Annotated in this window: 51 protein-coding genes and 1 pseudogene (1 of these 52 running past the window's edge); 36 read left to right on the top strand and 16 right to left on the bottom strand. The window is 56.8% G+C overall.

Features of this window, described 5'->3' with window-relative positions; genetic code table 11:
* From ACEW72_RS00950 to ACEW72_RS00930, 5 genes are all read left to right on the top strand, one after another.
* Positions 1-586: the 3' end of a methyl-accepting chemotaxis protein gene (locus ACEW72_RS00950; protein WP_373474501.1), read on the top strand. It extends 680 nt beyond the left edge of the window; 586 of the gene's 1,266 nt are visible here — the last part of the coding sequence; the start codon falls outside the window, past its left edge; its stop codon occupies positions 584-586.
* A 96-nt stretch (positions 587-682) separates the two neighbouring features.
* Entirely contained in the window at positions 683-2,668 is a 1,986-nt protein-coding gene (gene acs, locus ACEW72_RS00945) for an acetate--CoA ligase (protein WP_373474500.1), read from the top strand.
* Positions 2,669-2,762: 94 nt separating this feature from the next.
* On the top strand, positions 2,763-3,917 hold the full coding sequence (locus ACEW72_RS00940) for a CaiB/BaiF CoA transferase family protein (protein WP_373474499.1): 1,155 nt from the start codon (positions 2,763-2,765) through the stop codon (positions 3,915-3,917).
* 2 nt (positions 3,918-3,919) lie between these two features.
* Positions 3,920-5,134, top strand: a complete 1,215-nt coding sequence (locus ACEW72_RS00935; RefSeq protein WP_373474498.1) for an acetyl-CoA C-acetyltransferase — start codon at positions 3,920-3,922, stop codon at positions 5,132-5,134.
* A 14-nt stretch (positions 5,135-5,148) separates the two neighbouring features.
* Entirely contained in the window at positions 5,149-7,344 is a 2,196-nt protein-coding gene (locus ACEW72_RS00930; protein WP_373474497.1) for a 3-hydroxyacyl-CoA dehydrogenase NAD-binding domain-containing protein, read from the top strand.
* Positions 7,345-7,412: 68 nt separating this feature from the next.
* On the opposite strand, the gene ACEW72_RS00925 is transcribed toward ACEW72_RS00930, so the two are convergent.
* Positions 7,413-8,801 carry a TonB-dependent receptor domain-containing protein gene (locus tag ACEW72_RS00925; protein ID WP_373474519.1) on the bottom strand — a complete coding sequence of 463 codons (1,389 nt, stop codon included), beginning with the start codon at positions 8,799-8,801 and terminating at the stop codon, positions 7,413-7,415.
* 85 nt (positions 8,802-8,886) lie between these two features.
* Between ACEW72_RS00925 and ACEW72_RS00920 the strand changes: the two genes are divergently transcribed.
* A protein-coding gene (locus ACEW72_RS00920; protein WP_373474496.1) for an IS3 family transposase occupies positions 8,887-10,013 on the top strand; the annotation gives its coding sequence in 2 pieces (ribosomal slippage) (positions 8,887-9,127 and positions 9,127-10,013; 1,128 coding nt in all).
* Between the two features lie 26 nt (positions 10,014-10,039).
* On the opposite strand, the gene ACEW72_RS00915 is transcribed toward ACEW72_RS00920, so the two are convergent.
* Positions 10,040-11,233 (bottom strand): TonB-dependent receptor, encoded by a 1,194-nt coding sequence (locus tag ACEW72_RS00915; RefSeq protein ID WP_373474495.1) that lies wholly within the window; start codon positions 11,231-11,233, stop codon positions 10,040-10,042.
* Positions 11,234-11,453: 220 nt separating this feature from the next.
* Between ACEW72_RS00915 and ACEW72_RS00910 the strand changes: the two genes are divergently transcribed.
* From ACEW72_RS00910 to pgl, 7 genes are all read left to right on the top strand, one after another.
* Positions 11,454-13,646: a thiamine pyrophosphate-dependent enzyme gene (locus ACEW72_RS00910; protein WP_373474494.1), complete on the top strand. Its 2,193-nt coding sequence runs from the start codon at positions 11,454-11,456 to the stop codon at positions 13,644-13,646.
* Positions 13,643-14,677 carry an ACP S-malonyltransferase gene (locus ACEW72_RS00905; protein WP_373474493.1) on the top strand — a complete coding sequence of 345 codons (1,035 nt, stop codon included), beginning with the start codon at positions 13,643-13,645 and terminating at the stop codon, positions 14,675-14,677. Before ACEW72_RS00910 ends, ACEW72_RS00905 begins: the two co-directional genes overlap by 4 nt.
* A 101-nt stretch (positions 14,678-14,778) precedes the next feature.
* A complete protein-coding gene (gene zwf, locus ACEW72_RS00900) occupies positions 14,779-16,224 on the top strand; it encodes a glucose-6-phosphate dehydrogenase (protein ID WP_373474492.1) in 1,446 nt (481 codons plus the stop codon).
* On the top strand, positions 16,217-18,040 hold the full coding sequence (gene edd / locus ACEW72_RS00895; RefSeq protein ID WP_373474491.1) for a phosphogluconate dehydratase: 1,824 nt from the start codon (positions 16,217-16,219) through the stop codon (positions 18,038-18,040). The genes zwf and edd overlap by 8 nt, the downstream gene beginning before the upstream one ends.
* On the top strand, positions 18,040-19,008 hold the full coding sequence (gene glk / locus ACEW72_RS00890) for a glucokinase (protein WP_373474490.1): 969 nt from the start codon (positions 18,040-18,042) through the stop codon (positions 19,006-19,008). The genes edd and glk overlap by 1 nt, the downstream gene beginning before the upstream one ends.
* A complete protein-coding gene (eda, locus tag ACEW72_RS00885) occupies positions 19,008-19,622 on the top strand; it encodes a bifunctional 4-hydroxy-2-oxoglutarate aldolase/2-dehydro-3-deoxy-phosphogluconate aldolase (protein ID WP_373474489.1) in 615 nt (204 codons plus the stop codon). The genes glk and eda overlap by 1 nt, the downstream gene beginning before the upstream one ends.
* 15 nt (positions 19,623-19,637) lie before the next feature.
* Complete coding sequence (pgl, locus tag ACEW72_RS00880; RefSeq protein WP_373474488.1) at positions 19,638-20,345, top strand: 6-phosphogluconolactonase; 708 nt, start codon at positions 19,638-19,640, stop codon at positions 20,343-20,345.
* 63 nt (positions 20,346-20,408) lie between these two features.
* Here the strand turns inward: pgl and ACEW72_RS00875 are convergent, their stop codons facing one another.
* The 4 genes from ACEW72_RS00875 to ACEW72_RS00860 all read right to left on the bottom strand — a co-directional run bounded on the left by ACEW72_RS00875 (position 20,409) and on the right by ACEW72_RS00860 (position 22,994).
* Positions 20,409-20,795 (bottom strand): PilZ domain-containing protein, encoded by a 387-nt coding sequence (locus ACEW72_RS00875; RefSeq protein ID WP_373474487.1) that lies wholly within the window; start codon positions 20,793-20,795, stop codon positions 20,409-20,411.
* A 168-nt stretch (positions 20,796-20,963) separates the two neighbouring features.
* Complete coding sequence (gene dksA / locus ACEW72_RS00870; RefSeq protein ID WP_373474518.1) at positions 20,964-21,329, bottom strand: RNA polymerase-binding protein DksA; 366 nt, start codon at positions 21,327-21,329, stop codon at positions 20,964-20,966.
* A 573-nt stretch (positions 21,330-21,902) separates the two neighbouring features.
* Positions 21,903-22,058, bottom strand: coding sequence for a hypothetical protein (locus ACEW72_RS00865; protein WP_373474486.1), 156 nt, complete (start codon positions 22,056-22,058; stop codon positions 21,903-21,905).
* 27 nt (positions 22,059-22,085) lie between these two features.
* Positions 22,086-22,994 (bottom strand): hypothetical protein, encoded by a 909-nt coding sequence (locus ACEW72_RS00860; RefSeq protein ID WP_373474485.1) that lies wholly within the window; start codon positions 22,992-22,994, stop codon positions 22,086-22,088.
* Positions 22,995-23,005: 11 nt separating this feature from the next.
* On the opposite strand from ACEW72_RS00860, the gene serS reads away from it, so the two are divergent.
* Together serS and surE are read left to right on the top strand one after the other, a co-directional pair.
* Positions 23,006-24,286 carry a serine--tRNA ligase gene (serS, locus tag ACEW72_RS00855; RefSeq protein WP_373474484.1) on the top strand — a complete coding sequence of 427 codons (1,281 nt, stop codon included), beginning with the start codon at positions 23,006-23,008 and terminating at the stop codon, positions 24,284-24,286.
* The gene (gene surE, locus ACEW72_RS00850; RefSeq protein WP_373474483.1) at positions 24,286-25,053 is read left to right on the top strand and encodes a 5'/3'-nucleotidase SurE; all 768 of its coding nucleotides are present in this window, start codon (positions 24,286-24,288) and stop codon (positions 25,051-25,053) included. Before serS ends, surE begins: the two co-directional genes overlap by 1 nt.
* Before the next feature lie 210 nt (positions 25,054-25,263).
* Here the strand turns inward: surE and ACEW72_RS00845 are convergent, their stop codons facing one another.
* A complete protein-coding gene (locus ACEW72_RS00845; protein WP_373474482.1) occupies positions 25,264-25,665 on the bottom strand; it encodes a DUF1761 domain-containing protein in 402 nt (133 codons plus the stop codon).
* Positions 25,666-25,742: 77 nt separating this feature from the next.
* Between ACEW72_RS00845 and rimO the strand changes: the two genes are divergently transcribed.
* On the top strand, positions 25,743-27,125 hold the full coding sequence (rimO, locus tag ACEW72_RS00840) for a 30S ribosomal protein S12 methylthiotransferase RimO (protein ID WP_373474481.1): 1,383 nt from the start codon (positions 25,743-25,745) through the stop codon (positions 27,123-27,125).
* A gap of 72 nt (positions 27,126-27,197) precedes the next feature.
* Complete coding sequence (locus tag ACEW72_RS00835) at positions 27,198-28,415, top strand: cytochrome P450 (protein ID WP_373474480.1); 1,218 nt, start codon at positions 27,198-27,200, stop codon at positions 28,413-28,415.
* A 3-nt stretch (positions 28,416-28,418) separates the two neighbouring features.
* Here ACEW72_RS00835 and ACEW72_RS00830 read toward each other — a convergent pair whose 3' ends face one another.
* Both ACEW72_RS00830 and ACEW72_RS00825 read right to left on the bottom strand, forming a co-directional pair.
* Positions 28,419-29,225 carry a DUF1295 domain-containing protein gene (locus ACEW72_RS00830; protein ID WP_373474479.1) on the bottom strand — a complete coding sequence of 269 codons (807 nt, stop codon included), beginning with the start codon at positions 29,223-29,225 and terminating at the stop codon, positions 28,419-28,421.
* Positions 29,225-29,830: a lysophospholipid acyltransferase family protein gene (locus ACEW72_RS00825; protein ID WP_373474478.1), complete on the bottom strand. Its 606-nt coding sequence runs from the start codon at positions 29,828-29,830 to the stop codon at positions 29,225-29,227. Before ACEW72_RS00825 ends, ACEW72_RS00830 begins: the two co-directional genes overlap by 1 nt.
* A gap of 117 nt (positions 29,831-29,947) precedes the next feature.
* Here ACEW72_RS00825 and ACEW72_RS00820 point away from each other — a divergent pair, with 117 nt between their 5' ends.
* Positions 29,948-31,087: a beta-ketoacyl-ACP synthase III gene (locus ACEW72_RS00820; RefSeq protein WP_373474477.1), complete on the top strand. Its 1,140-nt coding sequence runs from the start codon at positions 29,948-29,950 to the stop codon at positions 31,085-31,087.
* A 50-nt stretch (positions 31,088-31,137) separates the two neighbouring features.
* Here the strand turns inward: ACEW72_RS00820 and ACEW72_RS00815 are convergent, their stop codons facing one another.
* Together ACEW72_RS00815 and ACEW72_RS00810 are read right to left on the bottom strand one after the other, a co-directional pair.
* On the bottom strand, positions 31,138-31,458 hold the full coding sequence (locus ACEW72_RS00815; protein ID WP_373474476.1) for a PilZ domain-containing protein: 321 nt from the start codon (positions 31,456-31,458) through the stop codon (positions 31,138-31,140).
* Positions 31,459-31,535: 77 nt separating this feature from the next.
* Positions 31,536-31,712: a PspC domain-containing protein gene (locus ACEW72_RS00810; protein ID WP_373474475.1), complete on the bottom strand. Its 177-nt coding sequence runs from the start codon at positions 31,710-31,712 to the stop codon at positions 31,536-31,538.
* Positions 31,713-32,104: 392 nt separating this feature from the next.
* Between ACEW72_RS00810 and recF the strand changes: the two genes are divergently transcribed.
* Complete coding sequence (gene recF / locus ACEW72_RS00805; protein WP_373474474.1) at positions 32,105-33,163, top strand: DNA replication/repair protein RecF; 1,059 nt, start codon at positions 32,105-32,107, stop codon at positions 33,161-33,163.
* 227 nt (positions 33,164-33,390) lie between these two features.
* On the opposite strand, the gene clpA is transcribed toward recF, so the two are convergent.
* Both clpA and ACEW72_RS00795 read right to left on the bottom strand, forming a co-directional pair.
* A complete protein-coding gene (gene clpA, locus ACEW72_RS00800) occupies positions 33,391-35,733 on the bottom strand; it encodes an ATP-dependent Clp protease ATP-binding subunit ClpA (protein WP_373474473.1) in 2,343 nt (780 codons plus the stop codon).
* A gap of 127 nt (positions 35,734-35,860) precedes the next feature.
* Complete coding sequence (locus ACEW72_RS00795; RefSeq protein ID WP_373474472.1) at positions 35,861-36,058, bottom strand: DUF1192 domain-containing protein; 198 nt, start codon at positions 36,056-36,058, stop codon at positions 35,861-35,863.
* Positions 36,059-36,132: 74 nt separating this feature from the next.
* On the opposite strand from ACEW72_RS00795, the gene ACEW72_RS00790 reads away from it, so the two are divergent.
* Positions 36,133-37,131 (top strand): NAD(P)H-quinone oxidoreductase, encoded by a 999-nt coding sequence (locus ACEW72_RS00790; RefSeq protein ID WP_373474471.1) that lies wholly within the window; start codon positions 36,133-36,135, stop codon positions 37,129-37,131.
* On the opposite strand, the gene ACEW72_RS00785 is transcribed toward ACEW72_RS00790, so the two are convergent.
* Positions 37,128-38,087 carry an alpha/beta fold hydrolase gene (locus tag ACEW72_RS00785; protein ID WP_373474470.1) on the bottom strand — a complete coding sequence of 320 codons (960 nt, stop codon included), beginning with the start codon at positions 38,085-38,087 and terminating at the stop codon, positions 37,128-37,130. The genes ACEW72_RS00790 and ACEW72_RS00785 overlap by 4 nt on opposite strands.
* 160 nt (positions 38,088-38,247) lie before the next feature.
* Here ACEW72_RS00785 and ACEW72_RS00780 point away from each other — a divergent pair, with 160 nt between their 5' ends.
* The 3 genes from ACEW72_RS00780 to ACEW72_RS00770 all read left to right on the top strand — a co-directional run bounded on the left by ACEW72_RS00780 (position 38,248) and on the right by ACEW72_RS00770 (position 41,970).
* A complete protein-coding gene (locus ACEW72_RS00780; RefSeq protein WP_373474469.1) occupies positions 38,248-38,949 on the top strand; it encodes a DUF1013 domain-containing protein in 702 nt (233 codons plus the stop codon).
* 211 nt (positions 38,950-39,160) lie between these two features.
* Positions 39,161-40,270, top strand: a complete 1,110-nt coding sequence (locus ACEW72_RS00775) for an MBL fold metallo-hydrolase (protein ID WP_373474468.1) — start codon at positions 39,161-39,163, stop codon at positions 40,268-40,270.
* Positions 40,271-40,287: 17 nt separating this feature from the next.
* Positions 40,288-41,970, top strand: coding sequence for an AMP-binding protein (locus ACEW72_RS00770; protein WP_373474467.1), 1,683 nt, complete (start codon positions 40,288-40,290; stop codon positions 41,968-41,970).
* Between the two features lie 313 nt (positions 41,971-42,283).
* Here the strand turns inward: ACEW72_RS00770 and ACEW72_RS00765 are convergent, their stop codons facing one another.
* Complete coding sequence (locus tag ACEW72_RS00765; RefSeq protein WP_373474466.1) at positions 42,284-44,551, bottom strand: YadA-like family protein; 2,268 nt, start codon at positions 44,549-44,551, stop codon at positions 42,284-42,286.
* Positions 44,552-45,031: 480 nt separating this feature from the next.
* Here ACEW72_RS00765 and dinB point away from each other — a divergent pair, with 480 nt between their 5' ends.
* The 10 genes and pseudogenes from dinB (at position 45,032) to ACEW72_RS00715 (ending at position 53,951) form a co-directional block, all read left to right on the top strand.
* Positions 45,032-46,147: a DNA polymerase IV gene (gene dinB / locus ACEW72_RS00760; RefSeq protein ID WP_373474465.1), complete on the top strand. Its 1,116-nt coding sequence runs from the start codon at positions 45,032-45,034 to the stop codon at positions 46,145-46,147.
* 56 nt (positions 46,148-46,203) lie between these two features.
* Positions 46,204-46,848, top strand: a complete 645-nt coding sequence (locus tag ACEW72_RS00755) for a TetR/AcrR family transcriptional regulator (RefSeq protein ID WP_373474464.1) — start codon at positions 46,204-46,206, stop codon at positions 46,846-46,848.
* Between the two features lie 38 nt (positions 46,849-46,886).
* Positions 46,887-47,828, top strand: a complete 942-nt coding sequence (locus ACEW72_RS00750) for an NAD(P)H-dependent flavin oxidoreductase (RefSeq protein ID WP_373474517.1) — start codon at positions 46,887-46,889, stop codon at positions 47,826-47,828.
* A gap of 8 nt (positions 47,829-47,836) precedes the next feature.
* On the top strand, positions 47,837-48,229 hold the full coding sequence (locus ACEW72_RS00745; protein ID WP_373474463.1) for a ribose-phosphate pyrophosphokinase: 393 nt from the start codon (positions 47,837-47,839) through the stop codon (positions 48,227-48,229).
* A pseudogene (locus ACEW72_RS00740) lies at positions 48,151-48,951 on the top strand (phosphotransferase family protein); the annotation flags it as partial. The gene ACEW72_RS00745 and the pseudogene ACEW72_RS00740, both read left to right, overlap by 79 nt.
* A gap of 123 nt (positions 48,952-49,074) precedes the next feature.
* Positions 49,075-49,554 carry a DUF6285 domain-containing protein gene (locus ACEW72_RS00735; RefSeq protein WP_373474516.1) on the top strand — a complete coding sequence of 160 codons (480 nt, stop codon included), beginning with the start codon at positions 49,075-49,077 and terminating at the stop codon, positions 49,552-49,554.
* Between the two features lie 144 nt (positions 49,555-49,698).
* Positions 49,699-50,964 (top strand): acyl-CoA dehydrogenase family protein, encoded by a 1,266-nt coding sequence (locus ACEW72_RS00730; RefSeq protein ID WP_373474462.1) that lies wholly within the window; start codon positions 49,699-49,701, stop codon positions 50,962-50,964.
* Between the two features lie 5 nt (positions 50,965-50,969).
* A complete protein-coding gene (locus ACEW72_RS00725) occupies positions 50,970-51,773 on the top strand; it encodes a TIGR03084 family metal-binding protein (protein WP_373474461.1) in 804 nt (267 codons plus the stop codon).
* A 3-nt stretch (positions 51,774-51,776) separates the two neighbouring features.
* Positions 51,777-53,081 (top strand): amidohydrolase family protein, encoded by a 1,305-nt coding sequence (locus ACEW72_RS00720; RefSeq protein ID WP_373474460.1) that lies wholly within the window; start codon positions 51,777-51,779, stop codon positions 53,079-53,081.
* A gap of 126 nt (positions 53,082-53,207) precedes the next feature.
* On the top strand, positions 53,208-53,951 hold the full coding sequence (locus ACEW72_RS00715; protein WP_373474459.1) for a hypothetical protein: 744 nt from the start codon (positions 53,208-53,210) through the stop codon (positions 53,949-53,951).
* Between the two features lie 77 nt (positions 53,952-54,028).
* Here ACEW72_RS00715 and ACEW72_RS00710 read toward each other — a convergent pair whose 3' ends face one another.
* Positions 54,029-55,108: a DUF2855 family protein gene (locus ACEW72_RS00710; protein WP_373474458.1), complete on the bottom strand. Its 1,080-nt coding sequence runs from the start codon at positions 55,106-55,108 to the stop codon at positions 54,029-54,031.
* Positions 55,109-55,209: 101 nt separating this feature from the next.
* On the opposite strand from ACEW72_RS00710, the gene ribB reads away from it, so the two are divergent.
* From ribB to ACEW72_RS00695, 3 genes are all read left to right on the top strand, one after another.
* Positions 55,210-56,511 (top strand): 3,4-dihydroxy-2-butanone-4-phosphate synthase, encoded by a 1,302-nt coding sequence (ribB, locus tag ACEW72_RS00705; RefSeq protein ID WP_373474457.1) that lies wholly within the window; start codon positions 55,210-55,212, stop codon positions 56,509-56,511.
* Complete coding sequence (gene ribH / locus ACEW72_RS00700; RefSeq protein ID WP_373474456.1) at positions 56,511-56,930, top strand: 6,7-dimethyl-8-ribityllumazine synthase; 420 nt, start codon at positions 56,511-56,513, stop codon at positions 56,928-56,930. Before ribB ends, ribH begins: the two co-directional genes overlap by 1 nt.
* A gap of 4 nt (positions 56,931-56,934) precedes the next feature.
* A partial coding sequence (locus ACEW72_RS00695) for a carboxyl transferase domain-containing protein (protein WP_373474455.1) occupies positions 56,935-57,671 on the top strand: 737 nt, incomplete at its 3' end.

Genomic DNA, 57,671 nt, shown 5'->3' with positions numbered 1-57,671 from the left:
GGTTCGCACCCGGACCAAATGCGTTATCGATTCTGCAGAGCCTCAAATGAAAGCATTGGCTGACGGTGGGGTTGAAATTGGCGGTATAATAGACGTCATCCATAAAGTCGGCAAACAGACCAATTTTCTGGCATTAAACGCTCAAATCGAGGCTGTTCGACAAGATTCCGATAATCAAGGATTTGTCGCGGTGGCGAGCGAGATCAAGCAATTGGCAAATCAAACGAAAGTTTCGGCAGAAGAAGTCTCCAAAAAAGTTGGCAAAATTGGCCGGACTGTAGATGACGTTTTGGTGGGGCATCGCGAGATAGTAGACGCAATGGAACAGATCAGCACGATTTCGGAACAAATCGAAACGGCTGTCGACGAACAAAGTGCAACAAGTCTTGTGATCGCGGGATTTGTCGAGCAGGCCGCCGACGCAACTTCGGAAATTAGTGCGCGTGCAGAAGATATTGGTACGCGTGCCAGTCAGGTGAATTTAAGCGCGGGTGAATTGGCGCGTGTTTCCGCAATGCTGTTGGTTTCGGCAAAGGGAATAAGTGAACAAAGCCGGACCTTTGTGCAATCTATCGAATATGCCTGACAAAACGGGTAGCATTGCTATATTGCCGTTTTAGGTCGAATATGAGCGGCGCTGTTCTTTAACCTTGAATATGCCTGCCGACTGCACCTATGCGCTATGGTGTTTCACACCCAGCGCAGGAGAGAGCAAGTGAGTGAGCAACAGGACTGGTTTCCCGTTCCCGAAAGCGCAACCAAGCACACATATTGCTCTGCGGAGGACTATGACCGGCTATATGCCGAAAGCATCACCGATCCCGACGCCTTTTGGGCAAAGCAGGCAGAGCGGATCGGATGGATTACGCCGCCCAGCAAAATCGCAAACTGGTCCTATGATCCGGTCTCGATCAAATGGTATGAAGATGGCGTTCTGAACCTGTGCCACAACGCCGTGGATCGCCATGTTGCGGCCGGACGCGGGGATGCGGTTGCCTTTATCTTCGAACCCGACAACCCCGCACAGGATGCGCGCCGCGTCAGCTATGCCCAATTGCAAGCCGAAGTTATCCGTATGGCCAATGCGCTCAAACAGCTTGGCGTTGCCAAGGGCGACCGGATTACGATCTATATGCCGATGTGTGTCGAGGGTGCGGTGGCCATGCTGGCCTGCGCGCGGATTGGCGCGGTGCATAGTGTTGTCTTTGGCGGCTTTTCCCCAGAAGCCATTGCCGGACGTATCGAAGATTGCGCCAGCCGCTTCGTTATATGCGCGGACAGCGCCGTTCGGGGCGGAAAATCGGTGCCGTTGAAGGCGAATATCGACGCTGCGCTCGAAAAGGTCGGCGGGGTCGATGCGGTGCTCGTCGTGCGCCATACCGGCGAAGCAGTCGGCATGCGCGATGGCCGCGACCATTGGTTCCATGACATGCAGGTATCGGGCGAATGCCCCTGCGAGCCGATGAATGCCGAAGACCCGTTGTTCATTCTCTATACCTCCGGCTCGACCGGAAAGCCCAAGGGCGTGCTGCACACCGTGGGTGGTTATTCCGTTTGGACGGCGGCGACATTTCATTATGTGTTCGATTACCAGCCGGGCGAGGTCTTTTTCTGCTCGGCGGATATTGGCTGGGTCACGGGGCACAGCTATGTCGTGTACGGTCCCCTGCAAAATGGCGGCACCAGCCTGATTTTTGAAGGGATACCGAGCTATCCCGACAGCGGACGGTTCTGGGATATTATCGACCGTCATCAGGTCAACATATTTTACACCGCGCCAACGGCGCTGCGGGCCTTGATGCGCGATGGCGACGGACCGGTGAATTCACGGTCGCGGCAATCGCTGCGGCTTTTGGGGACGGTCGGCGAACCGATCAACCCCGAAGCCTGGCGCTGGTACCATGCCACGGTGGGCGAGGGGAAACTGCCGATTGTCGACACATGGTGGCAGACCGAGACGGGCGGGGTGATGATCACCACCTTGCCCGGCGCGCATGGCATGAAACCGGGCAGCGCAGGCCGACCCTTTTTCGGAATCCGCCCGCAACTGGTCGATGCCGAAGGCGGCGTGCTGGCCGACGAGCAGACTGGCGGCGCGGCCAGTGGTAATTTATGCATCACCCATAGCTGGCCCGGGCAGGCGCGCACGGTCTACGGCGACCATGACCGCTTCGTGCAGACCTATTTTTCGACCTATAAGGGCAAATATTTCACAGGCGACGGCTGCCGCCGCGATGAAGATGGCTATTGGTGGATCACAGGTCGGGTGGACGACGTTATCAACGTATCCGGCCATCGCATGGGCACTGCCGAAGTCGAAAGCGCGCTCGTCTTGCACGATAAGGTGGCCGAAGCGGCCGTTGTCGGTTTCCCCCATGATATCAAAGGGCAGGGCATATATTGCTATGTCACGCTGAACATGGACGAAGAGCCGTCGGATGAACTGCACGCCGAATTGCGGCAGCAGGTCCGCATCGAAATCGGTCCGATTGCATCGCCTGACCATATCCACTTCACCACCGCCTTGCCCAAAACGCGGTCGGGCAAGATTATGCGGCGGATATTACGCAAGATCGCCGAAAATGACTTTGCCGCGCTGGGCGATACGTCGACCTTGGCCGATCCCAGCGTCGTCGATGCATTGATTGAAGGTCGGAAGAATCGGTAGTTGACGCTTGCGTCAACCTGAAGGACGGGGTAGAAGACCGCGGTTAATCGTGCGGTTAAATATCTGTGCCGCCATTCCGTAACGGAAGGATACCATGACTGATTTCCCCGCAAAGACCGGCCCGCTGGGTGGCATCATGGTCGTTGAACTGGCCGGTATTGGCCCTGGTCCTTATGCCGGACAATTGCTGGCCGATATGGGCGCGGATGTGGTTGTGATCGACCGGCCGGGTGGAGGAATGCCAAAGGCGGTCGATGGCCGTGGCAAGCGGTCCATCGTTCTCGATCTTAAAAAACCCGAAGCAGTGGAGGCCCTGTTGAAGCTGGTCGCCAAAGCGGATGTGCTGATCGAGGGATTGCGCCCTGGGGTTACCGAACGGATGGGAGTCGGGCCGGATGCCTGCCACGCGGTCAATCCGGGACTGATCTATGGACGCATGACCGGATGGGGCCAAAGCGGCCCGTGGAGCCAAATGGCCGGCCATGATATCAACTATATCAGCATGACCGGCGTGTTGAACGCGATCGGCAAGGATGGACAACCGCCTGTGCCCCCGCTCAATATGGTCGGCGACTTTGGCGGTGGTTCGATGTTTCTGCTGTCCGGCATATTGGCCGCGCTTATCGAGCGTGGGCGGACCGGCAAGGGCAATGTCGTCCATGCCGCTATCATCGACGGCACGCACAGCCTGATGAGCTTTGTGCACGGCATGGCTGGCCTGGGCCAGTGGCAGACAAAGCGGGAAGCCAATCTGCTGGACGGGGCCGCGCCTTATTATCGCTGCTACATGACTTCGGACGGCAAATTTATGGCTGTCGGCTGCATCGAATCGCAATTCTTCGCCGCGATGATGGAGCGTCTGCCATTCGATCAGGAAGCGTTCGGACATCAGCATGACATGGCGGCGCGGGCCAAGCAGCATGAAATGCTCGAAGATATCTTCGCAACCAAAACCCGCGATGAGTGGGAGGCGATTTTTGCCGGGACCGACGCGTGCGTTACGCCGGTACTCGATTATGTCGAAGCCGCATCGCATCCTGCCAATGCCGAACGGCAGGCGGTGGTTCAGGAAGGACGCTGGCTGCACCCGCAAGTCGCGCCGCGCCTTGCAACGCAGCCGCTGGCCACCCATTTCGAAATTGCAACAAAAGGCGGTAACTATGCTTCGATTCTCGGCGAAGCAGGGATGACTGACCCTGAAATATCCCAATTGATCGCGGCGGGTGCCGTGGTCGCAAACAAGGACTGACTATGACCGAAGCTTATATTTATGACACGGTGCGAAGCCCGCGCGGTAAAGGCCGCTCAGACGGTGCGTTGCATGAAATTACGCCGCTTGATCTGGCCGCGCAAGTGCTGGCAAGTGTCCGTGATCGTAACGGTTTAGCGCCCGATGCTGTGGAAGATATCGCCTTTGGTTGCGTTTCTCCGGTGGGCGAACAGGGCGCGGTGATAACCCGCACGGCCGCGCTTCAGGCAGGCTACGCGCACACCACTTCGGGTATTCAGGTAAACCGGTTCTGTGGCTCAGGGCTTGAAGCGTCAAATATTGCTTCGGCAAAGGTCATGTCGGGCGAATGCGATCTGGCGATCGGCGGCGGCGTTGAATCGATGAGTCGCGTGCCCATGGGATCGGACGGCGGCGCTTGGCCGATTGACCCGCGCTCGGCCATTGCCAATTATTTCATCCCCCAGGGAATCTCCGCAGATCTGATCGCCACCCTTTACGGTTACAGCCGCGACGATGTGGACGCTTATTCGGTTGAAAGCCAGAAGCGCGCGGCAAAGGCGTGGAGCGAAAAGCGTTTTGCCAAATCCATCCTGCCAATCCGCGACGTGATTGGCGAAGTGATTTTGGACCATGATGAATTGATGCGTCCTGAAACAGACATGCAGTCGCTTGGTGCCCTGGCACCCGCATTCCAGATGATGGGAACAATGATGCCCGGCTTCGACGACATCGCCATGATGCGGTATCCGGAGGTCGAGAAGATCAACCATGTCCATCATGCCGGAAATAGTTCGGGCATTGTCGACGGTGCGGCTGCCGTGCTGATCGGTAACAAGGAAGCAGGGGAACGACTGGGCTTGAAACCGCGCGCACGCATTGTTTCGATGGCGTCCATCGGGTCTGAACCGTCGATCATGCTGACGGGCCCGGAATTTGCCGCCCAAAAGGCTTTGTCGCGTGCGGGGATGAACAAGGGCGACATTGATGTGTGGGAATTGAACGAAGCATTTGCAGCGGTCGTCCTGCGTTTCATGGAGGCGCTGAACATCGACCATAGTGACATCAACGTGAATGGCGGCGCGATTGCGATGGGGCATCCTTTGGGTGCAACCGGCGCGATGATTTTGGGCACGGTTCTCGACGAGCTGGAACGGTCCGGAAAATCGACCGCGCTCACCACCTTGTGCATTGGCGCAGGCATGGGCACCGCGACCATCATCGAACGCGTAAATTGATTGGGATTTAAAACATGACCTACAAAACTTTCTCAGTCGACATCGACAGCGATGGCATCGCCCTCGTCACCATCGATCTTCCAGGCGCCACCATGAATGTGTGGAATGGTGACCTGATTGCGGAATTTGGCGCTTGGGTGGATGATTTTACCACCAACGAAGCGATCAAGGGCGCAGTCATCACCTCGGGCAAGGCAACAGGTTTCCTTGCCGGCGCGGACCTCACCATGCTGGGTGGCGCAAAGGCCAGCAGCACCAAAGAAGCCTTTGACCAGGCCTTTGCCCTCAACGCTTTGCTCCGCAAAATGGAAGCGGGTGGCAAGACGGCCAAGGCGCTTTCCAGCGGACAGGCTTCGGCAAAGCCCGTTGCATGTGCGCTTAATGGTCTGGCGCTTGGCGGTGGCTTGGAACTCGCCCTCGCGTGCCATTACCGCGTCGTTGCCGACAATCCGAAAATCCAGCTCGGCATGCCCGAGGTGATGGTTGGCCTGTTGCCCGGCGGTGGCGGCACACAGCGTACGCCGCGTCTGATCGGCCTGCAAAATGCGGCCATGATGATCATTCAGGGCAAGTCGCTCGACCCGGCAACGGCAAAGGCGCAGGGACTGGTGCACGAAGTTGTCGCCGCAGCGGACCTGATTGCCAATGCCAAGGCATGGGTAAAGGCCAATCCGAAGGTCACTGCACCTTGGGATAAGAAGGATTTCAAATTCCCCGGCGGTGCAGGCGCCATGGACCCGCGCTCGGTCCAGCTTTTTGTCGGCCTTAACGCAATGGCGCATAAGGAAAGTAAGGGCAATTTCGACGCCGTGAAGGCCATTTTGTCCTGTCTTTATGAAGGGTCGATCCTGCCTTTCGACACCGCGCTTCGCGTGGAATCGAAATATTTCACCAAGCTTCTTTCGGGCAGCCAGGCCAAGAATATGATCCGCACCCTTTTCATCAACAAGCAGGCAGCGGAAAAGGGCGCAGGCCGTCCGAAGGCCGTGCCACCCGTCGAAATCAAGAAAGTAGGCGTTTTGGGCGGCGGTCTGATGGGATCGGGCATCACCCATGTCACCGTCAAGGGCGGCATGGACGTTATCGTTCTCGACCGCAGTCTGGAAGATGCCAACAAAGCGGTCGATTACAGCCGCAAGATCATCGACAAGGCAGTCGGCCGTGGCAAGATGACCAAGGAAGCGGGCGAAGCGTTCATGGCGCGTATTACCCCGACCGATAATTATGATGACCTGAAAGATGTCGACCTGATTATCGAAGCGGTGTTTGAACGCCCCGACGTGAAAGCGGATGTCATCAAGCGGGCTGAAGCGGTCATTCGCCCCGACGTTGTCTTTGCATCCAACACCTCGACCTTGCCCATTTCAGGCCTTGCAAAGAATTCGGTACGTCCGGAACTGTTTATCGGACTGCACTTCTTCTCGCCGGTTGAAAAAATGCCATTGCTGGAGATTATTCCGGGCGAACTGACAGGCGACCGCGCTTTGGCCGCAGCATTCGACTATAACGCGAAGATCAAGAAGACGCCGATCGTGGTCAAAGACGTCCGCGGTTTCTTCACCAACCGCGTTTTCCCGCCCTATATGGGTGAAGCGATGAAGCTGGTCACCGAGGGCGTGAAACCCGCCTTGATCGAAAATGCGGCAAAGTCGCTGGGTATGCCCATCGGTCCTTTGGCGTTGCTTGATGAAACCACGTTGCAGCTTGGCTATGATGTAATGCAATCGACCAAGAAAGAATTGGGCGATGCCTATCAGCCAAGCGGTACCGAAGATTTCATGGAACTGATGGTCGTCAAACTGGGCCGCAAGGGCCGTCGCTTCGGCTCCGGCTTTTACGACTATGATGAAAAGGGCGAACGGTTGACCCTTTGGAAGGGTATGGCCGATCATTACCCCTTGGCGGAAAACCAGCCGTCGGTGGAAGAAGTCAAGCAACGCCTTCTCTACATCCAGCTTATCGCCACGGCGCAATGCTTTGAAGAAGAAGTGGTGCGCGATCCGCAAAGCGCGGATCTGGGTGCGATTTTCGGCTGGGGCTTTGCGCCTTATACCGGCGGTCCGATGAGCTACATCGATACAGTCGGTTTGGAAAACTTCGTCCGGACAGCCGACGGTCTCGCCCAGCGTTTCGGCAACCGCTTCGCCCCGCCCAAAAGCTTCCGCGAAATGGCGGATAATGGCGAGACGCTCTACAAAGCAGCGGCGTAATCAAGCCCAATAAAAAAGGGCGGCCTCCATTGGGAAGGCCGCCCCTTTTTTGTGCGTAACGCTTAAACCTAGAACTTCGCGCGGACGGTCACGCCGTACATGCGGGGTTCTTCGACAAAGCCGATCAACGACCGTGTACCTGCACCACCACGCAGAGGTGTGTTGGCTGTGATACCACGGGTAATTTCGTTCGACAGGTTGGTACCCCATAGTTCAAAGGTAAAGCGTTCATCCGGCGTGGTCAGCCCGATGCGTGCGTTCATTTTGAAGTAATTTTCCTGGCGGGCGAGCGGGATGGGAAGATTGTTGGTATCCAGATCAATCGTCCGCGTGGTCCGGCTGTCCGAATAATTCATGCTGCCGCTGACCAGCAATCCCCAGCCCGAACTGTTGAGCGGACCGTCATAGGTCAACCCGATGACTCCAGTGAGTTTCGGAGCATTGGTCAGGTCTTGACCGCATAGCCGGGTGACTGAACCCAATGCCGCGGCTGAGACGCCAACCGCGCAATTGCTCGGATAGCGAGCATCAGCATAGGTCAACGCCAGATTGCCCTTCATATAATTGCCGAAATCACCGAACAATTCCAGCTCCGCACCGGTTGAACGGGCGGAATTGACGTTGAATGTCAGGAACTGCACCCCGGTGAATTCTAGAACCTGGAAATCGCTCATCTTCATATCGAACAAGGCAAGGTTCGCCTTGATCGGTCCGAATGTGCCTTTCACCCCGATTTCGATCTGGTCCACTTTTTCAGATTTGAACCGTGGATCGGCAAAAATCGGAGCAACCGTGCCGCCACCGGCCAGCACCGCGCCGGAATTGGTGATATTGGCGGCGGTGGGATCAAGGTTGAACCCGCCCGATTTGAAGCCGTGGCTGTATCCTGCATAAAGCAACAGATCGGGATTGGCCTTATAACCGACCTGAGCTGTGTAGGTAATTTCGTCGTCTTTGAAGACATTCGCCCACTCACGCGGCGTTGGCAGGAAATTGCTGGCAAGGCCGCCGCCAAGTCCGACGGGTGCTGTCAATGTGACTGGGGCTGCGAACGGGAAGCAGTTAAGTCCAACAATGCCGGACTGAACTGCGCCGGGCAATCCAGCGCCGGTGAACGCACCGGTTAGAACTCCGTTCACACTGGCCTGACACGCGCCGTTTACAGAGTTAAGCTGGTCAAATGATGCCGTCTTTTTCTCGTCTACATAACGCGCGCCTAAAGTAAGGCTCAATTTATCAGTGAAATTGATGACATTGTGCGTAAAAATTGAGAAGCTTTTGGCATCCTGACTGAAACGGTTTTCTGCAAAAGCACCAGCCGAGTTCACCGGAATTCCGCCATTGCCCAATGCGGTGAATGCAAAAAGCGGATTAACCCCGAGTGCATTTGCAAAGTTAAATGCACTATTTGCCCGTTGGTAATCGGTCCCGAATGTCATGCTCTGGTCTTCGACAATGTCCTCTGTCGAATAGAAACTGGACTTGTAACGGTTTCGTGCCGGTCACTTGAGAGTTAAACACTCATACAAGGAGACCGAAGAGATGATGAAGCATACAGAAGATTTCAAGCAAGAGGCCGTCCGGATTGCTTTGACCAGCGGATTGTCACGGCGGCGTGTTGCTGCTGACCTGGGCGTTGGATTGTCGACGCTGGGCAAGTGGATATCGCAGTATCGGCCAACCGATCTGGTATCAGCGCCGCAAGCGGATTTAGCCCGCGAGAATGAACGCCTGCGCTTAGAGAACCGTATCCTCAAGGAGGAGAGGGAGATACTAAAAAAGGCTACCCAGTTCTTCGCGAGCCAGCGGTAGTGAGGTTCGCATTCGTGCACAGCTGGCGGCATGTCTGGCCAGTGGAGATGCTTTGCCGCGTGATGCAGGTATCGACGCGCGGTTACCGGTCGTGGCACGCACGGCCGACGAGCCGACGGTCACGCGGTGACATGAAAGTGCTGGCCCACATCCGTGAACAATATGGGCTCAGTCTCGGCAGCTATGGCCGTCCTCGCATGACGATGGAGTTGAAGGAGGCAGGGCTCGTTGTAGGCGAGCGCCGTGTTGGCCGATTGATGCGGATCAACGGGATCAGGCCGGTTCGCACCCGCAAGCACAAGGTCACCACCAACAGTAATCATCGTCTGGGCATCGCTGCGAACTGGCTGGACGGCGATTTTGTTGCCGCTGCTCCTAACCAAAAATGGGCAGGCGACATTACCTACATATGGACTGCCGAGGGTTGGCTCTACCTCGCTGTTGTTCTTGATCTACACAGCCGCCGTGTCGTTGGCTGGGCGGTCAGCGACAGAATGAAGAAGGATCTGGCAATCAGGGCGCTGGATATGGCGGTAAACCTGCGGCAACCCGCCGAAGGCTGCATCTTCCATTCTGATCGCGGCAGCCAATACTGTGCGTATGATTATCAAAAGAAATTGCAGGCCTACGGCCTGCGGCCATCGATGAGCGGCAAAGGTAATTGTTACGACAATGCATCCGTTGAAACGTTCTTCAAATCGCTGAAAGCCGAGCTGATCTGGCGTCAGAAATGGTCAACACGAAGACAAGCAGAGGCCGCGATCTTCCAGTACATCAACGGGTTCTACAACACCCGTCGCCGTCACTCATATCTGGGTGGCATCAGCCCGCTGGCGTTCGAAGCAAAGGTGGCATAATGAGATCAGTGACCGGCGCAAAACCGTTACAAGTCCAAACCGCCGACCAGCCAGTCGAGATGATCGTTAAACGCCGTTCCCTGAAACCGCAGTTCGTGGGTCATTGTCTTGATCCGGTTGCCTGTTGGCAAAATACCGGCGCGGGAATTTTGGCCACCTGCACCGGTCGTGAAAATGGCCAGTGAGACGAAATCGGATTCCTGCGTCGAGTTGGATTCAAAGTTCCGGTACGAACCGATATAGGTTATTTTGGCACCGCCAAGGTCCCATTTCAATTCACCCGAAACGCCCCATTGTTCGGCACCATTGACGAAAAGCTGGCCATTGGTTGCCAGATTTTTCAGTGCCGAAGGACCCGATTGATCGACCCCGTCCGAGGTCAATCCGTGGAAAGCAAAGAACGGAGCCAATTCGGTTTCGCGAACGATCACCGCGTCGCAGCAATTTTCGTCGACCTTGGAATAATCGGCGAGCAGGCGGATGCTGACATCGGCATTGGGTTCGATATAGAGTTGGCCGCGCAGCATGTAACGGTCACGGTTATTGCTCTCGGCGCCAGTGGAGCTTTTCAAAAACCCGTCACGTTTGCGATAGGTTCCCGAAAGGCGGAACGCGGCAACATCCTGCACAACAGGCACGCTGATGCCGCCTTGCACATTGATGAAATTGAAATTGCCATAAGATGCGTTGGCGAAACCTTCGACCTCGGAGAGGTTGGCGCGCTTCGTCGTGATATTCAGCGCACCAGCCGATGTATTGCGTCCGAACAATGTACCTTGGGGCCCGCGCAAAATTTCTAGCCGTTCCAGATCGACAAGGTCGCCAAGCGCTACGCCGGGCCGCGATTGATAAACGCCGTCAATAAATACGCCGACCGAGCTTTCCAGACCGGTGTTGTTGCCCGTCGTACCGACACCGCGAATTTTGATCGAGGTGCCTTGCGTTTCGGTCTGTGACGATTGGATGTTGAAGCTTGGCGAGATCGAAGACAAAGTTTTAATGTCCGAAACACCTTCGCGCTCCAATGCCTCGGGAGCGACAGCGGTCACAGCAAGGGGAATGTCCTGAACGTCCATGGCACGCAAAGTTGCGGTCACGATGATCGGTTCATCACCATCTTCTTCCGCCGCGGATTGCTGTGCGAAAGCGGCAGGTGCCACTAAAGTGCTGCAAATAGTGCTGCAAAGCGCAGCCGTCATGATACGGTTAAAACGACGCATTTCTCTCTCTCCTCCATGTAAACTGTGGATTTTGCGAAATTTGCTTTTCGTCTCGATCCAGCAGTCACTTACAAATTCACCGGGATTTCCCGGGGAATAAGCTCTCTCTCAACCGTCATCCTATCGTAGAATTTTCACAAATCCAGCGATTTAATCAAGCGATTGAATTTTGCGATTTGGTGTGGCTTTTGCGTGTCGCTTCGTTATTCACTTCAGAACTATGTTTGATCGACCCACTATTATCGATGACGCTTTTGTGCGTCGTGTTGCGGCCCAAGATTTTTCTGCGCCGCGCAGCAATATTGCACCATTTTCGATTTCCGCGCACCAGCTGGTCGACCTGTTCGACAGCCAGATCATGAGCCGCCATCTCGATTTGTGGGCGCGTCGGTCCAAGGGGAAGACATTTTATTCGATAGGCAGTTCCGGCCATGAAGGCACCGCCGCGATGGCGGCGGCCACGCGGCATACCGATATGGCGTTCCTGCACTATCGCGATGCCGCATTCCTGATCCAGCGGAAAAAGCAGTTCGGCGGTCTGACCCCGTTATACGACATGGCGCTGTCTTTTGCAGCCGCTGCCGATGATCCGATATCGGGCGGCCGGCACAAGGTTCTGGGTTGCGCGAACACCTTTGTTCCCCCCCAAACGAGCACCATCGCCTCGCATCTTCCCAAGGCGGTGGGGGCGGCGCACTCTTTGGGCATGGCGCAGCGGTTGAAGCTTGCGGATGCGATCCTGCCGCATGATGCCGTGATTTTATGTTCCTTCGGTGATGCGTCGGCGAACCATTCGACGTCGCAAGGTGCTTTTAACTCGGCGTGCTGGGCGGCTTATCAGCATTTGCCGATGCCGATCATCTTCCTGTGTGAGGATAATGGCATCGGGATATCGGTACGCACGCCGGGCGGTTGGATCGAAGCGAATTTCGCGCATCGACCTGCGCTGCATTATATCCAGTGCGACGGCGCTGACCTTAACGACGCATTGCGCGGATGTCGGGAGGCGGTTCGGTACGCAAGGACGCACCGCCGGCCCGTATTCCTGCATATGCGTACCGTGCGGTTGATGGGCCATGCCGGCGCGGATGTGGAGGCGAGCTATTCCGCTCTCGCCAATATCGAGGCCGCAGAGACGCAAGACCCGTTGCTGCACAGTGCGCGCATTCTGCATGAACAGGCGGGGCTGTCCGGTGAAGAAATCGTCCGCCGTTATCAGGATATGCGCGCCCGCGTCGATCGTGTGGCGCAGGATGCGCTGGCAAAGCCACGGATTGAGACCGCGACTGACGTCATGGCGTCGATTGACCCGATCAGGGGTTTCAAAGCGTCGCCACCCTTACCCGATGCACCGGCCCGAGACGCCCTGTTTGCCAAGGACCAGCGCAATTTGGCAAAGCCCGTGACGCTGGCGAAGTCCGTCAACTTCGCGCTCGCCGATCTGATGCTGCGCTATTCCAATGTGGCGCTGTTCGGCGAGGATGTGGCGCGCAAGGGCGGAGTATATGGGGTGACTCAGGGTTTGCAGGACAAATTCGGAGCGGCGCGGGTTTTTGATACTTTGCTGGACGAACAGACCATATTGGGCCTCGCCATCGGCATGGGGCATAATGGATTTGTGCCGATCCCGGAAATCCAGTTTCTTGCTTATCTGCACAATGCCGAAGACCAGATCCGTGGTGAGGCAGCCACGCTGTCGTTCTTCTCGAACCAGCAATATCGCAACCCGATGGTCGTCCGCATCGCAGGGTTGCCTTATCAAAAGGGCTTTGGCGGGCACTTTCATAACGACAATAGCCTGGCGGTGTTGACCGACATCCCCGGAATCGTTGTCGCCTGTCCCTCCAATGCTGCCGACGCACCTGATATGTTGCGCGAATGTCTCCGTCTGGCGCATGAGGATGGCAAGGTTGTCGTGTTTGTCGAACCGATTGCGCTATACCATACGGCCGATCTGCTTGAGGCCAATGATGGGGTGTGGACGGCGCCTTATGTTGCACCTTCAGACTTGCGGCAAATTCGCTTGGGTGACCTGCATCAACATGGCAATGGTTCGCAACTTGCGATTATAACTTACGGAAATGGTTATTTTCTTTCGCGACAGGCGGAGGCCGAGTTGCGCGCATCGGGTATCGATTTGCGGATTATCGACCTGCGCTGGCTACACCCGTTGAACGATGCCGCCATATTGGCCGCTGTCGCGGACTGCCAGAATATTTTGATCGTCGATGAAAGCCGCCGGACGGGAAGCTTGAGTGAAAAGCTGATGACGATATTGGCCGAAGCCGGTCGGGGTGATGTGAGCCACCGCATCACCGCCGAGGATTGTTTTATACCCTTGGGTCCTGCGGCTGAATTGGTCCTGCCCAGTCGTGAATCAATCATCGCTGCAGCGAAGGCGGCCGTGGCATGAAAGAGACTGCACTCGTCGTCTGCCCGGGCCGGGGCACATATAATGCGCCGGAACTGGGCTATCTGAAGACCCATCATGCCAACCGCTGGGCGATGGTCGAGCAATTGGACGCGCTGCGCCGTTCGCTGGGGCAGATCCCGGTGTCGGAACTGGACGCTGCGGAAAAATACGCCCCATCGGTCCATATGACCGGCGATAATGCGTCGTTGCTCATCTACGCCTGTGCCTTGGCCGACTTCGCGGCGATTGACCGGGACCGCTATGATATCGTCGCCGTTACGGGCAATTCGATGGGCTGGTATCTGGCGCTGGCCTGCGCCGGAATATTGGATTTTGAAGGCGGCGCGCGGTTGGTCAATACCATGGGCGGGATGATGCACCAGCATGGCGTGGGCGGGCAGATTGTCTGGCCGATTGTGGATGCGGATTGGCGTATTGATTCTGAAAAAACAAATTTAGTCAGTCTATTATACGAAGAAGCTAAATCCCAATCTGATATCGAGGTCCATATCTCCATCCACCTTGGCGGCATGGTCGTTTTTGCGGCGGATGAGAAAGGCCTGAAATGGCTGTCTGAACGTTTGCCGAAGGACGACCGTTTTCCCATGCGCCTGATGCACCATGCGGCCTTCCACAGCCCGCTGCTCGACCATATCCCGCAAATGGCGCGCACCGCAAATCCACTGGCGGATTTCGGCGTCGGTGCGCTGGCGGCGGTGGACGGGCAGGGGAAGATCTGGTCGCCCAAGGCTTTCGATCCGGCTGCGATCTATGATTACACCTTGGGTGCCCAATTAAATCATACTTATAACTTCACCCGCGCGGTTCAGGTCGCGGCGGCCGAATTTGCGCCGGACAAGATCATTGTCCTTGGCCCCGGAACCACACTGGGTGCGCCCACCGCGCAAGCCCTGATCGCGTCACACTGGCGCGGCCTTTCCGGAAAAACGGATTTTCAGGGCCGTCAGGTCGAAAATCCGGTGATATTGTCGATGGGAATAGCAGAGCAGAGGGCGCAGGTGGTCCGTTAAGGGCGGTGCATACGAATAAGCGCTAGACGCGGGGAGTCGGCAAGCTAAGGGATGGCACATAATCGGCACGCGCGATGCGCCGATTGTTGGAGATTGGCTGCATGAGCGAGCATAGTTCGACCCTCTTATTATTCGGCGCGACCGGCGATCTTTCGCGGCGGATGTTGCTACCCTCACTTTATGCGCTTCACGCCGATGAACTGATCGACCCCGCCTTGCGTATATTCGGCACAGCGCGCAGCGCCTATAGCGATGCCGAGTTCCGCGAATTTGCGCGCACATCGCTCTGCGAATTTTTACCCGAAGATCGCAAAGCAGAAGGCATGATCGACGCCTTTTTGCAGCGACTATATTATCAGGCGCTGGATGCGTCGCAGCCGGATGGCTTTGCGGCTCTGGCCGAAAAAATCGGCGATATTTCGGGCGGCCTTTCGATCTTCCTGTCTACCGCGCCGTCGCTGTTCGAACCAACCATCAAGGGGCTGCATAGCGCGGGCCTTGCTGGCGACAATGTCCGCATCGGTCTGGAAAAGCCGCTTGGTAATGATCTGGCCAGCAGTTGCCAGATCAACGATGCCGTCAACGCCGTATTCCCCGAAAAGCGGACGTTCCGCATCGACCATTATCTCGGCAAGGAAACAGTGCAGAACCTGATGGCGCTGCGCTTTGCCAATATGCTGTTCGAACCGTTGTGGAACGCCAATGCCATCGAGCATGTGCAAATTACGGTCAGCGAAACGGTCGGTCTGGAAGGACGTGCGGGCTTCTATGATGATACCGGCGCGCTGCGTGACATGGTGCAAAACCATATGCTACAGCTCGTCGCGCTGACCGCGATGGAACCGCCCGCCAATCTTGATGCCACCGCCATCCGTGACGAAAAGGTGAAAGTGCTCCGCGCATTGCGGCCTGTTGCCGAAGGTGATGTTGTGACCGGCCAATATGGCGATGGCGCCGTGAAGGGCGAGGCTGTAAAAAGCTATGCTTCCGATCTTGGCAAGCCGTCCGACGCCGAAACCTTTGTCGCGATCAAGGCCTATGTCGATAACTGGCGCTGGCAGGGCGTGCCGTTCTTTTTGCGGACCGGAAAGCGACTGCCTGAACGGCGCAGCGAGATTGTGATTCAGTTCAAGCCGGTGCCACACAATGTGTTCGGCGCGCGGGGCGGACGGCTCGAGGCAAATACGCTGATCATCCGGTTGCAGCCCGAAGAATATGTGCGTCTTTTGGTGATGGCCAAGGAACCCGGGCTTGATCGCGGCGGTGTGACCTTGCGCGAGGTGCCATTGGACCTCTCGCTCACCACTGCTTTTGCGGGTTCGCGCCGCCGGATTGCCTATGAACGGCTGCTGCTCGACCTTATCGAGGGCGACCAGACCTTGTTCGTTCGCCGCGACGAGGTGGAGGCGCAGTGGAAATGGGTCGATGCGATCAGGCAGCTTTGGAAATCGACCGGATTGAAACCCAGAAATTATGGCGCAGGCAGTTGGGGCCCCAATGCCGCCATCGCGCTCGCCGAACGGGATGGAGTAAGCTGGCATGAGTAAGCTGAACGCCATTTTGGAAGCGGTCACCGCACGTGTCATCGAACGGTCAAAGCCGGGACGCGCCGCCTATCTGGACCTGATTGCGCGGCAACGCGATGCAGGTGTCAACCGGCCCACCTTAAGCTGTGGAAATTTGGCCCACGGCTTTGCGGCGAGTGGTGAAGACAAGACAGCAATCCGCGGCGGCAAGTCGATGAATATTGGTATCGTCAGCGCGTATAATGATATGTTGTCCGCGCATCAGCCTTATGGCCGTTACCCCGAACAGATGAAGATATTCGCCCGCGAAGTCGGCGCCACTGCTCAGGTGGCAGGGTCAACCCCGGCGATGTGCGACGGGGTGACGCAAGGGCAGGATTCGATGGAATTGTCGCTGTTCAGCCGCGATGTCATCGCCATGTCGACAGCGGTCGGCCTCAGCCACGGGATGTTCGAAAGCATCGCGATGCTGGGCATTTGCGACAAGATCGTCCCCGGCCTTTTGATCGGTGCGTTGCGCTTCGGGCATTTGCCGACCATATTGATTCCGGCTGGTCCCATGCCGTCCGGCCTTGCCAACAAGGAAAAGCAACGCGTCCGCCAGCTTTATGCCGAAGGCAAAGTCGGCCGCGAAGAATTGCTGGAAGCGGAAGCGGCATCCTATCATGGGGCAGGGACCTGCACCTTTTACGGCACGGCCAATTCCAACCAGATGATGATGGAAGTTATGGGGCTGCACATCCCCGGCGCGGCTTTCATCAATCCGGGCACCAAATTACGCACCGAATTGACGCGGGCGGCGGTGCATCGTCTTGCCGAAATCGGTTGGGAAGGCGACGATTACCGTCCGCTCGGCCGATGTGTCGATGAAAAGGCGATTGTAAATGCCTGCGTCGGGTTACTCGCCACAGGTGGCTCCACCAACCATGCGCTGCATATCCCTGCTATCGCGCGTGCCGCGGGCATAATGATTGATTGGGAAGATCTCGACCAATTGTCGTCGGCGGTGCCGTTGATTGCGCGCGTCTATCCCAATGGTTCCGGCGATGTGAACCATTTCCATGCTGCGGGCGGCATGGGCTATGTCATCCGTGAATTGCTGGATGCAGGGTTGTTGCATCGTGACATCATGACTGTCGCGGCGGATGATCTGACCGGTTACGGGCAGGAACCGATTTTGCAGGACGAACAATTGAGCTGGCGGGATGCGCCTGCCGTCACCGCCGATGAAACGATGCTGCGTCCGCCCTCCAACCCATTCAGCCCCGATGGCGGAATGCGTCTGGTGACGGGCAATCTGGGGCGCGCCACCTTCAAAACCAGCGCGGTTGATCCGGTCCGCTGGACTATCGAAGCGCCGATCCGGGTTTTCCACGACCAGAATGACGCGCTTGCCGCTTTCAAGGCAGGGGAACTGGACCGCGATGTGATCGTCGTGATCCGTTTTCAGGGACCGGCAGCCAATGGCATGCCCGAACTGCACAAGCTGACTCCGCCTTTGGGTGTGCTTCAGGACAAGGGCTTCAAGGTGGCGCTGGTCACCGATGGCCGTATGTCCGGCGCATCGGGCAAGGTTCCCGCGGCAATCCATCTCAGTCCGGAAGCGGCGCGCGGCGGAGCCATTGCGAAATTGCAGGACGGCGATGTGGTCCGGCTCTGCGCCAATGACGGGGCGCTTAATATTTTGGTCGACGAGGCGGAATGGGCGGGCCGGATGGCGGTTCCCATGCCACCGGCGCATGTCGGTACAGCGCGTGAGTTGTTCGCCCTGATGCGGAGCGGGTCGGATGAGGCAGAGAAAGGCGGTTCGGCGATGCTGGCTGCGGCTGGCCTGTGATGGAGATTGTGTCGGTCGATATCGGCGGGACCCATGCCCGCTTTGCCATTGCGGAAGTTTCGGGTGGCCGGGTTGTCTCGCTCGGTGAAGCCGTCACGTTAAAGACGGCAGAGCATGCGAGTTTTCAAACCGCGTGGGAGGATTTTGGCCGGATCACCGGAAAGCCATTGCCGCGCGCAGCTGCGATTGCCATTGCCGGGCCTGTGGATGCCGACGTTATCAAGCTGACCAATAATCCATGGATCATCCGGCGATCGCTGGTCTGCGAAAAGCTTGAGGTAGACAGCTTTGTCATCGTCAATGATTTTGGCGCGGTGGGCCATGCGGTGGCGCAGGCGGGCGCGGAGCATTTTCTGCACCTGACCGGGCCGGAACAACCCTTGGCCGACAGCGGAACGATCAGCATCATTGGTCCCGGAACCGGCCTTGGCGTCGCGCATATATGGCGCAAGGGTAATGGCTATCATGTGCAGGCGACCGAAGGCGGGCATATCGATTTCGCACCGCTCGACAGTATCGAAGATGCGTTGCTCGAACGGCTGCGCCGACGCTACCGGCGGGTTTCGGCGGAGCGTGTTGTGTCAGGACCGGGGCTTGTCGAGATTTACGAAGCCTTGGCTGCGCTGGAAGGTCGACCTGTCCAGCAACTTGACGATAAGCAGTTATGGCAATTGGGTATGTCGGGCGAGGACAGCCTTGCGGCGGCGGCGGTTGATCGGTTCTGCCTTTCGCTGGGCAGCGTCGCGGGCGACATCACCTTGGCGCAAGGTGGTTTTGCAGGTGTCGTGATCGCTGGTGGTCTCGGGCTGCGTATCAAGGACATATTGGTCCGCTCCGGCTTTGCAGAACGTTTCCGCGCCAAGGGGCGGTTCGAATCGTTGATGGCGGGAATTCCCGTGAAATTGATTACCCATCCGCAACCCGGTCTGTTCGGGGCAGCAGCGGCCTACGCGCAGGAGAATATTTAGTGAAACCCGTCGAAACTGTCATGCGGACCGCGCCTGTCATTCCCGTACTGGTCATCGAGGATGCCGCCCATGCGCGGCCCATCGCCGAAGCGCTTGTCGCAGGCGGCCTGCCCGTGCTGGAAGTAACATTGCGGACGGCGGCGGCGCTGGATGTCATTGCCGAAATGAAAAAAGTGCCCGGCGCGATTGTTGGGGCAGGGACTATTGTCGATATTGCAGGCTTGGAAAGCGCCATGGCGGCGGGGGCCGAGTTTATTGTGTCGCCCGGATTGACCGAAAATCTGGGCAAAGCGGCGGTTGCCAAGGGCATTCCGTTCCTGCCGGGCATTGCCAATGCAGGCGATATCATGCGCGGGCTGGACCTGGGCTTGACCCATTTTAAATTTTTCCCGGCCGAGGCGAATGGCGGGCTTCCGGCCTTGAAATCGCTTATCGGTCCCTTTGGCCAGTGCAAATTCTGTCCCACTGGTGGGATCAAGCAGGAAACAGCCGCCGACTGGTTGGCGGTTTCTGAAATTTTATGTGTTGGCGGTAGCTGGCTTGTTGGTAAAGGGACACCGGATGTTGCGGCGATAGAGGCCGCAGCGCGCGCCGCAGCGGCGCTTCGCATTTGATGGAGTAACAAGCACATGGCCGAAGAAGTTGAGTGGTGGGATTTTGATGCTGCCGAAGATCTGATCGACGCAGTGGTCGGCGATGTCAGCTTCATCATTGAAAGCGCGCTCGATGCGCGGGGGCAGGCGTTGGTTGCTTTTCCCGGTGGTTCGACACCCAGGCCGATCCTCGAAAAATTGGCGCAAGCCAATATCCGTTGGAAAAGCGTCACCATCATTCCGACAGATGACCGTTTGGTCGCGGTTGACAACCCTTTGTCCAACGTCGCGATGATCGCGAAAATCTTCATTCCAAAGGGCGCGCGGGTCTTGCCGATTACCAGCGACGCCGCCGATCATAAGCTTGCCGGAAATGCCGCCAATGCACGCCTTGCCGACTTGCACTGGCCGCCGGACCTGGTTTGGCTAGGTATGGGGGCGGATGGCCACACAGCGTCGATTTTCCCCGGACCTGATTTAGATGACGCACTGAATGGCGGGAAAGACGTGCGTGCCGTGGGTGTCGCACCCGATCCTTTGCCTGAAGAAGCGCCGGTCAACCGTGTTACCCTGACCGCCGCCGCCATTGCCTCGGCGCGGACGACGATCATCGTCATATCAGGCGCAAAGAAACGCGAAGTGTTGGAAAAGGCAATTGAAGATGGGGCCAAATCGACCATCCCGGTTGGACGGGTATTGGAACGGATTACGATACCGGTCGATATCTACTGCCTTGATGCTTAGTCAGGGTGAGGCGAGGGTTGGGTACAGTCCCTAAAAGGACAGTCCCCGGTATCAAGCAGACCCTTACACTCGGCGCATTTTGTTGGGTGCCGCCGGATTATTCAGCTTCTTGAGATAATGCGGCATTTCTATATCGCTGTTGCCAACCGGCTTGCGCGCATCTTTCGGGTTGATCGGGTGGTCAAAGGCAATGCCAATGCGACCTTCGGTGACCCAGGCGACATGGCCGCTAATCCAGCCGATGCTTCGCAAATGAACTTCGACAGGTTCACCCCGCGCCACGCGCAGAGGGGCCTCGGCCATCAATCCGCCAGCCGAAAGGTTGCGTATCCGGACCTCGCGATCGTCGCTGATGCTGTTGAACCGCAACACGGCCTTCAACAAAAGGCTGTCCCGATTATTTCCGCGCTTGGCAGAAGCTGGGTTATCAATTTTCAACAGATCGGTCATATAGCGCTACCAGAGAAGAAATCGTCTTCATGTTACGCGTTAGTTGTGGCACCGAAATGTAGCTAAAAGGTTAATATAGGGCGGAATGGTGACCTATTTTCCCGGCATCGGTTAACCAAATCAGCCAACCAAAAATAGTGTCACCGACCCCGATAGCCGAACCGGCGCTTAATCGTCGCGGGACACACGTTCCTGGCGTTCGTGCCGTTCTTGCGCTTCCAATGTCATGGTCGCAATAGGTCGTGCGCGCAGCCGGGCGAGCGAAATAGGCTCCCCTGTTACCTGGCAATAGCCGTATTCGCCTTCGGTTATACGGCGCAGGGCGGCTTCGATCTTGGAAATCAACTTACGCTGCCGGTCGCGGGTCCGCAATTCTATGCTCCAGTCGGTTTCGCTGGATGCGCGGTCGTTGAGGTCAGGTTCCCGGATCGGGCCGTCCTGTAGCTGGTTCAGCGTACCTTGCGCTTCGGCAAGGATGCTGTTTTTCCACTCGACCAGTTGTTTTTCAAAAAATTTCAATTGACGGTCGTTCATGAACGGCTCGTCATCGGCCGGAACATAAGAAGGGTCCAAATCAATATCTAAACCATTGATTGCACTGGAATTTTCGTGAGGCTTGGCGCTGGCGCCCATTATGAATTCTCCACCTCTAGCGGCCCGTGGGGAACCACGGAATCCCGCTAAAATTCAACTCTCGGGCGGCGATATAGACTCGGGGCTATAGGCGCACAAGCGCCAATTTGCTTAACCGCGCGATGCGCCCAGAAAAGCTGTGGAAATGAGCATCACCGGGCAATAGTTGCCATGTAAACAGTTCCTTTTCGGGACGATTTGCCATTTGCCCACTGAAATTCGGCAATTTTCGAAAGGCAGCCTGTCCAAACAGGGTTAATGCAATTGAGTTTACCCAATAGTTCTGCCTTTCTCGCTAAATCAGGAGACGTGAAATGGGGTCCGTCTCTCCGACTTGAATTCTGCCCCAATGCCGAAGAAGGTCGAAATTATGTCTGTACGCATGGCTTTAGCGAAATTATGTGCCTGCACCTGTGGCGGCGCATTGATCGGTGGCGGCGCGATGAAGGTGGCCGATACGCCCCCCGCGCAAGTTCAGAAAGTGGCCAAGAAAAAGCATAAAGTGCGTAAAATCGCGCACCATGTACCGGTTCGGAAAGTAAAGCGGGTCCGCAAGGTTGTCCGAACAACCACGACAAGCACCTGCACGCCAAGTGTAGTTACCGTTGCCAGCCAGGGCATGCCGCCCATTCCGGTGCCGTTCCTGCCGTCCGGGCCTTACGAAGGCGGTAGCGGCGGCGGCGTACCTGTCCTGATCGGCGGTTCAGGCGGCTTTGGCGGCGGTTTTGGCGGTGGATTTTTTGGTGGCTTCTCCGGTGGCGGCGGCGGCAGCAGTGGCACGGTGGTTATTTCGTCCACCTCCAGCAGCACCGGTGGCATCAGCAGCTCAACATCGTCGGGCGGTTCGAGCACCTCGACCGGCGGTTCCAGCACCTCGACCGGCGGTTCCAGCACATCAACAGGTGGTTCGAGCACATCGAGCACCTCGGGCGGCGTATCCACTTCGACCGGCGGCGTCAGCACGTCGACTTCCACGGGTGGCATCAGCACTTCAACCGGCGGCGTTTCCACCTCGACAGGCGGCATTTCAACGTCGACTGGTGGCGTATCGACATCGTCGGGCAATGTGAGCACGTCGAGCGGCGCCGTTACCAGCTCCGGTTCTTCGTCCCCATCCAGTTCGTCATCATCGTCGAGTTCGTCGTCGAGCAGCAGCTCCTCTTCGGGCGGCGGTTCAGGCGGCCACGGGTCATCAAGCGACGGTGGTTCGGGCGGAAGCAACGGATCGAGCGGTTCGTCGTCATCCAGTTCGTCTTCGGGCGGATCGACTTCGGGCGGATCGTCAAGTTTTGGTGCAAGCTCTTCCTCGTCAAGCAGCAGTTCTTCTTCCTCAAGCTCGTCGTCTTCGTCGAGCGGCGGGTCGACGGGCGGTTCCACCGGCGGCACGGATGTTCCGGCTCCGCCCATGGTCCTGCTCTTCGGTGCAGCCGCAGCCGGCCTTTTCGCCCGCCGCCGCGCCGCCAAGAAAGCCAAGGATAAAATCGCAGCATAAGGGCGAGGGCTTTGGGGACAGCCCCAAAAGCACTCACACCCTTTTTCGTTGCGAAACTTCCGGCGCGTCGGCATAGCCTGCCGCCATGCACGACTTGAAATATATCCGCGAGAATCCCGAGGCTTTTGACGCAGCGCTAAAACGGCGCGGGACCGCCGCTGTGTCGGCGTCCTTGCTGGCGCTTGATGAAAAACGCCGGTCGGTCCAGACCGAAATGCAGGCATCGCAAGCCCGTCGGAATGAAGCCTCCAAAGCCATTGGTGCCGCCATGGGCAAGGGCGATACCGCCACAGCCGAAGCTTTGAAGGCAGAGGTCGCTACCCTCAAGGACAGCATGCCTCAGATGGAAGAGCAGGAGCGCGCTTTGGCGTCCGAACTCGACGGTCTGCTCGCCGCTTTGCCCAATTTGCCTTCGGATGAAGCCCCGGAAGGCGCTGATGAAACCGAAAATGTCGAGTTGACCCGCTGGGGAAGCCAGCGGAAATTCGACTTCGAGCCCAAGGATCATGCCGATCTTGGTCCCGCGCTAGGGCTGGATTTTGAAACTGGTGTTGCGATTTCGGGCGCTCGGTTCACCTTCATGCGCGGACAAATGGCACGGCTGAACCGTGCGATCGGGCAGTTCATGCTCGACCACCACACTGTGCGGCGCGGCTATACCGAATGCGCGACGCCCTATCTGGTCAAACAGGAATCGCTGTTCGGCACCGGGCAATTGCCCAAATTTGCCGAAGATAATTTCCAGACCACCGATGGCCGTTGGTTGATCCCGACTGCAGAAGTGTCGCTGACCAACAGTGTGCGCGAACAGATATTGGACGACGCGGCATTGCCCATCCGCATGACCGCCTTAACGCCCTGTTTCCGGTCGGAAGCGGGTGCCGCGGGACGCGATACAAAGGGGCTTATTCGCCAGCACCAGTTTGAAAAGGTCGAGCTGGTCTCCATCGTGCGTCCCGAAGACAGCGTTGCGGAACATGAGCGGATGGTCGAGTCCGCTGAAGGCATATTGCAGGCGCTGGAATTGCCCTATCGCAAAATGCTGTTGTGCACCGGCGATATGGGCGCCAGCGCGCGCAAGACCTATGATCTGGAGGTCTGGCTGCCAGGGCAGGGGCTGTATCGTGAAATTTCCAGCTCCTCAAACTGTGGCGATTGGCAGGCACGGCGGATGAATACCCGTTACCGCCCCGCCGACGGCAAGGGGACAGCTTTCGTCCATACGCTGAACGGGTCCGGCCTTGCTGTGGGCCGGACGCTGGTTGCCATTCTCGAAAATTATCAACAAGCTGATGGGAGCATTTTTATTCCCACGGCTTTGGTCCTGTACATGGGTGGTATCACCCGATTGGAGCCGATGGCCTGATGCGTATATTGCTAACGAATGATGACGGCGTGAATGCGCCGGGATTGAAAGTGCTCGAGACCATTGCGCGCAGCATTAGCGACGATATCTGGATTGTGGCCCCGGCCGAGGAAAATTCAGGGGCAGGTCATTCGCTAACATTGACGCGGCCGGTCCGCATCCGGCAGCATGGGGAACGGCATTTTTCGGTGTCCGGTACGCCAACCGATTCTGTTATGTTGGGACTAGGCGTCATCATGAAAGACGCTAAGCCCGATCTGATATTGTCCGGGGTCAACCGCGGCGCAAATTTGGGCGATGATATCACCTATTCGGGCACCGTATCCGCCGCCATGGAAGGTGCGCTGGCTGGCGTGCGCTCGATTGCGTTAAGTCAGGTCTACAGCAAGGAAGGCATGGCCGATAGCGTGCCTTTTTCCGCCGCAGAGGCTTGGGGCGAACGCGTCCTGCGGCCGTTGCTTGATATGCCAGAGACGCCGCGTACACTTATCAACATCAATTTTCCCGCGCTGCTGCCGCAGGATGTCAAAGGCATAAAGGTCGCGCGGCAAGGGTTCCATGATTACAGCCGTGGCTCGATTGTCAAAGGCACCGACCCACGCGGCTATGATTATTACTGGTTCGGGCTGCACGGCATGGTGCACACATCGGGGCACGACACTGATCTTGAGGTGGTCGAGGACGGGTATATTGCGGTGACACCGCTTCAGCTTGACCTAACGCACCAGGAGTCGATTGCGGCCTTGCATGCGGCTTATGGGGGGTGAGTTTAGCTGAACTGCCTCTTTTTAGGTAACCCTCTCTCCTTCAGGGGAGAGGATACGAAGCCTTGGCCGAAGGCTTAGGCGCAGTTGGAGAGGGGCCGCGACGGTGCGGTTTGTGCGCCAACTCCCCCTCTCCACTTCGTCTAATGGCTGAAGCCATAAGACTACGTACCTCTCCCCTAAAGGGGAGAGGATGACATTCCCCACTGCACCTCAACTGCCCAAAAGCACGAACACCAGCCCCATCGCGGCATAGAATACCACCCAATATCCCGCATCAATCGCGAACAGCTTCCCCGATTTGCGCGCGAACAGATAGTTGGTGCCGATGGCCGGCACGATATAGCCCAGCGCGATTCCAGTGGATATCATCAGCGTCGCCCGCGTGTTGGTGTCGAAAAACGCCAGCAAATGTCCCAAAAACACCGCCGAAAGCACGGAAAAGGCAAAGGTCAGCCCATAGACTTTCAGCATATTGGCCTTCTTTAATTCCTCCTCGGTAAAGCCATTTTCGGCCATCCACATTTTGCCGAACAGAGGGCCGTACCAGAGCCCGCCGACCAGAAAACCGGCGGCGGCGGCAACCAATATTGCCAGTAGATTTGCGTTTGCCATGATGGATAATCCCTCCAATCCAAGGCATAGAAACATGCGCCCGTTTGTGCGCCGTGACAAGCGCGCATAAACCCGCTATGCGCGCGGCCATCATGGCAACTCACATCAAAGCAGCGCCCAAGGTGGGCATGGTCTCCCTCGGCTGTCCCAAGGCACTGGTCGACAGCGAACGTATCCTTACCAAGCTTCGCGCCGATGGCTATGGCCTGTCGCCCGACTATGCTGGTGCGGACGTGGTGCTGGTCAATACCTGCGGCTTTCTCGATTCCGCCAAAGAAGAAAGTCTCGAAGCCATTGGCGAGGCGATCGCCGAAAATGGCCGGGTTATTGTAACAGGCTGCATGGGCAATGAAGCCGACGTCATTCGCGCCCGCTTTCCTGACGTTTTGGCGATTACAGGCGCGCATCAGTACGAGGATGTCGTTTCTGCAGTCCATGCCGCTGCGCCACCGACACGCGGGGCCTTTGTCGATCTGGTGCCCGAAGGTGGCATTAAGCTTACACCGCGACACTATAGCTATCTGAAGATTTCAGAAGGCTGCAACCACAGCTGCGCCTTTTGCATAATCCCCACTTTGCGCGGAAAATTGGCCAGCCGACGTATTGATGCGGTTTTGAGGGAGGCGGAAAAGCTCGTGTCGGCAGGGACCAAGGAATTGCTGGTCATCAGCCAGGATACATCGGCCTATGGCGTCGATACGCGCCACGAAAGCAGGGAATGGAAGGGCCGTGATGTGCGGGCGCACATGACCGATCTCGCGCGTGAACTGGGAGGCCTGCGGACAAGTGAGGGCGTCGCCCCTTGGGTTCGCCTGCATTATGTCTACCCCTATCCGCATGTCGATGATGTCCTCCCGCTGATGGCGGAAGGTTTGCTGACGCCCTATCTCGATATCCCGTTCCAGCACGCCGCCCCCAATGTGCTGAAAGCAATGAAGCGACCGGCGAACGAAGCAAAGGTCCTCGAGCGCATCCGCAACTGGCGCAGCATCGCGCCCGACATCGCAATCCGGTCCAGCTTTGTCGTCGGCTTCCCCGGCGAAACCGAGGCGGATTTTGAATATTTGCTGCAATGGCTCGATGAGGCGCAACTCGACCGCGTCGGTGCGTTCCGCTTTGAACCTGTTGAAGGCGCGCAGGCCAATGCGCTGCCTAATCCGGTGCCTGAAGAGGTAAAAGAAGAACGTTTCCAGCGCATCATGCAGAAAACGGCCGCAATCAGCGCAGCGAAACTGGCGGCGAAGGTGGGGCGGACTTTGCCGGTTATCATCGATGAAATCGGCGAACCCGACGAAGACGGCAGCATCGGCGCCACCGGCCGCAGCCAAGCGGATGCGCCGGAGATTGATGGCCATGTCTACCTGCGCGACGTCGCGGGGACGGTGAAGGAAGGCGATATCGTCTCGGTCGCTATCGAAGATGCGGATGAGCATGATTTGTTTGGGGTAATTTCCGCTTAACCAAGCTCACCGCTTGCCGCGAAAATACATCTGGGATAGTCGGAGCGAAACCCGAACAACCGAAAGTCCCCCATGTCCGACGATAATCCACTCCCCACCGGTTACCAGCTTTCGGCTCTGGATCCGACTTATCGCGAGACGCCGTGGGTGCCGTTGGACCGTTTGCGTGCGGCAGACCCTGTGCATCATGACCAGCAACTGGGCCGCTATTTCCTGACCCGTGGCACTGAAGTGTCCGAGCTCATCAAAAATCGCGATCTGAACGCCGATCCGCGAAAGGCCAATGAGGGCAGTTTTTCCAAGACGCTGTACGGGAATAATAGCAAGGAACTGTCGATCCTGATGCTCGACGACCCCGAACATAAGCGCCAACGGACGCTCGTATTGCAGGCGTTTAACAGGCGGTCGGTCGATGCGTTGCTGCCCCGGATTGAGCAGATTGCCCGCGATCTGGTGGACGATATCGTCGCAACCGAAGGCGAATTTGACTTTGTGCAGCTGTTCGGGTCGCCGCTACCGACCACGGTGATGGCGGAATTGCTGGGCATCAACTCCGCCGACCGCAAGGATTTTCGGCGCTGGTCGCTGGGCTGTATGCAGGCGCTCAATCCGTTCCGCACGCCGGAACAGACCGCGCTTTACGAAGAATCGACCACGGTTCTCGCCGACTATCTGGCCCGCGAAGTCGAGTCGCGGCGCACGAACCCCAGCGATGATCTCATCACCCGTCTGGCGCAGGCCGAGGAGGAAGGCGATATGCTGACCACGCAGGATATCGTGCTGCTGATCCGGTTGCTGCTGATCGCCGGCAATTCGACCACAACCGATATGCTGGGGGCTGGGGTGGTGCAGTTGCTCAAAAATCCCGACCAGCTCGCCAAATTCCGCGCCCGGCCGGACCTGCACGACAACGCAATGGACGAAATCCTGCGCGTCGAACCGCCCGTCACGCAGGTATTACGCAGCGCGCATCAGGACATGCAGGTAGCGGACAAGCACGTTAAGCAGGGCGACACGATCCACATGTCGCTCTTCGGCGTGCATTTCGACCCTCAGGTCAATCCCGACCCGCTGAAATTCGACATCGAGCGCCCCAATATCCAGCATTTCGCCTTTGGCGGTGGCGCGCATTATTGCCTGGGTGCAGGGCTGGGCAAGGCGCAGGCAAAGATTGCCCTGCCGCTGCTGTTCGAACGCTTGCCCGATCTTGCCTTCGCACCGGGGCGTGAGGTGAAGCACAAGATCGCCCCCGCCTTTAACGGCTATGGCGAGATATGGTTGGTGAAGTAACCGCTACACCTTCTTTGGCGGCAGGGGAAAAAAGCCCGAGGTCCGCGCCACATAAGTTGCGTAGTCCGGCCGCGTTTTCTTCATGCCATATTCCAGCAACGGCTTACCCGACCATTTTGTCAGGGTGAACGTCAGGAAAATCGGGCCGATGATGCTGATCCAGCCGGGCAGTCCCGTCTCCGCCGCAATCAGCCATATGCCCCACCAGGTGCAGGCATCGCCGAAATAATTGGGGTGGCGGGTATAGCGCCACAGGCCGGTGTCGAGCACCTTGCCTTTGTTCCCCGGGTCCTTGCGAAAGGCGTTCAGTTGCGCGTCACCGATGGTTTCAAAGGCGATGCCGATCACCGCGATGGCCGCGCCGATAGCGCCCAGCGGGCCGATAACCGTGCGCCCGCCTTCGCTGGCCCAGATGCCGAGCTGCGCGGGAAGGCACGTGATGAACAGAAGCGGGGCCTGCGTCAAAAACACCGCGATCAGGGACGTCTTTGCCCAGCTCCAGCCCGTTTTCTTCATGCGGCTGGCCATGATCTTGGTGTAGCGCGGGTCTTCGCCATGCGCGCGCCAGCGTATCCACAAATGGATCGTCAAGCGCATCCCCCATAGGGTCGTCAGCGCCAGAATAAGGTTCGACCGAGCGCCGGGATTGGCGGACTGCGCCCATGTCGCCCACGCCAGCACAACCATGCCGAATGCCCAGAATGCGTCGATGAAAGACACGTCCCGGATCCGTACCGAATAGGCCCACAGCAGCAAAATCGCGGTCAGCAAAGCCGCTGCATTTATGGCGAGCATCGATAAAATATCCATCAATCTTCCTCTGTTGCCAAAACCGCCGTCATCCCCTTTGCAGGGTGCCGGGGCGTAACTTTTGCATAGATTTCGGCAACCTTTGCCATATCCGCCTTATAATCGCCCGTCGGCCAGATAGCGGGGCCCAACCCTCCGGATTTTGACGCATAGTCCATCATGCCGACAACCAGCGGCACGCCTGCTCCCATTGCAATATGATAAAAGCCCGTTTTCCACGCTTTGACAGTTCCCCTTGTGCCTTCGGGGGCGATGGTCAGCATGAATTCCTTACGCCGGGCGAATTCATCGACCATTTGCTGGACGTAATTTTTGCTAGACGACCGGTCAACCGGCACGCCGCCCATGTCGAGCATGAAGTTTTTCCACGGCCATCGGAATAACGATTTTTTGCCCATGAAGTGGGGCATAATGCCAAGTTCCTCGGTCAGGCCAAGGAAATAGACAAAGTCCCAGTTGGACGTGTGTGGGGCTGCGATCAGCACAAATTTGCGGGGTTCCGGCACCACGCCATACGCGCGCCAGCCCTGTTGCCGGTAAACACCGACCAGTGCTTTGCGGAAAAGCCGGGAAAACCAACTTGGCTTACCTTCCTCAAATGCCATTACGATCCTCCCCGCACCCTGTTTAACAATGTTGCCGTCTCGTGCAAACGGCTTGTTTCAAAGATACGCAGGCGCTAGGCATCCGGACGCATTCATTCGATCAACGCGGGGAAAATAATGTCGCAAAGCGCACAAACTGCAATACCGGTCATATCCTCAACCGGCCTTTACACGCCGGCGGACACCATCAGCAACGAAGAGCTGGTTGAAAGTTTCAATGCTTATGCAGATCGCTATAATGCCGCCCATCCCGACGCCGAACCGCTGACGCACAGCTCTGTCGAATTTGTCGAAAAGGCAAGCGGCATCAAGTCGCGGCACGTCATCGACAAAAGCGCCATTCTCGATCCCGACATCATGGAACCGCGTTACCGCGAGCGACCCAATGACGAAATTTCGCTAATGGCCGAAATCGGCGTGGCCGCATGTCGCGATGCGCTGGCCAATGCCGGTCGTGATATCGCCGATGTCGACGCTGTTTTATGTGCCGCGTCGAATATGCAACGTGGATATCCGGCGATGGCTGTCGAAATCCAGCATGAATTGGGCATGGTGCGCGGTTTCGGATTCGACATGAATGTCGCCTGTTCGTCCGCCACTTTTGGCATCCAGACAGCGGCGGATTATATCCGGAGCGGGAATGCCAGGTCGGTTCTGGTGGTCAATCCGGAAATCACCTCCGGCCACCTGAACTGGCGCGACCGGGATAGCCATTTTATCTTTGGAGATGTCGCCACCGCGATACTTATCGAGGCAAAAGATATGGCACCGGCAACCCATTGGGAAATTCTCGGTACCCGACTGAAGACCCAGTTTTCGAATAATATCCGCAACAATTTCGGTTTCCTCAACCGCGGCCACGGCAATGGCCCTGTGGACCAAAGCGGCCCGCATAATGATAAGCTTTTCGTTCAGGAGGGGCGCAAGGTTTTCAAAGAAGTGGTGCCAATGGTTGGCCAGATGATCATTGAACACGCCGACAGCCTCGGTTTAACCGGCGCCGACTTGCGCCGTCTTTGGCTGCATCAGGCGAACGCGGGTATGAACCGGCTGATTTCGCACAAGGTTTTAGGCCATGAAGCGAGTGAGGATGATAGCCCGACTGTGCTTGATACATATGCAAACACGTCAAGCGCCGGCTCCATCATCGCATTCCACAAGCATAATGAAGATTTGAACGCAGGCGATATTGGCCTGATCTGCTCATTTGGCGCGGGATATTCGGCTGGTTGCGTCTTCATGCGGAAGGTGGCCTGACAAATGTCATGCCGACGCCATTTCCAAGGTGCGGTGCTTAGTTCCTGCCCCTAAGCTTTTCTTAGCATCGGGTAAGTTCTTATCACATGTTCGAACACGGCTTGGTATAAGGGGCGCTTGAATTCACAACCGTAAAAATCTTGCTGATGCCAGGCAATACGTGCTTCCATCGGTTCTAACCCTTGCATCGTCAGAAAAACCATCCGGTCTTCCGGGATCAGGAACATGCAGTGCATTCTGAAACCTGATTGCGACAGGTCGATAACCGCAACTTTCTGCTTGCCACCACCACGTTCCCGGATTTCTCCGGGAATGGTAACTTCACCGCGCGGAAATTGGCGCGAGTTGAAAAGATGCCGATGCTCGGCCAATTGGCGACTCCTGAAAGACCTTATTATATTTTCTTTTTATACGGCAACAGGCAAGGAAATTTACTAACACAGCGACCTCAGTCTAAAATCATTGCCAATAAGATGTATATCAGAATCGGTGAGCCAAAGCCAATCAAGGTTGCAACCGCGAAGATAAGGCGGACGATGAGCGGGTCCATACCCGACCAGTTAGCCAATCCGGAACAAACGCCGAGGATTTTCTTGTTGGCTTTATCAAGTACCAAGCGTGCCATTTTATTACTCCCTAAATTCAAAAATTGTTTATGTGACTGAACGGATCAGGCGACGATGCTTGCGATCGGTGCAATGGCGGGGGCAACGCTCATGCCGATGGTGATGAAAGCGCAAACTATAGCTGCAAAAACCGAAGCGACCTGGGTGCGTGAAGATTGTGTCATGTTGATATTCCTTTCAATATGCCGGACCATTCCGGCTATATTAGAGTATTTGCACAGGCCGTGCCAGTTTCATAATATTAAATAATAACAAGACTATAAGCAAATTCTGAACCAATCTTCATTGTTGTAAGATTTCATATATTGGGAATTTATCCCAATATTTAGGATTGAATAGTGATGAAAAATCCATTGGACCATACGCGATCATGATATAGCAGAAGCCACCAATGACCCTGTCGCTGCTTACCTTGACCGATTTTCGCAATCATGCCCAATTGTCGCTGCGGCCACAGGCGCAGTTCATCGCGCTGCATGGCCCAAATGGCGCGGGGAAAACCAATATATTGGAAGCGGTCTCGCTGCTTGTTCCGGGTCGCGGATTGCGTCGCGCGGCTTTGTCTGAAATGGCGAATAGCGCCAATGCGAATGGCTTCACCATTTCTGCCGAACTTGACGGCATAACGATAGGCACTGGAATAGAGGCCGCAGCACCCGAACGGCGCAAGGTTCGCATCAATGGTGCGAATGCGTCCATCAATGCGCTTGCCGAATGGCTTTCCGCGATTTGGCTGACGCCTTCTATGGATCGTCTTTTCGTCGATGGTGCGGGCGCACGACGCCGGTTTCTGGACCGGTTGGTACTGGCACTTGAACCCGGCCACGCCCGCCATGCGGCCCGCTATGAAAAGGCGGTACAGCAACGCAACCGGATATTGGCGACAAACACCGCGCCTGACCCGATGTGGCTGGACGCGATTGAGACGCAAATGGCGGAAAGTGGTCGTTTCATTATAGAGGCGCGTGCGCGAATGTTGGCGGCGCTGGATACACAATTGGCTATTCTTCCCAAGGATCCTTTTCCGGCTCCAGACATTGCGCTGGCAATGGCTGGTCCGACAAACGCCCCTGATTTGAAGGAAATCTGGCGTGTGTCGCGGCGCAAGGATGCAGCGGCCGGGCGGACATTGATTGGTCCGCACCGCGCCGATCTTGTGGTGCATAATCGGGCGAACGGGCAAGCGGCTGAACGGTGTTCGACCGGCGAGCAAAAGGCATTGCTGCTATCACTGATATTGGCCCATGCCGCTTTGGTTACCGACCAACGCGGCGCGCCACCCATTTTGCTTCTGGACGAAGTCGCCGCCCATCTCGACCCGCTTCGAAGGGCCGCGTTGTTCGAACGATTGACAGCAACCGGCGCGCAAGTGTGGATGACAGGGACAGAGGCGGCGTTATTCGACGCTATCGGCCCCGCGGCGCAATTGGTTGCGGTTAGTCCGGATTAAATGACAATTCACCTCTCCCCTGAAGGGGAGAGGAACGCAGTCTTAGGGCTTTAGCCATTAGACGGAGTGGAGAGGGGGCGTTGGAGCGCAAACCTCACCGTCGTGCCCCTCACCAACTACGCCTAGGCCTCGCGGCCAAGGCTTCGTATCCTCTCCCCAGAAGGGGAGAAGTAAATCGCTTTCGTCCACTCCCCTGAACGGGGGAGCAAGGTTGTCTCTCTAACCAATCATTTGGCTTTGCTTGGTTTTTCTTTTGCTGCCTTTTTCGGGGCTTTCGGCTTTGTGGCCTTGGGCGGTGCCGGGGTTACTTCAAAGACGGGTTCGCCATCTTTCATGTGCACCGCAACTTCGCCGCCATGGACCAGCTTGCCGAACAGTAGCTCTTCTGCCAGCGGCTGCTTGATCTTTTCCTGGATCAACCGGGCCATCGGACGCGCACCATATAGCTTGTCGTAACCTCGCTCGGTCAACCATGCCCGCGCTTCGTCGTCCAGCTTGATGTGCACATTCTGGTCGGCCAACTGCAATTCGAGTTGCAGGATGAACTTGTCGACGACGCGCGCGACAACTTCCGTCGGCAAATAAGCGAAGGGAACCTGTGCATCGAGACGGTTGCGGAATTCAGGCGCGAACAGCTTCTTCACCGCTTCTTCGCCAGCATCTTCCTTGCTGATATTATTGCCGAAGCCGATGCCTTCCTTGGCCATGTCGCTGGCCCCGGCATTGGTTGTCATAATCAGGATGACATTGCGGAAATCAACGGTCTTGCCATGATGGTCGGTCAGGCGGCCATTATCCATCACCTGCAACAATATGTTGAACAGGTCAGGATGCGCCTTTTCAATTTCGTCGAGCAACAGCACACAATGCGGGTTCTGGTCGACCGCGTCGGTCAGCAGACCGCCCTGATCGAAGCCGACATAGCCCGGAGGCGCACCGATCAGGCGCGATACCGAGTGCCGTTCCATATACTCGCTCATATCAAAGCGCTTGAGCGGTATGCCCATGATCGAGGCAAGTTGCCGTGCAACTTCGGTCTTGCCGACGCCGGTGGGCCCGGAAAACAGATAGTTGCCAATCGGCTTGTCGCCATCGCGCAATCCGGCGCGGGACAATTTGATGGCGCTTGCCAAAACCTCGATGGCCTTGTCCTGTCCGAATACCACCCGTTTCAGATCCGCTTCGAGTGTACCCAAAGCCGTCTTGTCATCCTTGGATACATTTTTCGCCGGGATGCGGGCAATTGTCGCGATGACGGCTTCAATTTCGCGTGCGGTTATCAATTTGCGGCGTTTGGACGGAGCGACAAGCATCTGCATCGCGCCAACCTCGTCAATGACATCGATGGCCTTATCAGGCAATTTACGGTCATTGATATAGCGCGCGGACAATTCCACCGCAGCTTTCAGGGCGTCGGGGGTATATTTGACCTTGTGATGTTCTTCAAATGCGCTGCGTAATCCGGCGAGAATTTTGATGGTATCTTCGATCGTCGGTTCATTCACATCGATTTTCTGGAACCGGCGCAGCAACGCCCGATCCTTTTCGAAATGATTGCGGAATTCCTTGTAGGTCGTCGACCCGATGCAGCGGATACTGCCACCCGAAAGCGCTGGTTTCAAAAGGTTCGACGCATCCATCGCGCCACCGCTGGTCGCGCCTGCGCCGATGACGGTGTGGATTTCATCGATGAACAGGATCGCATCTGGCAGTTTTTCAAGCTCGGAAACGACGGCTTTCAAACGTTCCTCAAAATCACCGCGATAGCGTGTTCCGGCCAACAACGCGCCCATATCAAGCGAATATATCACCGCAGGCAACAACACTTCGGGAACCTGCTTTTCAACAATCCGCCGCGCAAGTCCTTCGGCAATTGCGGTTTTGCCAACACCCGGTTCGCCCACATAAAGCGGGTTGTTCTTGGACCGGCGGCACAGGATTTGCACCGTGCGGTCGACTTCTGCGGCGCGGCCGATCAACGGGTCGATGCGGCCCTGCTTGGCCTTTTCATTCAGATTGACGGTGAATTGATCGAGCGCGCCTTCCTTCTTTTCCTTTTTCGACTTGGTGTCTTCGGGCTCTTCGCCTTTTTGTTCGCTGCCCTGAATTTGGCGAGGTTCGGCCAATTTGCCGTCTTTGCCAATGCCATGACTGATGTAGGACACCGCATCGAGGCGGCTCATATCCTGTTGTTGCAGAAAATAAACGGCATAGCTTTCCCGTTCGGAAAACAGCGCGACCAGCACATTTGCACCGGTGACGACATCTTTGCCGGAGCTTTGCACATGCAGAATCGCGCGTTGGACTACACGCTGGAATCCGCTGGTGGGCGACGGGTCGACTTTGCCATCAACGCGCAAGCTTTCCAATTCGGTGTCGAGATAGGTTATCACAACATCGGACAATTCGCCCAGATCAACGCCGCACGCCTGCATCACCTTGGCGGCATCGGCATCGTCGATCAGCGCGAGCAGGAGATGTTCCAGTGTCGCATATTCATGCGCGCGGTCACCAGCGTGTTTCAGCGCATTGTGAAGCGTCGCTTCCAGCGATTCCGCAAATGATGGCATGTTTTGTTTCCTTAATCGTGGGTCGCTGTAATTCTATTCTCTATATCGGTTCCGGCTTTTGCGCTTTCAACCGGCATATTCAAGATAACGGCAAAAGCGCGAAAATTTCACTCGTTTCGCTGAATTTTCATTTTCTAAACAAGGCATCGGCGGAGCTGCGGTGGCGCGTGGCAAAGGCAATTTTGCCTTCACAACGGGTGATTTCCGATTTTAACATGTGTATCCGCGCTGCCAATTCGTCCACTGACAAAGGGTCAAGGTCCTGCCTGACCAATATTGTCAGCGGATCGTCACGGCGGAGCGGTAAGTTCTCGTCGCTTTCCATGTCTTGTAGTGTTGACTGGACTGCGGTTGCTGTCAATAAGTTCTGATTGTTTCAGGGGCGTAACGGGGGTTGGAATGGCAGATTTGCCAAAGATAATGACTGCGATAGAGATTTCGGCGCCCGGCGGCCCCGAAGTCCTTGTGCCCTGTCAGCGTCCGGTTCCTGTTCCGGGGCCGGGTGAGGTTTTGCTGAAGGTCGCTTATGCGGGCGTCAACCGGCCCGATGTCATCCAGCGAAAGGGTCTTTACCCGCCGCCGCCGGGCGCAAGCGACTTGCCCGGCCTTGAAGTATCCGGAACTGTCGTTGCTGTCGGCGATGGCGTAGATGGGACCGAAATCGGGGCGCGGTATTGCGCGCTGGTTTCGGGTGGCGGCTATGCGGAATATTGTCTTGCACGGTTTGACCAATGCCTGGCTGTTCCCGCAACACTCGACATGGCGCAGGCGGCGGCTTTTCCCGAAACCCTGTTTACCGTATGGCACAATGTCTTCGAACGCGCTTATGCCCGCGATGGCGAAACGATCCTTATCCATGGCGGCACCAGCGGCATAGGCACGATGGCGATCAAATTGGGCAAATTGTTCGGATTGATGGTTATCGTGACCTGCGGTTCAGACGAAAAATGCAATTCGGCCAAGGCTTTGGGGGCCGATCATGCGATCAATTATAATGATGCTGATTTTGTCGAAGAAGTCAAAACACTAACCGAAGGGCAGGGCGTTCATATCGTGCTTGATATGGTTGCAGGCAGCTATGTCGCGCGCAATCTGCAATGCCTGCGCGAAGATGGCCGCCACGTGACAATTGCGGTTCAGGGCGGGATGGTCGCCGAAATCAACATGGCACAGGTAATGATGCGCCGGCTGACGCTGACCGGATCAACTTTGCGGCCGCGCAGCGCACAGTTCAAAGGGCTGCTGGCACAGGAAATTCATGCCAATGTCTGGCCTATGGTCGCCGAAGGGCGGCTGCGTCCGGAAATGGACAAGCTATTCGCACTGGCAGACGCAGCCGCCGCCCATGCGCACATGGAATCGGGCGATCATGTCGGAAAGATCGTTCTGGAAGTTTAACCGGCGGCCAGACCATCCATCCAGGCTTTAACGTCTTTGGCGCTTTGTTCGGGTATTTCTTCCATCGGAATATGGCCAACCTTGGGGTAAATGACGAGCTTGGCATCAGGTAAGGCATCCGCGAACCATTTTGCCGATTTTACCGGGATCAGATTATCCTCTTCGCCCCACATAATCATGACCGGGACCATGATAGCCGCCAATGCTTCTTTTGACGCTTGCCGGTTATTGTGCGGCAGGGCGAAGCGCTTTAGCGTAGCCTCGCGATTGCCGGGGTATCGGTTCAGTTCCCAATAACGGTCGATCAGCGCATCATCGATTTTTGACTGCACCGACATTGACGTTTTGATACTCGATTCAAATATGCTGCGCGGGGCGATGAGGCGGGCGAGTTCCTTGATGACAGGTATCCGCATAATCCGAAAGCCGATTGGGACTTTTTGCGCCTGCCAATGCGGCTGTCCAGCTGCATCGATCAACAGCACCGCGTCGGTTTTTTCAGGGTGGGCAAGGGCAAACATCCACGCTGTCCCGCCGCCCATCGAATTGCCGCCAATGACGGCGGATTTGACCTTTAGCTGTGACATCAACCGGTCGACGACATCAACAAAAACGGGATAGTCGTAAACACCGCCCGGATGCGTGCCGGTTAAACCGTGTCCCGGAAGATCCATGCTGATGATGCGATAGTCTTTGCCCAGCATTTTCACCCATGGTTCCCATGTATGAAGCGATGCGTTTGACCCGTGGATCAGCACGATTGCCCGCCCGTCGCGCTTGCCTTCATCGCGGTAATGGACCGTCAGGCCGGGCTGCAATTCGGCAAACTGGGACGCGCCGCCGCCATATTTGGCCTTCATCTCCGCCGCATCGGTGTCAGGTGCATAGCCCCAAAAGAACACACCCGCAATTGCAACCAGGATTAGAATTCCGAACCATTTCAACAGCCGCTTCATAAGTTTCCCCGCTTTTTCAAGGGTAAATGCACCTGTGTGGCCAGATGTGCAAGAGCCATCGTGGATTGCGGCTTGCCGATTGCGCCAACTTGGCCTAATATCGCAGACAACATATTCAGGCCGCGCCGCAAGGTGCGGCCCTTATTATTGGAGCAACGACATGGCCACCCCTTTGATGCAGCACGCGACCGCCGCCTGGCTGGTCGATAACACCGCGCTCAGTTTCTCACAAATCGCCGAGTTCTGCGGGATTCACATCCTCGAAGTACAGGCTATGGCGGACGATATGACCGGCTCCAAATATACCGGCCGCGACCCTGTGCACGCTGGCGAACTTTCGATGGACGAAATCGAAAAGGGACAGGCGGACGAAGATTATGTGCTGAAAATGTCGAAAGGCCCCGATCAGGTGCGCCGCACGAAAGGCCCGCGTTATACCCCGGTATCAAAGCGGCAGGACAAACCCGATGGCATCTCGTGGTTGCTGCGTAATCACCCTGAAATTTCCGATGGCGCGATTTGCAAATTGATCGGCACCACCCGCAACACGATTGCGGCCATCCGCGAACGCAGCCACTGGAACATCGCGGAAATCCAGCCGAAAGATCCAGTCACTCTGGGCCTGACTTCGCAACGCGAACTGGATGCCATCGTAAACCGCGCCGCAAAGAAAGCCGGCATTGACAATAGCGCTGCCGAAGATGCGCGCCTTGGCACCGACCGTGAAGCCCTGATCGAAGAACTCCGCGCCGAACGCACCGAAGCCGCGCGCAAGGCAGAAGCCGCACTGAACGGTGAAGAAGACGAAGTCGCAAAGCCGGAGCTGACCGCGGATACATTGTTCAAGAAAACGGGCGAATAAGGCCGCTCCCCTCTCCAACTCCCCTGAAGGGGAGAGGGCATGCGCTATCCTCCTCTCTCCTTCAGGGGAGAGGTACGAAGTCTTTCGGCTTTAGCCGTTAGACGAAGTGGAGAGGGGGAGGTCGCGCACTGACCTCACCGTCGCTCCTCCCCAAATCACCTTCCCTAACGTCACCATTGCGTTAATCGCGCGGTTAAGGCACGAGGTGGCGATGGCCACTAAAGCACCGCCCGCATATGACATGTCGCTCGTCGATCATGGATTTGAAGCCAAAGAGCTGAAGGGCTTGACCTATCCGCTGGGCGATCATGCACCAGGATATGGCGAAATCTATCAGCTTGCGCCGGACCTGGGATGGACGCGGATGCCGGTTCCGGGGAATTTGTCGCATATCAATCTATGGTTGCTCGACGATGATGCACCGCAGGGCAATGGTTATGCGATTGCCGATACCGGCCTGTTCCTTCCCGATGTGGTCGATTACTGGAAATCGATGTTTGCAGGGCCATTGTCGCAGCGGCAACTTACGCGGATTTTTGTAACCCATTTTCACCCTGACCATGTCGGATGTGCAGGGTGGCTGGCCAATAAATTCAAGGTTCCGGTGTGGATGAACCGCACCGAATGGCTGCTGACGCGGCTGCTGGTCAACGAGCAGCTGGAACATCCCCCCGAAGACATTTTGCGCCGCCGGAAATTATACGGCTATGATGACGAACGCCTCGACAAACTCCGAAAGGGCGGTTGGGGCAATTTCGCCCGAGCCGTGTCTCGCTTGCCGAGTGGACATCATAGGCTGGACGACGGCGCAACGGTGCGTGTCGGGCATCGCGACTGGCAGATTTTGACCGGCGGGGGCCATACACCTGAACATGCCTGCATGGTTGACCACCGCAATGGGGTGATTATCGCAGGCGACCAGATTTTACCGCGCATCACATCGAATGTGTCGATCATGGACAGCGAACCGGATGCCGATCCGTTGGCCGAATGGCTGGCGTCAATTGCGAAATTCAGGGTGGCCTTGCCCGAGGATATGCTCGTGCTGCCCGCGCACGGCTTTCCGTTCAAAGGTATCCACGCCCGTCTGGACCGTTTGGCGGCAGGGCATCATGAACAGCTTGACCGGTTGGAAGCGGCGCTTCGGACCAAGGAAATGCGCGCTGTCGATACATTCGGCCTGTTGTTCGGACGGCCGATTGATGACAATATCTACAGCCTCGCCACCGGCGAAGCGATGGCGCATTTACGTTTTCTGGAGCGTGCAGGGCGCGCATCATTTGAGGTCCGCGACGGCGTGGGCTGGTATAGTTCAAAATAATATCGCATCGTGGGAATATGACAAACAGCATCTGGCAAACCCATTATCTCCACCCGACAAAATGGGACCAGCATTTTGCCCCATTGGCCATGCAAGATATGTTTTTCCAATCAGCGGAACGCATGGGCAAGGCCGCCTTGGCCGATTTCATGGGCCGCAAATATAGCTATGCCGAAATGGCCGAAAGCGTCCGGCGCGTGGCCAAGGGTCTGCAGGATAAAGGGATAGGGAAGGGCGACCATATCGGTTTGTTCTTGCCCAATGTGCCGCATTATATTGCGGCTTATTATGGCGCCCTTGCCGCAGGGGCGACGGTAGTCAATTTCTCCCCGCTTTATTCGGTGGACGAGCTGGCGCATCAGGTGGCCGACAGCGGTACGTCAATCCTGTTCACGGTATCGGCTGCGGCGCTTTTGCCGACCGCGATCAAGGTGTTGGACAATTCCAGCCTGAAAGAACTGGTCGTGGGCAGCGTGGCCGAAGCCTTGCCACGCGCCAAAAGCTGGGCCTATCGCCTGTTCAAGCGCAAGGATGTCGCCGCAATTCCGGCCGATAGCCGCATCACCACTTATGCAGAACTCACCTCCAATCGCGGGGATTATGCGGTACAGCCGTGCGACCCTGTAAAAGACATTGCCCAGTTGCAATATACCGGCGGCACCACCGGCGTGCCCAAGGGCGCGATGCTCAGTCACCAGAATATCACCGCCAATGCGCGGCAGATCAATATGCTCGACCCGTACAGTCGGATCAACCGGCCCGAAAATCCGGTGGAGGACCGCATCCTGGGCGTGCTGCCTTTCTTCCATGTTTTCGCCAACGCGACAGTGCTGAACCGGACCATATATAATGGCGGCGAAATCGTCATGTTGCCGCGTTTTGAGGCTAAGGCTGCGTTGGCGGCGGTCAACCGGACCCATGTGACCTCGCTGCCCGGTGTGCCGACAATGTATCAGGCTTTGCTCGATTGCCCGGACATTGCGAAAACCGATTTCACCAGCCTGCGCGCCTGCATTTCGGGCGGCGCACCTTTGGCGGCGGAGCTGAAGGCGCGCTTTGAAGAACGTACGGGCGCCGTGGTGATCGAAGGCTATGGCCTAACCGAAAGCTCGGGCGTCGTGTCGTGCAACCCGTATGAAGGGCTGAACAAATTGGGCAGCATCGGGCAGCCTATTCCGGGCACCGATGTCAAACTGCTCGACAAGGAAGACCCGACCAAGCCCGCGCCTGAAGGCGAGCCGGGAGAGTTGGTCTTTTCAGGCCCGCAGGTCATGTGCGGTTATTGGCAGCGACCGGACGCCGATGCCGAAGTGTTCGTGGGCAAATATTTGCGGACCGGGGACGTTGCGACCATCGACGAGGACGGCTTCATCCATATTGTCGACCGCCTGAAAGACATGATCGCGGTCGGCGGTTTCAAGGTTTTCCCCAGCCAGGTCGAAGATGTGCTGTACAAGAACCCGTCGGTGAAAGAGGCGCTGGTGATCGGCGTGCCCGATGCCTATCACGGCGAAATGCCGCGCGCCTTTGTAACGCTGCAGGACGGCGCAACCGAAGACGGCGCGGCGCTGATGGCGTGGCTGAACCCGCAATTGGGCAAGCATGAACGGGTGCAGGCCGTTGTGGTGCGCGACGCGTTGCCCAAGACGATGATTGGCAAGCTGGACCGTAAGGCTTTGCAGGCGGAGATTGGGGTTTAGGGGCTAGAAGGAAGAAGGGCTAGAAGGAAGAAGACGTTGGTTAGTGCCTTCGTTGTAGCTCTGTGATTACACCCCTTCGCTATCCCACTTCGTCTCACTGGAACATCCTACTCCCGTCACCCTGAACTAATTTCACCTCCGGTGAATGCGTATCAGGGTGACGGGGTATAAAAAGAAGAAACGCCGCATTTTGCAATCAACCACGAAAGCAAAAAACAGCGTCTTCTTCCTTTTAGCCTTCTTCCTTCTAGCGAAATTTCTTCGAGCGAAAAAATCCCCCCATCAGATACAGGTCAGGCTCAATCTGTGCCCCTTACCAAGCGAACTGGAACCCGCCGCGCGCCCCCAATTCGCCGCTGTTTAAGCCAAAACCGACGCCTGCCGAAATGATGGCGTTTTTGTCGATCCGGGCGGTGGCAGCCATGGTGGCTGCGGTGCGGTTATTGTAATAGCCGACGCCGCCGGAAATGCCAAAGGATGTGCCTGCAGGCAAAGCAGGGCTTTCCATAGCCAGACCCATGGCAACACCTTCATTGGCCTTACCGATTTCACGGCGGGTTGCGTCATTCAAGTTGAACAGAGCGGTAATATCGGCGGTATGCTGTGCCGTTAGGGTATTGAGCGATGCAAGTGCCGGACGGATCGTGGCGTCACGCCCTACGGTACCGGCGGCATCAACGGTCATGACATCGGTCGGGCCAACCTGCGCTGCCGTGCTGGCCGCGATATCACCGATGGTGACCGAGGTGCCCTTGAACGGTGTTCCATTCGCGGCAACGCCGGCTGCGCGACCCAGAACCAGCTGATCCGCACGTGACGTCTTTGCGCCGGTACCGAGAGCAGAGCTGTTGGCATGGGTCGCATCGACCAGCGCGTTCGCGCCGATTGCCGATGAACCGGTGGCATTCGCATTTGCGCGGAAACCGACTGCCAAGGATGCGGTGCCCGTGGCATTGGTCTGCCAGCCGAAAGCCTGCGACCCGCGACCGCTGGCGATCACTTCGCCGCCGATGGCAGTGGCGTGGAAGCCGGCTTGCGATTTGTCACCGACAACCGTTGCGTCTTCGTCAAGAGCGCGCGCGCCATTACCGATGGCAATGGTGGTCTGCGCCGTTGCCGCAGCGCCGCGACCGATGGCAATGTTGGACGATGCAAATGCTTCGGTCGAACCGATGGTCGGGGTATCGAGTGCGGCGCGCGCCCCTTCACCAAGGGCGACAGCAGATAGGCCAAGCGCGTTGGATTTATTGCCCTGTGCAAAAGCGCTGTCACCGGTGGCGGTGCTTTCAGAGCCCATCGCCACAGCCGCAACGCCGGTGGCGTTATTCTCGAAGCCTATCACAATCGAACCCTGACCGCTTGCATTGCTCGGATCGCCGACTGAAAAGGTATTGGATTGAGTTGCGTTGGAAAGATTTCCGATTGCAACGCTGTTGACACCTGATGCTGACGAACCCGAGCCCATCGCCATCGCATTGAGCCCAGTCGCTGAGGCTAATACCGGACTTGTGGTGTTGAATGCGAGAAATGGCACCAGGCCTGAAATGTCGGTGCGAAGATCGGCCACATCAACAAGCAGTGGATTAACCGCCGCATTCAGCTGACCCAGATTGACGGCATCTGTCGGCGCGGTGCCTGCGGCGAGATTTACGATCCGGCGCTGTATAGAATTGGAAGCGCCAACTGAGACGGTATTAGTTTCAGAGGCGACCGAGAAGTTACCGAGGGCAACGCCGTTAAGAACCCCTGCTTCGACCCGCGCCGATAATCCTATCGCGATACCTTGTCCGGCCGTTGCATTCACAAAGCTGCCGTCGCCTAGCGCTATGGCACCAAAATTTTCGGCTCTGGCATTGTGACCGATGGCTACAGCACCTTGACCCAATGTAAAGCTGCCATTTCCGACCGACGTGCCAAACAAGCCAGCGGTACTTTCAGATCCAATAGCAACGCCTTGGGATATCGCTTTCGAACTTGCACCAATTGCCGTTGAATTTGTGGATGCGACGGCGTCAACCGAACCGACTACGCCGAAGATGGAGACAAACCGCTGACTCGCGGCAAGCTGCGCCACGTTGACCGCATCTGTTGGCGCAATTCCCGGGGCCAGATTGATCAGGCGTCGCTGAAACACCGAACCGGCAAGGCTACTGCCGATTGAAACGACATTGGTTTCGCTGGCCTTCGTGAACGAGTCTGCGCCCAAGGCAATGCTGTTAACGCCTTCAGCTCTTGCGCGCCTTCCGATGGCTACGGCGCGGTTACCTGCAAATGCGCCAGAACCCATGGCCGTGCCGTCAGTCGCGGCCTCCGACCCTGCACCAACCGACAGCGCTTGTCCGGCCGCTTGTGCATCAAAGCCGATGGCCGTACCCGATGCAGCAGTGACTTCTGCGCTTGCGCCGACGGCAGTTGAACCCGAACCGATTGTTGTTGAATTCTCACCGCATTCGGTAGAATTGCGGGAAGGGCCATTATTACACTCCGGTGTGGCATCCGCCGAAGCAGGCACAGAAAAGCTGAGGGCGGCTATGCTTGCGCTGGTGAGCGCGGCGGCCATTAGGTTTTTACGGTTTAACATCTGATGTATTCCTTTAATCTTCATGCAGCTCCGGCCTGCGGTTTTTGGCTTGCTAAGATGAGTCGATAGGAAATTACATAGTAATGCTTTGTTTGTAAATATGGCTATGTTTTTCAATGTTTCCTCCGTCGTGGTGCGGGACGCGTTGCGGGTGGAGATTGGGTGTTAGGGGAGTGTTTTAGGGCTAGAAGGAAGAAGGCCTAGGAGGAAGAAGACGTTGTTTTGTGATTTCTCCGCCCTTTGTGATTGCGCCGCATTTCTTTTCCGCCCCGTCAATCTGGAATGCATTCACCGCAGGTAGACCAAGTTCAGGGTGACGGAGTGGGATAGAGAACGGGTGTAATTATAGGGCAACCGTGAAGGCCCAAACCGACGTCTTCTTCCTTTTAGCCCTTCTTCCTTCTAGCGAAATTTCTTCCAGCAAAAAAACCACATCCGATTCCGATAGCAATCCCCCCAACTTCCCCATAATCCACACCCGTGTCCGAACCCGACGACCCGCCGCCTGTCCGCAAGATCATCCATGTCGACATGGATGCCTTTTTTGCGAGCGTGGAGCAGCGGGATAATCCGGATCTGCGCGGCAAACCTGTTGCGGTGGGCGGATCGTCCAAGCGGGGGGTGGTGGCGGCAGCGAGTTATGAGGCGCGGGCTTTTGGTGTCCGTTCGGCGATGCCCTCGATCACGGCGCAGCGGCAATGCCCCGACCTGATTTTTGTAAAACCCCGCTTTGAGGCCTATCGCGCGGTGTCGCGGCAGATCCGCGACATATTTGCCCGGCACACCGACCTTATCCAGCCGCTGTCGCTGGATGAGGCGTATCTGGATGTGACGCAGGACAAGCAGGACATCGGCTCGGCGGTCAAGATCGCCAAGGCCATCCGTGCCGCCATCCTCGCCGAAACCGGCCTGACCGCCAGCGCAGGGGTCAGCTACAATAAGTTCATCGCCAAGCTGGCGAGTGACGAGAATAAGCCCGATGGCCTGTGCGTGATATTGCCCGAACAGGGCGCTGAATTTGTTGCCGGTTTGCCGGTGCGGCGTTTTCATGGCGTCGGGCCGCGCACGGCGGAGAAGATGGCGAAGCTGGGCGTGCACACCGGCGCCGACCTCGCGCAGAAGGATGCGGCATGGCTGGCGCATCATTTTGGCAGTTGGGGCAGCTATTTGTTCAAGGCGGCGCGGGGGATTGATGACCGGCCGGTCAACGCCAACAGCGTCCGCAAATCATTGGGTGGGGAGCTGACTTATTTCGATGACAAGCGCAGCGAAGAGGAACTGCGTGATGCGCTGGACGAGATTATCGACATCGTCTGGGACCGGATCGAACGCTATCAGGCCAAGGGTAAGACTTTGGTGCTGAAGGCGCGTTATTCGGATTTCCGGACGGTCACCCGGTCGCGGACTGTAGCGCATATATTGGCCGATCGTGCGGAGTTCGCGCAGTTGGGCCATGCCTTGCTGGACCAGATTTTGCCGGCTGAAATGGGGATCAGGTTGCTCGGTTTGACACTGTCGGGTCTGGTTGGAGAATCCGGCGATACCGAAGATGCGACAGGGCAGGGCCGATTTGCGTTCGACGGCATTGAAGATTGAAGATATTCGCCATATATCACAAAACTGTTGTGCACATATAATACAGGAACCTCCCCATGGCCCGCCCCCAAACTGATATCGAGGCTGGAAGAGCCGAGTTGCTGAACGTCGTCGATGACCTGGTTCGAAAACGCGGTGCAGTCGATATATCCATGACCGACCTTGCCGCTGCGGCAGGAATGTCGCCCTCCAACCTCTACCGCTTTTTCGACAGCAAAGAGGCGCTGTTGGAGGCGGTGGCGGAACGGTTCTTTGAAGAAAAGAGCACGATCATGGTCGAGGTAACCGAATCCGCCCTGCCTGTTCGCGATAAAATGTACCAGTATTTTGCACGGCGTTTCGAGGTGATGGTCCAAAAGTACGAGGCTGAGCCAGACCTGCTGAAAAGCTATCTCGAAATCGGCCAGCAACATTTCGAAGTCGTGCGCGGCTATGTCGACCTTGGTGACCATTATCTATCGCTGATCGTGGCCGAAGCAATGGAGCAAGGCTATTTTCAGGGTCTGTCGATTGACGAGACGGTGTCGCTCGTCAACCAGATGGTCCAATGCTACACCAATCCTGAGGCCATCATCTATATCGGAACGGGCAAATTAAAGGTCGAAAAATTGGCCCTTATCGTCGATGCGATGTTTAACGGATTGGGCGCACAAGCTTCAGCCGAGTCAACAAAAGAACCCCATATTAAAATAGTGTCTTGAAAAAATTGATGTTTTTATAATCCGGCAGGAGAGCGGCCATTAAAAAAATTAGCAATCGCATCACAGATTTATTGGGTGTCGAATATCCCATCGTCCAAGCCCCTATGGGCTGGATCGCTCGAGCACAATTGGCCTCGGCAGTGTCGAACGCGGGCGGACTGGGGATTATCGAAACCTCGTCCGGCCAATTGGAGGAGGTGCGCGCCGAAATCGTCAAGATGCGCGAACTGACCGACAAGCCCTTTGGCGTCAACATCGCCCAAGCCTTTGTCCGTGACCCTGGCATTGTCGATTTTGTCGTCGACCAGGGTGTGAAATTTGTGACGACTTCGGCGGGTGATCCGAACAAATATTGTGGTCCGTTAAAAGCGGCGGGGTTGACCGTGTTCCATGTCGTTCCGACGCTGGCCGGTGCGTTGAAAGCCATTGACGCCGGTGTCGACGGGCTGGTGGTCGAAGGCGGCGAAGGCGGTGGCTTCAAAAACCCGCGCGACGTTGCCTTGATGGTGTTGTTGCCCCTCATCCGCAGCAAGGTCGATGTTCCGATCATTGCCGCCGGTGGCATGGTGTGCGGACGGACAATGGCTGCGGCTTTTGCACTGGGGGCCGAGGGTATCCAGATGGGCACGCGGATGGTCAGCGCGGCGGAATCGCCGGTGCACCAGAACTGGAAAGACGCCATTGTCCAAGCAAAAGAAACCGATACGCTGTTCCTGAACCGTCACGGCCCTGGGCCGGCGCTGCGTGCGCTGCGGACCGAGCGGACGACGAAGCTGGACCTTGAGCCGACCGACAATATCATGGGCGAAATGCGCGGGGTTCTCGACCTCTATTTCGGTGGCGATATGGAGGCGGCCATTGCATTGTCAGGGCAGGTGGCCGGTCGCATCGACGATATCAAACCGGCCAAACAGATTATCGACGAGGTCATCGCCGATTTTCACGATATCATGGGGCAAATGGCCAAGACCTATACCTAGGAGGAGAATTGGACGCCGTTCTTGAAGATTTTCTGTGCGACCCGACGGCTGAACTTTCCGCGCTGCACGATGTTGCGCGGATCAAGGGCCTATTGGAACAGTGCGCCCGGGGCGGTCGGGCAATCAGTTACTCCGAATTGCTCCTCAACCTCGGTTTCCGTTTCACCCGCCCCAAAATGAGGGCCGTATGCAAGACACTCGACCGCATCGATATGCTGACGGCGCACGAAGGCGCGCCTGCACTTGCGGTGCTGGTGGTCCGGGAAGGGGACGGATTGCCCGGGCAGGGCTGGTGGACCGGGCGCACCGATTATCAAGGGCAATGGACCGGCCCGGAGGCGCAGGCGCACATCACCCAGTTGCAACGTGCGGTCTTTGCCTATTGGAAGGGGCGGGCATGAACGATGAATTCGGCCCAAAGCTGCGCCAATATGTGCAGCGCAATCTGGGTGGAGTCGGTGTGATAGACGATATCAAGCGTCTGTCGGGCGGGGCAAATATAGAAAGCTGGTCCTTCGATTATGCTGGCCAAGGCTATGTCCTGCGCCGTTCGCCTTTCGCCGATCTGATGGCGGGGCGGGCCTATGGCCATGACGTCGAAGCCGCCGTGGTGCGCGCAGCCTTTGCCGCCGGTGTGAAGGCACCCGAAATAGTGGCGGAGGTTGAAGCCGGCGATGATTTGGGAACGGGCTATCTTATGCGGCGGGTCGATGCCGAGGTCAATCCAGCCAAGATACTAACAGACCCACCCCCGTCATTGCTTGCCGATCTTGCTCGCGAACTGGCGTTGATTCACAATGTTTCGCGGGATGCTCTGCCGGAATTGCCAGCCACAACCGGACAAAGCCTGCTTGCGGAACTCAAGTCGCGGTTCCTTGAATTTGGCGGTGACCGTCCGGTCATGGCACTCGCTTTGCGTTAGCTGGACGATCAATGCCCAGCCGCTGTTGACCCGGTACTATTGCATGGTGATTTCCGCATGGGCAACATCATGGCGGATACACGCGGTCTGGCGGCGGTACTTGATTGGGAACTCGCGCATTTGGGTGACCGGCATCAGGACTTGGCGTTCGGCTGCATTAACAGCTGGCGCTTTGGACATATTGATCGCCCCGCTTTCGGCCTTGGCCAGCTAGAAGTATTTTGGGCAGAATATGAAGCCGCCAGCGGTGTTGCCGTTGACCCTGACCGTTTCCGCTGGTGGCTGGTCTATGCGACTTTGTGGTGGGGGATCTGCTGCCTTCAGATGGCGGATATTTGGCGCAGTGGCCACGACACCGGACTGGAGCGCGCAGTGATTGGTCGGCGTGCTTCTGAAACCGAAGTGGACCTGTTGTTGCTGCTGGAAGAAGACGCGCCCGCCGTTGAGCGCGGTTCGATTATGTTGCCTTCCGCAACGGCACCCCGGCGCATCGGTGAACCATCGTCATCTGAAATGTTGGAGGCGATCACAGGCTGGATTGAATCCGAGGTCAAGCCAAAGGCGCAGGGCAGGGACCGCTTCATGGCATCGGTCGCGCTAAACGCATTGGGCATGCTGCGACGGGAATCTGAATATCAATCGATAATTCATGACAAAGCCCTGTCTGATGACCTGCTCGCCGGGCGAATGACATTGGCGACGCCCGGCTTGCTTGCCCGATTGAAGCAGCAATCGTTGCAAAAATTGCGGATCGATCAGCCGAAATATTCCGCGCTTTCCAAGGCAAATGAGCATTGGATTTAATCGTACAATTAAATCTTCTTGAAAAGGCGGATATGCCCTGTCACTTTACCCAATATCGCCCGGAATCTGTTGAGCTTCAGAACCGGCAAAAGACTGTGAATCTGCCCGTTTTTCTGCGGTCTTCGCAGCGATAGGGAGAGTAAAATGTTATTCGCTATTCCGACGGAAATCACTGACTATCTCACTACTCTCGACGAATTTATCGAACGTGAAATCAAACCGATTGAAAACCGCGACGACAATATCCGCTTTTTCGATCATCGCCGTGAACATGCGCGGACCGACTGGGACAATGACGGACTTCCGCGCGCGGATTGGTGGGCCTTGTTGTCCGAAATGCGGCAAGTTGCCGACCGTGGCGGCCATTATCGTTATGCAATTCCGAAAGAATATGGCGGTCAGGATGGCAGCAATTTGGCGATGGCGGTTATCCGGCATCATCTGGCCCACAAAGGCCTTGGGCTGCACAACGACTTGCAAAATGAAAGCAGCATCGTCGGCAATCTGGTTCAGGTGTTGATGCTTCGGGATTTTGGAACAGAGCAACAAAAACGCGATTTCATTCCGCCCATGCTGGAGGGCAGAATGGGCTGGAGCTTCGGCTTGACCGAGGAGCATCACGGCAGCGATGCAACTCATATGGACACTAGAGCCAATCCCGAAATCCGTGATGGTGTCTCAGGCTATCTCATCAACGGCAATAAAATGTGGACAACAGGCTTGCCCTACACCAGCCACGTCATGACTTTCGCCCGCACCAGCGGTGAGGATGGCAAGGCGCGGGGAATTACCTGTTTCGTTGTACCGACAAATGCTGCGGGATTTGAAATTGGTGATTATCTATGGACATTCAATATGCCCACTGACCACCCCAAAGTAAAATATACCGATGTCTGGGTGCCCGAAAGCACGATTTTAGGGGCGTTGGACAACGGTCTCGCCGTGGCGCAGCATTTCGTCCATGAAAACAGGATCAGGCAGGCGGCATCTTCACTGGGTGCGGCGCAATATTGCATCGATGAGGCTGTAAAATATGCCCGTGAACGCAAACCCTTTGGCAAGCCGCTCGCCGTCAATCAGGGTATCCAGTTTCCACTTGTCGAGCTGCAGACCGATGCGGAAATGCTGCGACTTTTAATCTACAAAACAGCGGCGGAGATGGACACCATGACAAAACCCGAAGTTGCGGTGCGTCTGTCGGACAAGGTAAGCATGTGCAATTACAAAGCGAATCGCATCGTCTGCAACGCTGCCGATTTCGCGATGCAAGTACATGGCGGCCTCGGCTATTCACGCCATAAGCCGTTCGAGCATATCTACCGCCACCACAGGCGCTATCGGATCACCGAAGGCGCGGAGGAAATTCAGATGCGGAAAGTAGCCGGGCATATGTTCGGGTTCATGGGATAACTATCATGCAGCAAGCGACAGATTTTCTGGACGAAAGTGAAGCACTGTCTGCGCTGCTCGCGCCTTTGTCCGATGCCGAATTCGAAACCCCAACGCAATTTAAACATTGGACGATCAATAATATCATCCGCCATTTGCATGTGTGGAATATCGCGGCCGACCTCGCGCTAACCGATGAGGCGGCCTTCGGAGAATTTATCGCAAAGATGATGGCGGGCGTTCGCGGCGGTCGGTTGCCAGATTTTGAGGCGGAGTATCTGGGCGGTCTTTCCCGCCATAATCTGGTCGCGGCTTGGGTCGCTCAATTTCGGGCAATGACCCCGCGCTTTGCTGCCGCTGAACCCAGGCACCGGGTCAAGTGGGTCGGCCCAGACATGAGCGTCATCAGTTCGATTACCGCACGCCTTATGGAAACATGGAGCCACGCGCAGGCGATTTATGATGTGTTGGGCGTGGAGCGCGGTGACAGCGGCCGTATCGGAAATATCGTAAGGCTGGGCGTCAATACCTACGGCTTCACGTGGAAAAATCGTCGAATGGAGCCGCCCGGCCCTATGCCGCAACTACGGCTCACCGCGCCGTCGGGTGCAATTTGGGAATATGGCGAAGTATCGGACAGCGGAGTCATCAGCGGCAACGCAACCGAATTCTGTCAGGTCGTTACACAATGCCGCAACATCGCCGATACGTCACTTGATGTATCCGGCGAAGTCGCGCATCAATGGATGGCGGTTGCGCAATGTTTTGCCGGTCCACCGCAGAATCCGCCAGCGGCAGGAACACGGCGCCGCGCCGATAGGGGAGTTTGATACATGAAGAAATTGGTATTTGTGTCTTCGGCCGCACTGGCAATGGCAACCTTTCCATTATGCGCGCAAACCCCCGAACAGGTTACCGTAATCCATGCAGGCCAGTTGCTCGACAAACCCGGTTCTGCTCCACGTGGGCAGTCGACCATTGTCATCCGAAATGGCAAAATCGCAGAGGTCTTGAACGGCCTCCAGTCCGGTCCGGCAGGCGCGACGCTAATCGACCTCAAAGACAAATTCGTCCTCCCCGGCCTAATCGACAGCCATGTCCATCTCGACAGCGATGCAGGCGGTAACGCGGCATTGATTGAGGCGGTGACCGACAGCCCCGCCCGTGCGGCTTATCGCGCGGCGGCTAATGCAAAGAAGACTTTGATGGCGGGCTTTACCACCGTCCGTAATCTGGGTGACGATAGCGGTGCGACGCTTGCGTTGCGTGATGCTGTAGCCGCTGGGGAACTGCCGGGACCGCGCATTATCGACGCAGGTCGTTCCATTTCAACAACCTCCGGCCATATGGATGCAACGCTTTCGGTTTCAGAAGATCTGCACGGCAGCATCGGTCAGGAAAATCTATGTGACGGCGTTGAAAGCTGTCGTCAAGCGGTGCGGAAGCAGATCCGGCGCGGCGTTGACGTGATAAAAATTGCGACGACCGGCGGCGTCAATAGTCGTATCGGGACAGGTCTCGGGCGTCAGCTGTTTGACGACGAAGTCAAGGCGCTGGTCGACACGGCCCATCTATATGGTAAAAAAATGGCGGTCCACGCCCACGGCGAGGATGGCATCAACGCAGCACTCGCGGCCGGCGCGGACTCTATCGAACATGGCACGATGCTAAATGACGCCAGCATCAAATTATTCAAATCATCGGGCGCTTATTATGTGCCGACGCTCTCCACCGTGAACGGCTATATTGAGCGATTGGCGAAAGACCCGAACGCCTATCCGCCCGCAGTTCTGGAAAAGGTCAAATGGCGCATTGAGGTAACAGGCAAGAGCCTCGCCAAAGCCTATCCCGCAGGCGTAAAAATCGCTTTTGGTACGGATGCCGGTGTTTCCAAGCACGGAAAGAACGCCGATGAGTTTGTGCTTATGGTCAAACATGGCATGTCCGCCAGCGCCGCGATTCAAGCCGCGACGATGAACGCCGCGACGTTGCTTGGCGTCGAGAAGGAAGTCGGCTCGCTGGAGCCCAGCAAGGCGGCCGATTTGATCGCGGTGGCAGGCGACCCCACAGCGGACGTGACGGTACTGAGCGCGGTGCGGTTTGTGATGAAGGATGGGCGTGTTTTTAAGTCGGAGTAAGAGAAAACGCGCCAAGCCCGAAACGCAGAATCCACATAGGCCCAGCGCTGAACAGGAGAACCAATGGCACTTCGCTTAAAGTTTCCCAAGCCAGCGCATGGCTGGAAAGCGTTCTTCACCTAGATCGTGATCGTTGTCCTTGGCGTGTTGATCGCGCTGGGCTTGGGCGCATTCGCCGAGTGGGCGAATTGGCAGAGCAAGGTGGCCGATGGCGAGGAGCGGCTGAAGGAAGAATTTAAGCGGAATACCAATTACGCGATCGAGCAAATCGCGGTGTCTTCCTGCGTGACGGCGCAACTTGACGCCCTGAGCGAACGGTTGCGCAAAAGCGGGTCGCGACTCGATCCGGCACCGACATTTATCCGGGCGAGGACTCCCGACATTGCGATTGTATTCGTGACACCGCGTCGCCCGAGCGAAAGCCAGATATGGCAATCGCTTCAGCAGGACGGAACCCTGTCGCACTTTCCCGCATATCGACAGAGAAAACTGAGCGAGGCTTATACAGCGCTCGACATAAGGTCAGGCCTAGTAAGGGAAATGAGGGGTTTGCAGCCACAGCTTGATGTACTTTCCGAAAATATCGAACTCGATCCCGCGACCAAAATAAAATTGCTGGGCCTGTTGCATCAGGCGAAGGGCAACGTCAGCTCGAATCGGCTTGTTTCAAAACAGTTTGCGATTGAGGCCATCGACAGCGGGATGGCATCGGTCGATGTGGCTGCGGATGTTCTGCAAAAGGCTGCGGCCGGCAGCGCGGTTAGTTTCTGCAGGGAGCGTGGCTTGCCGCTTGTTGACTGGCGAAACGAAATCGAGGCCGAGCGCAGGAATATGGCTCTTGGTGAAAAGGTTAAGCCCGAGGCGCATTAAACGCACATGGGATACATTTTGGGGACATTGCGGCGAAGTGCTGGGGAAACCGGAGACTTCCGCAGACACGATACTTATCACGGCCGGATGATAATGCCTTTTTGAGGATCGGCATTGCCCTGGAGCGTTTCGACAAAGGCATTAGCTGCGGCGTGGAGGCCTTGCCGTTCGTCGATGGTAACCACTCCATCGACTGCGCCAAGGAATTGTTTCCAACTTACTGCTACCGCTTCGCCAAAGCCTTTGGGGCCGAGTTCTTGCACCGTTGCTACTGCATGGTCAGGGGCGAAGAAGAGGATGGGTTTTGGTCCGGGTATCTCGCCGCCACCGCCGCCTAGTCCGCGCGCATCGACATGGGTTGCGCCGACGAGGCAGCTGTATTTTAGCCCGTCGCCTAGCGTTTCATGGATACTTCGCAGAAGGCCAGAGTTTCCTGCGAAATCAACCGAGACCGAGGGCAGTTGTGGCAAGCTGCCGACATCGTCATAGGCTAGCACCTTGTCGTAAAGGCCGGTGTCTTCGACAAATGCGACATTGCCAGCCGAAGTCAGACCGATGCGCATTAAGGCTGGAGATAGGTCCTTGGCGACACTGGCAAGGCCCATCGATGTTTTGGACGACGCACTGGTCATCACAAGCACTTCGGCCTCGAACCACGCCTCTCGCCTGAACATCGCTTCGATCAGGAAGCCCGTCTTGAACAAGGGCCCAAACAGCATCCGCTCTGCCTCTTTGGCGGGGTCATGCTCTGGGTCGGCGTTAAGACGGCTGTACTGATTGTAGATCGGGCTCATTGGTTGCCTGTGCGCCGCCATATCGGTGAAGCCGCCGCCAGAGACCTTGCCGGGTAGCACGTCGAGATGCGTGCCCATCGGCAGATAGCCATAAACGCGTTCGCCTGCCGCGATATCTAGATGCCGCGATTCCTCGACCACGGCATGGCCCCACATCGGCACCACGCCGTAATTGCCCTGAGCAGGAAAGAAGTTCCAGTAACCGAACATATCACCGATTACCGCATAGGTGATATTGTTGGCGGTGACCGAGAAGCTTTCGATGCGCAACCGGACCTCACCATCGCCCAGCGGGGGGGAGGTATCTTCGCGGATTTGCGTTTCGATCAGCGTCGATTTTTTCACCCAGACAGTTGACGGCAATTGCTCTCTCCTTCATCCCAATGTGACTCTGCCTTTGACAATCACATCGGGATGTGAAAAAGCGAATCATCTCCCGCTATTTTGCGGACTTTGGAGGCCATATGTCCACCCAATTAATCGGAAAACTCCGCAGCCTCGTCAATGACGGCGGCCTTTCGCGCTCCGGCCTCGCCCGCGCTGCCGGGCTTCACGCCAACACGCTGCGCGATCTCGATCAGCCCGACTGGAACCCCACGGCCGATACATTGCGAAAGCTCGAAAGCTATCTCTTCGCCAATGACGATACGCCTGCTCTCGTTCCAATCGAAGAAATTATCGAAGAAGCGCGCAATGGTCGCATGTACATATTGGTCGATGACGAAGATCGGGAAAATGAGGGCGATCTCATTATTCCCGCACAGATGGCGACACCCGATGCAGTCAATTTCATGGCAACCCATGGGCGTGGATTGATTTGCCTCACGCTCACCAAAAAACGTGTTGAGCAGCTGGGTCTGGATCTAATGAGCCGCGCCAACGGAACACGACATGAAACGGCGTTCACGACATCGATCGAAGCGCGTGAGGGTGTAACGACCGGAATTAGTGCGGCTGACCGTGCGCGAACTGTATCCGTCGCAATTGATGCTTCAAAAGGCCGTGATGACATTGTGACTCCGGGACATGTATTTCCGTTGATCGCCCGCGACGGCGGAGTGTTGGTAAGGGCAGGGCATACCGAGGCAGGCTGTGACATCTCGCGCTTGGCCGGGCTCAATCCCTCCAGCGTCATTTGCGAGATTATGAAGGACGATGGCACGATGGCACGGATGGACGATCTCGTATCGTTTGCGCGCCTGCACGGCCTGAAGATGGGAACCATCCGGGACCTGATCGCCTATCGCCGCAAACACGATCATCTCGTTGAAAAACGTGCAGAAATGAAGTTCTCCAGCCAGTGGGGCGGTGACTGGACGGCCATGACCTTCTACAATAAGGCGACAGAAGACGAGACAATGGCTCTGGTAAAGGGGTATGTCGACCCGACCAAGCCGACTCTGGTCCGCATGCACACCATGTCAATGTTTGTCGATGTTTTCGGCGAGGACAATGAACGTTCAGGTCTGCTCTCCCGATCAATGGAAGCGATTGCGGAGGAAGGCAGTGGCGTCGTCGTCGTCATCAACAAGCCTATGAAAGGCATCGTTTCGCGCTTTATGCAACTGCGTGCCGAGGGTAAAACTGCCGGTGCGCCTGAAGTCGAAGAATTGCGGGATTATGGGGGTGGTGCCCAGATCCTCACCGAATTGGGTGTACAAGATATGGTCTTGCTTACAAATACACATCACACTTTGGTGGGGCTTGAAGGCTATGGTCTTTCCATTGTAGGCGAGCGGCCGATACCTGGCACCGGAGGCGAATAATGGCGAAGTTCCTTATAATTGAAGCGCGTTTTTACGATCATTTAAACGATATGCTCGTCGCCGGAGCCAAGGCAGCGTTAAAGGCGGCCGGGCACGAGGTCGAGGTTATTACCGTTCCGGGTGCGCTGGAACTGCCGGGCACCATCGCAATGGCCGCCGAGGCGCAGCAATATGACGGCTTCGTCGCCATCGGCGTGGTTATTCGCGGCGAAACCTATCACTTCGAAATCGTTGCAGGCGAAAGCGCGCGTGGCATCATGGCGCTGACGATGGATGGCATTGCCATTGGCAATGGCATTTTGACCGTCGAAAACGAAGAACAGGCGCTGGTGCGCGCGGATCCCAAGCAAAAGGACAAGGGCGGTGAAGCCGCAAAGGCTGCGATGGCCTTGCTAAATCTTCAAAATCGTTTCAATTGAAACGATGAGCGCACCGACCTTAACAAGCCAGATCAACACCGAAGCCGAGGATTATAAGGCACGTGCGAACCATAACCGCGCGTTGCGTGATGAGCTTTGGGCGAAGGTCGCCGAAACCGCGTTAGGCGGCAATGAGAAGTCAAGGGAGCGGCACACAGCGCGCGGCAAGCTGCTGCCGCGTGAGCGCGTTGAACGCCTGCTCGATCCCGGCTCTCCCTTCCTCGAAATCGGCCAGCTGGCAGCAAACGACATCTACGACGGCGAAGTGCCCGGTGCTGGTCTGATCACCGGCATCGGCCGTGTGTCGGGCCGCCAGTGCATGATCGTATGCAACGACGCGACGGTGAAGGGCGGCACTTATTACCCGATGACCGTCAAAAAGCACCTGCGCGCACAAGAGATTGCCGAGGCCAACCGTCTGCCGTGCATCTATTTGGTCGACAGCGGCGGCGCGAACCTGCCGCATCAGGACGAGGTCTTCCCCGACCGCGACCATTTCGGGCGGATATTCTTCAATCAGGCGAATATGAGCGCCAAGGGCATCCCGCAAATTGCCTGTGTGATGGGCAGCTGCACCGCTGGCGGCGCATACGTTCCGGCGATGTCCGACGAGAGCGTGATCGTCCGCAATCAGGGCACGATCTTCCTCGCTGGCCCGCCTTTGGTGAAGGCCGCGACGGGCGAGGAAATCAGCGCCGAGGATCTGGGCGGTGGCGACTTGCATGGCCGCAAATCGGGCGT

It is taken from the genome of Sphingorhabdus sp. (assembly GCF_041737645.1).
In the GTDB taxonomy this organism is placed as follows: Bacteria; Pseudomonadota; Alphaproteobacteria; order Sphingomonadales; family Sphingomonadaceae; genus Sphingorhabdus_B.
Note: the sequence above shows the minus strand (reverse complement) of the source record. Positions and strands in the feature narration are given on the sequence as shown.

Coding starts and splice junctions, on each gene's coding strand:
- glk (WP_373474490.1), top strand. CDS start 18,040: ATGGAGATTGTGTCGGTCGATATCGGCGGGACCCATGCCCGCTTTGCC.
- ribH (WP_373474456.1), top strand. CDS start 56,511: ATGGCGAAGTTCCTTATAATTGAAGCGCGTTTTTACGATCATTTAAAC.
- ACEW72_RS00910 (WP_373474494.1), top strand. CDS start 11,454: ATGTTTGATCGACCCACTATTATCGATGACGCTTTTGTGCGTCGTGTT.
- ACEW72_RS00875 (WP_373474487.1), bottom strand. CDS start 20,795: ATGACCGATCTGTTGAAAATTGATAACCCAGCTTCTGCCAAGCGCGGA.
- ACEW72_RS00825 (WP_373474478.1), bottom strand. CDS start 29,830: ATGGCATTTGAGGAAGGTAAGCCAAGTTGGTTTTCCCGGCTTTTCCGC.
- serS (WP_373474484.1), top strand. CDS start 23,006: ATGCACGACTTGAAATATATCCGCGAGAATCCCGAGGCTTTTGACGCA.
- rimO (WP_373474481.1), top strand. CDS start 25,743: ATGCGCGCGGCCATCATGGCAACTCACATCAAAGCAGCGCCCAAGGTG.
- recF (WP_373474474.1), top strand. CDS start 32,105: ATGACCCTGTCGCTGCTTACCTTGACCGATTTTCGCAATCATGCCCAA.
- ACEW72_RS00765 (WP_373474466.1), bottom strand. CDS start 44,551: ATGTTAAACCGTAAAAACCTAATGGCCGCCGCGCTCACCAGCGCAAGC.
- ACEW72_RS00940 (WP_373474499.1), top strand. CDS start 2,763: ATGACTGATTTCCCCGCAAAGACCGGCCCGCTGGGTGGCATCATGGTC.
- surE (WP_373474483.1), top strand. CDS start 24,286: ATGCGTATATTGCTAACGAATGATGACGGCGTGAATGCGCCGGGATTG.
- pgl (WP_373474488.1), top strand. CDS start 19,638: ATGGCCGAAGAAGTTGAGTGGTGGGATTTTGATGCTGCCGAAGATCTG.
- ACEW72_RS00845 (WP_373474482.1), bottom strand. CDS start 25,665: ATGGCAAACGCAAATCTACTGGCAATATTGGTTGCCGCCGCCGCCGGT.
- ACEW72_RS00790 (WP_373474471.1), top strand. CDS start 36,133: ATGGCAGATTTGCCAAAGATAATGACTGCGATAGAGATTTCGGCGCCC.
- clpA (WP_373474473.1), bottom strand. CDS start 35,733: ATGCCATCATTTGCGGAATCGCTGGAAGCGACGCTTCACAATGCGCTG.
- ACEW72_RS00865 (WP_373474486.1), bottom strand. CDS start 22,058: ATGGGCGGCATGCCCTGGCTGGCAACGGTAACTACACTTGGCGTGCAG.
- dksA (WP_373474518.1), bottom strand. CDS start 21,329: ATGAACGACCGTCAATTGAAATTTTTTGAAAAACAACTGGTCGAGTGG.
- ACEW72_RS00770 (WP_373474467.1), top strand. CDS start 40,288: ATGACAAACAGCATCTGGCAAACCCATTATCTCCACCCGACAAAATGG.
- ACEW72_RS00860 (WP_373474485.1), bottom strand. CDS start 22,994: ATGCCGACGCGCCGGAAGTTTCGCAACGAAAAAGGGTGTGAGTGCTTT.
- ACEW72_RS00810 (WP_373474475.1), bottom strand. CDS start 31,712: ATGGCACGCTTGGTACTTGATAAAGCCAACAAGAAAATCCTCGGCGTT.
- ACEW72_RS00720 (WP_373474460.1), top strand. CDS start 51,777: ATGAAGAAATTGGTATTTGTGTCTTCGGCCGCACTGGCAATGGCAACC.
- ACEW72_RS00755 (WP_373474464.1), top strand. CDS start 46,204: ATGGCCCGCCCCCAAACTGATATCGAGGCTGGAAGAGCCGAGTTGCTG.
- ACEW72_RS00830 (WP_373474479.1), bottom strand. CDS start 29,225: ATGGATATTTTATCGATGCTCGCCATAAATGCAGCGGCTTTGCTGACC.
- ACEW72_RS00930 (WP_373474497.1), top strand. CDS start 5,149: ATGACCTACAAAACTTTCTCAGTCGACATCGACAGCGATGGCATCGCC.
- ACEW72_RS00735 (WP_373474516.1), top strand. CDS start 49,075: ATGGCGGATATTTGGCGCAGTGGCCACGACACCGGACTGGAGCGCGCA.
- acs (WP_373474500.1), top strand. CDS start 683: ATGGTGTTTCACACCCAGCGCAGGAGAGAGCAAGTGAGTGAGCAACAG.
- ACEW72_RS00780 (WP_373474469.1), top strand. CDS start 38,248: ATGGCCACCCCTTTGATGCAGCACGCGACCGCCGCCTGGCTGGTCGAT.
- ACEW72_RS00905 (WP_373474493.1), top strand. CDS start 13,643: ATGAAAGAGACTGCACTCGTCGTCTGCCCGGGCCGGGGCACATATAAT.
- ACEW72_RS00785 (WP_373474470.1), bottom strand. CDS start 38,087: ATGAAGCGGCTGTTGAAATGGTTCGGAATTCTAATCCTGGTTGCAATT.
- ribB (WP_373474457.1), top strand. CDS start 55,210: ATGTCCACCCAATTAATCGGAAAACTCCGCAGCCTCGTCAATGACGGC.
- ACEW72_RS00915 (WP_373474495.1), bottom strand. CDS start 11,233: ATGCGTCGTTTTAACCGTATCATGACGGCTGCGCTTTGCAGCACTATT.
- ACEW72_RS00935 (WP_373474498.1), top strand. CDS start 3,920: ATGACCGAAGCTTATATTTATGACACGGTGCGAAGCCCGCGCGGTAAA.
- ACEW72_RS00795 (WP_373474472.1), bottom strand. CDS start 36,058: ATGGAAAGCGACGAGAACTTACCGCTCCGCCGTGACGATCCGCTGACA.
- ACEW72_RS00775 (WP_373474468.1), top strand. CDS start 39,161: ATGGCCACTAAAGCACCGCCCGCATATGACATGTCGCTCGTCGATCAT.
- ACEW72_RS00730 (WP_373474462.1), top strand. CDS start 49,699: ATGTTATTCGCTATTCCGACGGAAATCACTGACTATCTCACTACTCTC.
- zwf (WP_373474492.1), top strand. CDS start 14,779: ATGAGCGAGCATAGTTCGACCCTCTTATTATTCGGCGCGACCGGCGAT.
- edd (WP_373474491.1), top strand. CDS start 16,217: ATGAGTAAGCTGAACGCCATTTTGGAAGCGGTCACCGCACGTGTCATC.
- ACEW72_RS00835 (WP_373474480.1), top strand. CDS start 27,198: ATGTCCGACGATAATCCACTCCCCACCGGTTACCAGCTTTCGGCTCTG.
- ACEW72_RS00725 (WP_373474461.1), top strand. CDS start 50,970: ATGCAGCAAGCGACAGATTTTCTGGACGAAAGTGAAGCACTGTCTGCG.
- ACEW72_RS00820 (WP_373474477.1), top strand. CDS start 29,948: ATGTCGCAAAGCGCACAAACTGCAATACCGGTCATATCCTCAACCGGC.